This window comes from Paenibacillus sp. CF384 (assembly GCF_900106745.1).
In the GTDB taxonomy this organism is placed as follows: Bacteria; Bacillota; Bacilli; order Paenibacillales; family Paenibacillaceae; genus Paenibacillus_Z.
The window spans coordinates 115,343-173,013 of record NZ_FNNV01000014.1 but is presented as its reverse complement, the minus strand read 5'-3'; the positions used below and the strand labels follow the sequence as shown (position 1 = coordinate 173,013).

General features: G+C 49.1%; 46 protein-coding genes (2 of these 46 running past the window's edge). 38 read left to right on the top strand and 8 right to left on the bottom strand.

The genetic code is table 11. The annotated features are described in order from the left end of the window. The 11 genes from BLW29_RS21600 to BLW29_RS31885 form a co-directional block, all read left to right on the top strand. Nucleotides 1-890: the 3' portion of a GxGYxYP domain-containing protein gene (locus tag BLW29_RS21600; protein WP_090983425.1), read on the top strand. Its footprint begins 1,141 nt before the window's first position; 890 of the gene's 2,031 nt are visible here — the last part of the coding sequence; its start codon lies beyond the left edge, outside the window; the stop codon is at nt 888-890. Nucleotides 891-972: 82 nt separating this feature from the next. Then, the gene (locus BLW29_RS21595) at nt 973-2,172 is read left to right on the top strand and encodes a GntR family transcriptional regulator (RefSeq protein ID WP_090983423.1); all 1,200 of its coding nucleotides are present in this window, start codon (nt 973-975) and stop codon (nt 2,170-2,172) included. Between the two features lie 318 nt (nt 2,173-2,490). Beyond that, nucleotides 2,491-5,325 carry a GxGYxYP domain-containing protein gene (locus BLW29_RS21590; RefSeq protein ID WP_090983421.1) on the top strand — a complete coding sequence of 945 codons (2,835 nt, stop codon included), beginning with the start codon at nt 2,491-2,493 and terminating at the stop codon, nt 5,323-5,325. A gap of 284 nt (nt 5,326-5,609) precedes the next feature. Further along, nucleotides 5,610-6,788: a GntR family transcriptional regulator gene (locus BLW29_RS21580; RefSeq protein WP_090983417.1), complete on the top strand. Its 1,179-nt coding sequence runs from the start codon at nt 5,610-5,612 to the stop codon at nt 6,786-6,788. Nucleotides 6,789-7,170: 382 nt separating this feature from the next. Next, nucleotides 7,171-8,157, top strand: coding sequence for a carbohydrate ABC transporter permease (locus BLW29_RS21575; RefSeq protein WP_090983416.1), 987 nt, complete (start codon nt 7,171-7,173; stop codon nt 8,155-8,157). Nucleotides 8,158-8,160: 3 nt separating this feature from the next. Further along, nucleotides 8,161-9,090, top strand: coding sequence for a carbohydrate ABC transporter permease (locus BLW29_RS21570; protein ID WP_090983414.1), 930 nt, complete (start codon nt 8,161-8,163; stop codon nt 9,088-9,090). An 89-nt stretch (nt 9,091-9,179) separates the two neighbouring features. Then, nucleotides 9,180-10,646 carry an extracellular solute-binding protein gene (locus BLW29_RS21565; RefSeq protein WP_090983412.1) on the top strand — a complete coding sequence of 489 codons (1,467 nt, stop codon included), beginning with the start codon at nt 9,180-9,182 and terminating at the stop codon, nt 10,644-10,646. An 82-nt stretch (nt 10,647-10,728) separates the two neighbouring features. Continuing rightward, a complete protein-coding gene (locus BLW29_RS21560) occupies nt 10,729-13,743 on the top strand; it encodes an alpha-mannosidase (RefSeq protein WP_090983410.1) in 3,015 nt (1,004 codons plus the stop codon). A gap of 58 nt (nt 13,744-13,801) precedes the next feature. Next, nucleotides 13,802-16,012, top strand: coding sequence for a hypothetical protein (locus BLW29_RS21555; RefSeq protein ID WP_256208772.1), 2,211 nt, complete (start codon nt 13,802-13,804; stop codon nt 16,010-16,012). Between the two features lie 668 nt (nt 16,013-16,680). Further along, complete coding sequence (locus BLW29_RS21550) at nt 16,681-18,759, top strand: GxGYxYP domain-containing protein (RefSeq protein WP_090983409.1); 2,079 nt, start codon at nt 16,681-16,683, stop codon at nt 18,757-18,759. Nucleotides 18,760-18,946: 187 nt separating this feature from the next. Continuing rightward, nucleotides 18,947-19,081, top strand: a complete 135-nt coding sequence (locus BLW29_RS31885; protein ID WP_256208771.1) for a hypothetical protein — start codon at nt 18,947-18,949, stop codon at nt 19,079-19,081. On the opposite strand, the gene BLW29_RS21545 is transcribed toward BLW29_RS31885, so the two are convergent. Further along, entirely contained in the window at nt 19,047-19,394 is a 348-nt protein-coding gene (locus BLW29_RS21545) for a helix-turn-helix domain-containing protein (RefSeq protein WP_090983407.1), read from the bottom strand. The genes BLW29_RS31885 and BLW29_RS21545 overlap by 35 nt on opposite strands. Nucleotides 19,395-19,567: 173 nt before the next feature. On the opposite strand from BLW29_RS21545, the gene BLW29_RS21540 reads away from it, so the two are divergent. After that, nucleotides 19,568-19,993, top strand: a complete 426-nt coding sequence (locus BLW29_RS21540) for a hypothetical protein (protein ID WP_090983404.1) — start codon at nt 19,568-19,570, stop codon at nt 19,991-19,993. An 82-nt stretch (nt 19,994-20,075) separates the two neighbouring features. On the opposite strand, the gene BLW29_RS21535 is transcribed toward BLW29_RS21540, so the two are convergent. Further along, on the bottom strand, nt 20,076-21,125 hold the full coding sequence (locus BLW29_RS21535) for a LacI family DNA-binding transcriptional regulator (protein WP_177186750.1): 1,050 nt from the start codon (nt 21,123-21,125) through the stop codon (nt 20,076-20,078). 401 nt (nt 21,126-21,526) lie between these two features. Between BLW29_RS21535 and BLW29_RS21530 the strand changes: the two genes are divergently transcribed. From BLW29_RS21530 to BLW29_RS21450, 17 genes are all read left to right on the top strand, one after another. After that, nucleotides 21,527-24,139 carry a cadherin-like beta sandwich domain-containing protein gene (locus BLW29_RS21530; protein WP_090983400.1) on the top strand — a complete coding sequence of 871 codons (2,613 nt, stop codon included), beginning with the start codon at nt 21,527-21,529 and terminating at the stop codon, nt 24,137-24,139. 195 nt (nt 24,140-24,334) lie between these two features. Continuing rightward, nucleotides 24,335-26,083, top strand: a complete 1,749-nt coding sequence (locus BLW29_RS21525; RefSeq protein WP_177186749.1) for a sensor histidine kinase — start codon at nt 24,335-24,337, stop codon at nt 26,081-26,083. Next, on the top strand, nt 26,080-26,853 hold the full coding sequence (locus BLW29_RS21520; RefSeq protein ID WP_090983395.1) for a response regulator transcription factor: 774 nt from the start codon (nt 26,080-26,082) through the stop codon (nt 26,851-26,853). The genes BLW29_RS21525 and BLW29_RS21520 overlap by 4 nt, the downstream gene beginning before the upstream one ends. A 200-nt stretch (nt 26,854-27,053) precedes the next feature. After that, on the top strand, nt 27,054-28,787 hold the full coding sequence (locus BLW29_RS21515; protein WP_177186748.1) for a type 2 periplasmic-binding domain-containing protein: 1,734 nt from the start codon (nt 27,054-27,056) through the stop codon (nt 28,785-28,787). 79 nt (nt 28,788-28,866) lie between these two features. Next, entirely contained in the window at nt 28,867-29,772 is a 906-nt protein-coding gene (locus BLW29_RS21510) for an ABC transporter permease (protein WP_256208769.1), read from the top strand. An 18-nt stretch (nt 29,773-29,790) separates the two neighbouring features. Next, nucleotides 29,791-30,675, top strand: a complete 885-nt coding sequence (locus tag BLW29_RS21505; protein ID WP_090983391.1) for a carbohydrate ABC transporter permease — start codon at nt 29,791-29,793, stop codon at nt 30,673-30,675. Between the two features lie 143 nt (nt 30,676-30,818). After that, complete coding sequence (locus tag BLW29_RS21500) at nt 30,819-31,925, top strand: glycoside hydrolase family 172 protein (protein WP_090983389.1); 1,107 nt, start codon at nt 30,819-30,821, stop codon at nt 31,923-31,925. 185 nt (nt 31,926-32,110) lie between these two features. Then, nucleotides 32,111-32,869, top strand: a complete 759-nt coding sequence (locus BLW29_RS21495; RefSeq protein ID WP_177186747.1) for a phytanoyl-CoA dioxygenase family protein — start codon at nt 32,111-32,113, stop codon at nt 32,867-32,869. 12 nt (nt 32,870-32,881) lie between these two features. Further along, the gene (locus BLW29_RS21490; RefSeq protein WP_090983386.1) at nt 32,882-34,189 is read left to right on the top strand and encodes an NAD(P)H-dependent oxidoreductase; all 1,308 of its coding nucleotides are present in this window, start codon (nt 32,882-32,884) and stop codon (nt 34,187-34,189) included. 263 nt (nt 34,190-34,452) lie between these two features. Continuing rightward, nucleotides 34,453-35,316, top strand: a complete 864-nt coding sequence (locus tag BLW29_RS21485) for an ABC transporter permease (protein WP_090983497.1) — start codon at nt 34,453-34,455, stop codon at nt 35,314-35,316. A gap of 49 nt (nt 35,317-35,365) precedes the next feature. Then, complete coding sequence (locus BLW29_RS21480) at nt 35,366-36,268, top strand: carbohydrate ABC transporter permease (protein ID WP_090983384.1); 903 nt, start codon at nt 35,366-35,368, stop codon at nt 36,266-36,268. Nucleotides 36,269-36,349: 81 nt separating this feature from the next. Beyond that, complete coding sequence (locus BLW29_RS21475; RefSeq protein WP_256208767.1) at nt 36,350-37,996, top strand: extracellular solute-binding protein; 1,647 nt, start codon at nt 36,350-36,352, stop codon at nt 37,994-37,996. Nucleotides 37,997-38,087: 91 nt separating this feature from the next. After that, entirely contained in the window at nt 38,088-39,668 is a 1,581-nt protein-coding gene (locus tag BLW29_RS21470) for a response regulator (protein ID WP_177186746.1), read from the top strand. Between the two features lie 31 nt (nt 39,669-39,699). After that, complete coding sequence (locus BLW29_RS21465; protein WP_090983380.1) at nt 39,700-41,463, top strand: sensor histidine kinase; 1,764 nt, start codon at nt 39,700-39,702, stop codon at nt 41,461-41,463. Between the two features lie 215 nt (nt 41,464-41,678). Further along, nucleotides 41,679-44,210 (top strand): glycosyl hydrolase, encoded by a 2,532-nt coding sequence (locus tag BLW29_RS31880; RefSeq protein WP_090983378.1) that lies wholly within the window; start codon nt 41,679-41,681, stop codon nt 44,208-44,210. Between the two features lie 102 nt (nt 44,211-44,312). Next, complete coding sequence (locus BLW29_RS21455) at nt 44,313-45,233, top strand: helix-turn-helix domain-containing protein (protein WP_177186745.1); 921 nt, start codon at nt 44,313-44,315, stop codon at nt 45,231-45,233. Nucleotides 45,234-45,251: 18 nt separating this feature from the next. Then, complete coding sequence (locus BLW29_RS21450; protein ID WP_090983374.1) at nt 45,252-47,261, top strand: hypothetical protein; 2,010 nt, start codon at nt 45,252-45,254, stop codon at nt 47,259-47,261. A 15-nt stretch (nt 47,262-47,276) separates the two neighbouring features. On the opposite strand, the gene BLW29_RS21445 is transcribed toward BLW29_RS21450, so the two are convergent. From BLW29_RS21445 to BLW29_RS21435, 3 genes are all read right to left on the bottom strand, one after another. Beyond that, nucleotides 47,277-47,492 (bottom strand): helix-turn-helix transcriptional regulator, encoded by a 216-nt coding sequence (locus BLW29_RS21445; RefSeq protein WP_256208780.1) that lies wholly within the window; start codon nt 47,490-47,492, stop codon nt 47,277-47,279. Between the two features lie 27 nt (nt 47,493-47,519). Continuing rightward, a complete protein-coding gene (locus BLW29_RS21440; RefSeq protein WP_090983370.1) occupies nt 47,520-48,416 on the bottom strand; it encodes a hypothetical protein in 897 nt (298 codons plus the stop codon). Nucleotides 48,417-48,504: 88 nt separating this feature from the next. After that, the gene (locus BLW29_RS21435) at nt 48,505-48,966 is read right to left on the bottom strand and encodes a Calx-beta domain-containing protein (RefSeq protein ID WP_090983368.1); all 462 of its coding nucleotides are present in this window, start codon (nt 48,964-48,966) and stop codon (nt 48,505-48,507) included. Nucleotides 48,967-49,161: 195 nt separating this feature from the next. On the opposite strand from BLW29_RS21435, the gene BLW29_RS21430 reads away from it, so the two are divergent. The 5 genes from BLW29_RS21430 (at nt 49,162) to BLW29_RS21415 (ending at nt 51,577) form a co-directional block, all read left to right on the top strand. Then, entirely contained in the window at nt 49,162-49,536 is a 375-nt protein-coding gene (locus BLW29_RS21430) for a hypothetical protein (protein WP_090983366.1), read from the top strand. A 163-nt stretch (nt 49,537-49,699) separates the two neighbouring features. Continuing rightward, the gene (locus BLW29_RS31505; RefSeq protein ID WP_177186743.1) at nt 49,700-49,837 is read left to right on the top strand and encodes a hypothetical protein; all 138 of its coding nucleotides are present in this window, start codon (nt 49,700-49,702) and stop codon (nt 49,835-49,837) included. A gap of 416 nt (nt 49,838-50,253) precedes the next feature. Continuing rightward, nucleotides 50,254-50,730 (top strand): DinB family protein, encoded by a 477-nt coding sequence (locus tag BLW29_RS21425; RefSeq protein ID WP_090983364.1) that lies wholly within the window; start codon nt 50,254-50,256, stop codon nt 50,728-50,730. A gap of 15 nt (nt 50,731-50,745) precedes the next feature. Beyond that, nucleotides 50,746-51,102: an iron chaperone gene (locus tag BLW29_RS21420; protein WP_143044445.1), complete on the top strand. Its 357-nt coding sequence runs from the start codon at nt 50,746-50,748 to the stop codon at nt 51,100-51,102. 13 nt (nt 51,103-51,115) lie between these two features. After that, the gene (locus BLW29_RS21415; RefSeq protein WP_090983362.1) at nt 51,116-51,577 is read left to right on the top strand and encodes a small multi-drug export protein; all 462 of its coding nucleotides are present in this window, start codon (nt 51,116-51,118) and stop codon (nt 51,575-51,577) included. A gap of 69 nt (nt 51,578-51,646) precedes the next feature. Here BLW29_RS21415 and BLW29_RS21410 read toward each other — a convergent pair whose 3' ends face one another. From BLW29_RS21410 to BLW29_RS31500, 3 genes are all read right to left on the bottom strand, one after another. Continuing rightward, a complete protein-coding gene (locus tag BLW29_RS21410; RefSeq protein ID WP_090983360.1) occupies nt 51,647-54,001 on the bottom strand; it encodes an MMPL family transporter in 2,355 nt (784 codons plus the stop codon). A 52-nt stretch (nt 54,002-54,053) separates the two neighbouring features. Continuing rightward, nucleotides 54,054-54,668 (bottom strand): TetR/AcrR family transcriptional regulator, encoded by a 615-nt coding sequence (locus BLW29_RS21405; RefSeq protein WP_090983359.1) that lies wholly within the window; start codon nt 54,666-54,668, stop codon nt 54,054-54,056. Between the two features lie 208 nt (nt 54,669-54,876). Then, nucleotides 54,877-55,044: a hypothetical protein gene (locus tag BLW29_RS31500; protein ID WP_177186742.1), complete on the bottom strand. Its 168-nt coding sequence runs from the start codon at nt 55,042-55,044 to the stop codon at nt 54,877-54,879. A gap of 148 nt (nt 55,045-55,192) precedes the next feature. Between BLW29_RS31500 and BLW29_RS21400 the strand changes: the two genes are divergently transcribed. From BLW29_RS21400 to BLW29_RS21385, 4 genes are all read left to right on the top strand, one after another. After that, on the top strand, nt 55,193-55,555 hold the full coding sequence (locus BLW29_RS21400; protein ID WP_090983358.1) for a VOC family protein: 363 nt from the start codon (nt 55,193-55,195) through the stop codon (nt 55,553-55,555). A gap of 45 nt (nt 55,556-55,600) precedes the next feature. After that, on the top strand, nt 55,601-56,179 hold the full coding sequence (locus tag BLW29_RS21395; RefSeq protein WP_371264767.1) for a GNAT family N-acetyltransferase: 579 nt from the start codon (nt 55,601-55,603) through the stop codon (nt 56,177-56,179). 365 nt (nt 56,180-56,544) lie between these two features. Next, nucleotides 56,545-57,516: an ABC transporter permease gene (locus tag BLW29_RS21390; RefSeq protein WP_090983353.1), complete on the top strand. Its 972-nt coding sequence runs from the start codon at nt 56,545-56,547 to the stop codon at nt 57,514-57,516. A 24-nt stretch (nt 57,517-57,540) separates the two neighbouring features. Next, a protein-coding gene (locus tag BLW29_RS21385) for a carbohydrate ABC transporter permease (protein WP_090983350.1) crosses the window boundary here: on the top strand, nt 57,541-57,671 show its 5' end (the start). It continues 763 nt past the right edge of the window; the window shows 131 of its 894 coding nt (coding positions 1-131); the start codon lies at nt 57,541-57,543; its stop codon lies off the right edge, out of view.

Below are 57,671 nucleotides of genomic sequence, written 5' to 3'. Positions count from 1 at the left end.
ACGGAAGCGGGCTCTATATGGGCTGGTGGCCGGATGAAGGTGAAGGCGTGAAGAAGACCTCGGACTTCGGATTAGCTACCGTCGCGAGCGATTACTCCTCTAATCTGAGCGTGTTTAGCGGAACCACTCGCGAGATTACGGTACCTGAACTGCCGAAGAAGCCGCCGCTGGAAAATAAAATCTACGTGTCGTTCATTCTGAGCGATGGCGACAATCTGCAGTATATGGAACATTCATTTAAGCGATTCTGGGATAATCCTGACCGTGGTAAAGTGCCGCTTGGCTGGACGGTCTCGCCGTTAATGGTAGATACGATGCCTGGCATTCTTGATTTCTTGTACAAGACGGCTACGCCTAACGATGCGTTAATTTCCGGTCCGTCGGGAATGGGCTATACGTACCCGAACTTCTGGAAGGACGGAGAGGGGCTCGACAACTTCGTTACCCGCACGAATGATTATATGTCGCGAGCAGGACTTCGCGTGTTGACCATTTGGAATTACGTGAAAGGGGAGATTACGCCGGAGGCGGCCAATCGTTTCGCGGAGCATGCTCCTTCGCTGCTTGGTTTTACTTCCCAGTTTGGCACCGGCAAGATCCAAGTGTACAAGAATGAGCTTCCGGGACAAGAGCTGAACGTCTCCTATGGCAGCGCGGAGAGTGACCTAACCAATGGAATTGAAGCAGCCGTTAAGAAGTGGGATGGCGAATCTCCTGTTTTCGCAGCCATACAAGCTAATCCATGGCAGGTATCGTATCAGAATTTCGTGAACGCAATGGATCTGTACGCGTCGAATAAAGATGTTGTTTTTGTACGTCCGGACACGTATTTCCAGCTGGTTCGTGAAAGTGAAGGTTTGCCAATCGAACCCAATTCTTCGACTAAATAAGTCATTGACAACATATAATATATCAAAGTATTGTATTTATTATATTAAATAAGTTATTAAACTGGGTTGGGAGTTATCCAAGATGCAGAAAGAGCGACAGCCGCTATATCTCCAAGTACAGGAGCATTTTAAGAAGCTGATCGGTTCCGGGGCGCTGACGATTGACGAGAAGATTCCTTCCGAGAAGGAATTAATGGTCGATTTCAATGTGAGCCGGATCACAATTGCCAATGCATTAACCCAGCTTGCCAAGGAAGGGTGGATATATCGGATTCCGGGCAGGGGCAGCTTTGTAAGCAAGGATATGCCTCTCGTTCCCGAGGTGCCTCCTTCCCCAACCGAGAACTTGCCGGCAATAACGGAGATCGTGCGCGAGAAACGGGGATTCATCGAACGTGACCGTCCGCTCGGTAAGCGGATGATCGGGTTTATTATCCCGTCGCTGGATGATTATTTTGCCCTTCGTTTGATAGAGGGGATGAACAAGATTATGAGACATAGCGATTATTACTTGGCCGTCATCTTAACGAATCATTCCAATGCATTCGAGAAAGAAGCGATTGTTCAGCTGCTGGAGAAGGATGTAGCCGGTCTGATCATCTTCCCGATTGATGCCGAAACGTATAATGAAGAGATCCTATCGCTCAAAATGAGTCATTTTCCGTTCGTGCTCATCGATCGGTATTTGCCGGGGGTAGAAACGCATTTCGTCTGCTCCGACAGCAGGCTGGGAGCGCAATTAGCGGTCTCCCATCTATGGGAGCTTGGCCACCGAAACATAGCGATCTGCTCGGACTCGCCGCTTCCGACAGTGACGGTTGAAGAGCGGATTGCCGGTTATGTTGAAGCGCTCAAGCAAAGAGGAGCGATGATTGATCCGGCGCTCATTCTGACGGAACTTGTTGTCGATTATGATCAGAAAGACGATGCTCATGCATTGGCTCGCTGTCTCAAGAATGGTCAGGCAACCGCTTATATTACGTTAAATGCGAAGCTCGCTCTCTATATCTCCGGGTTGGCCCGCAGTATGAAGCTGAATGTTCCCGGACAATTGTCGATCTTATCATTCGACGATCCGTCTTCGGATGTGGACAGTCAGGAGTGGTATACGCATATTGCGCAGTCTGAAGAAGAGATCGGCAGCAGGGCGGCTGGTATTCTGACTGATTTGCTGGACCGTCCAAGCCATGATGAAGGGTATCACAAAATCGTTCTCGAACCTAAGCTGGTCGTAGGTCAATCGACCGGACCTGTCGTTCAGTACGCGAGGGGCCGGAAATAATCGTTTGCATCCGCACGTAAGGAAGGCCGCGTTCTCCGCACAGGAGGAAGCGGCTTTTTTGCATGGCTATCACCATCTAGAGGATCAACTATCACGCGTTATAATTTTTAACAAAATTTATGTAATTTTTGGCCGTAATGTATATTGATATTATAAGATATATACGATATATTTAATTTACATTGTAAGCACTTACATCATAGAGGAAAGGGAATAAATCCGGTGGCGAAGGAGGATACGGGTTATATCGAGTATAGCATTACGCGCATGGCCGGCATTCATTTGGATTCCAAACTATGAACGTATTGGAGGATGAAAATGAGAGTAAAGAAATGGATTGGTTTAGGATTGGCAGCCGTCATCATTGCCTCGGCATCTCCGCTTCCGCTTCTCCCGACTTCACCAGCAGCAGCAGCAGGACTTACTTGGCCATCGGGTCAAGTGCTTCCTTCCTTCTCGGCACCTGCATCTACGCTTGACTTGATGGATGTCCGAACAGATGATATCGAATACAAGTATGAAGGGGAAGGCTCGGCGGTCGGACATGCAACGGGTCGCTTGGACGGCGATGGCTGGCTGGCACAAACCTCTATAGATGCGCCGAATCTTAACATGATTACCGGTCCGAATGTGACCACGATCCCTACCGGAAGCTATAGTGCCTTCTATGATTTGAAAATCGACAACAATACCGCGAACGATGATGTCATGGTAACGGTTGATGTCAGAGACAGTACGAGCAGCGTTGTACTAGCGAGCAGGAGTATTACACGGAAAGAATGGAGACAGGCGTCTGTCTATGAGCGGTTTGAGGTTCCTTTCACCAATGCGACTGCCGGACATGCGCTCGAATTCAGGGTGTTCTGGCATGGTGGCGCTTATATGAAAGTCAATAGCGTAGGCGCAAGGCCGTTGATCAAGGAAGAAGAAGCGGTGCTCTTCACGACGCTCAAAGGGCTCGTCAACAAAACCCAGCCCCGGATTTATACCTTCGATAATGCGGTTAACAACGAGGAAGGCAAGTACAACTGGCCGAATTCCTTGGGACTCGGTTATGCCGATGTGACTGACAAGTACACGCTTATTACCAAATACAGAAGCGAGATCAGCGGGATCGTCGTCTATGATGCCGCGCTTCCGGATACCGTGAATCTGGCGACTACAATCGCATCGCTTAGCGGCGGCATTGTAGCATCGCCAAGCATGGTTGCGAAGCTGACTGCAGCACCATACAATTTGCCGATTCTTAATGATTTGCGCGGCGATTTCACGACCAAGCTGCAAGTCTATCAATACTTGTATACGAATTACTGGTCGCTGGTCACGCATAAGCTGATTGTCGGATTAAACCCTGGTATCAAAGGTTTTCTGCGTGATTACGCCACTGCTGTAGGTGCGGCTACGATTTGGCTGAACCCGGCCGTTGCCGCCGAGAATACATTGCTTCGCCAATTCCTGGCTGACATGCCGTATGGCAGCGGGATCTATATGGGCTGGTGGCCGGATGAGGGCTTGGGCATTCAGACCGTTTCCGAATATGGCGTGTCAACGATTGCGAGTGATTTTGCATCCAATTTGACGGTGTTCGGCGGCACTTCCAGAACGGTCAATGTGAAGGGCACTCCTAACAAGCCGCCGCTGGAGAACAAAATCTATATATCGCTCATCTTAAGCGATGGCGATAACATTCAATATTTGGAGCATCGCTTCAAAACATTCTGGGATCATCCGAATAGAGGGACGGTGCCGCTCGGCTGGACCGTGTCTCCGGCCATGCTGGATGCCATGCCGGGCGTACTGAACTATTTGTACAATACGGCTACGCCGAATGATGAATTGATTTCCGGACCGACGGGTATCGGGTATACGTACCCGAATTACTGGGGGAATCAAACGTACCTCAACAACTATGTGGCGTTGACCAATGATTACATGAACCGTGCGGGCTTGCGAGTGCTTACGGTTTGGAACCAAATCAATGGCGCGACGAATGCAAACGTAGGGAACAGCTTTGCTCAATATGCACCTTCACTATATGGTTTGACGGCCCAGAATGCGGGCGGTGCCATCACCGTGTATGACAATACGCTGCCTAGCCAAGGGCTTAACGCCACGTATTGCTACTCGGAAGCGTCGATTATTTCCGAAATCAACGGCGCCATCTCGGGCTGGAACGGAACGTCGCCTCGCTTCGTTACCATTCAGTCGAATCCATGGGAAGGCATCACGTATCAGAGCTTTATCAATGCCGTCAACAACTTCAGCAGCAACAGCAACATCGTATTCGTTAGACCGGACACGTACTTCCAGCTCATGCGGGAAAATAATCAACTGCCGATTGACCCGGCTACTGCCGTGAAGAAGTATGAAGCAGAAACCGCGTTCTCACATACGGTTGGCCGTGCGAGCGGCAGTGACTGGAGCGCCAATACAACCCAGGATGGTTCGGGCTTCATGATGTGGGGGCCGTATGACAATACGCTTCCGGTCGGTCAACTAACGGCTTCGTTCAAGATGAAGATCGATTCCATTACGGGTGTAAACGATAATGTCGTTACATTGGATGTTCGAGATAACTCGACCGGACAGACACTTGCCGCCCTCGACGTGTATCGAAACCAATTCAAGGCGAACAATACGTATCAGGATTTCAGCCTGAGCTTCACTAATCCAACCGGAAGTGCGCTGGAATTCAGGGTGAATTACAAGGATAAAGCCGCCATCAACGTCGACAAGGTTGCCGTAACAACTAGACTCGGCAAATATGAAGCGGAAGGTACTGTAGTCGGTCATGGACTCGGACGCGTAAGCGGCGACGGCTGGCAGGCGAGTCCGACGCTGGACAACGGCGGGCATATGGTTTACGGACCGTATGATACCCAAGTGCAGATCGGCAATCGCAAAATAACATTCCGCCTCAAGGTAGATAACAACACGCTGGACAATCTGAATGTCGCCAAAATCGATGTCTGGGACGCACAAGCAGGTGCTGTTGTGGCACAGGCGGACATTACAAGGCAGCAGTTTACGGCGGCTAACACGTATCAGGATTTCAATCTGACGTTTAATCAGACGCTTAACCGTAAACTGGAGTACAGAGTGTATTTCTACGACGTGGCTACGATAACGGCTGATCGGATTACGATTAATTAGTCTGAGCTGTTGTAGAGAGAAGAGAGAAACCCGCGGTTATTAAACCGTCGGGTTTCTCTTTTTGTTTTGTTGAGCGCACATTATTTGACATGATCATTATATTGTTTAAAATAACGGCTCGAGAGGAAAAATAACTAATAAATTGCATAAATGTTTGGTTGTGGGAGGTATATATTTTTTTATTAGGTGCGTCATGTAAGGTTACTTTATAATCCAGAATGTTTATGATATATTTGATATAAAGGTACGTGCGGTGAAATAAATAGATAATGGGGGAGTGGCTCATGAGTCAGGATAGAGAGCCTCTATATATTCAGATTCAAAATTATTTTAAGGACCTGATTATAACCAGGAAACTGGTAGAGGATGATAAAATTCCGACAGAGAAGGATCTAATGGATCAGTTCGAGGTCAGTCGGATTACGGTTGTTAATGCATTGGCAGAGCTGGCGAAGGACGGCTGGATCTATCGCATACCGGGTAGAGGAAGCTTTATCAAAGGCATTCCGGAGACGCATATTGCGACAAGTACAATAATTGAAACGCCTGTGCCGAATCGGGCGACATACCGGGCGAAGATTGGTTTGGTGTTTCCGTTCATCGGCGATTACTTCGCGATCCGGCTGCTTCATGGGATTACGGAAATGCTGGAAGCGAGCAAGTATTCCGTGGTGGTCATGTTCACCTACAACTCCAAGGAAATGGAGAAGGAAGTCATTCGTGAGCTGAAGAATAGCGTGGACGGATTAATTATTTTCCCGGTGGATGCCGAAGTCTACAACGAAGAAATTATCGCACTGAAGATGCAAAATTATCCGTTCGTGCTTATTGATCGTCACCTGCCTGGCGTCGAAACGAATGTCGTATCTTCTGATAGTGTCCAAGCTTCCATATTGGCGGTTGATCATCTATGGAGTCTGGGTCACCGGAATATTGCAATCTGTTCGGATTCTCCGCTTATGACCGTATCGGTGGAGGAGCGGATTCAAGGCTACAATGAAGCGCTGAAACAGAAAGGCGCACTCATTAATCCGGCGCTGATTCTGACTGACTTCCATGTTAATGCTTCGCAAGGGAGTGTAAATACGCTATTTACTACGTCAAGTGAGAACCACACCATATTGAACCAGGATCATCCGCTGTATCGCTTTATCAAGAACCGGATGGCGACGGCCTACATTGCACTGAACTGTGCGCTCGGTGTCCACATCTTGACGATTGCCAAGCAAGTCGGACTGCGCGTGCCGGAGGATATCTCGATTGTTACCTTCGATAACCCGAGTCCGCTGCTGGACGAATTTAGCCTGCTGACGCATATCGACCAATCGGAGCAAGAAATCGGCAGAGAAGCTGCTCGCTTGTTGCTGCAAGTGATTGACAATAAAGGCAAACAGCCGAGCTACAAGAAGATTGACCTACAACCAAGCCTTGTCATTCGCAAAACAACAGGTCAATTAAACTAATAGACCTATACTCAAATGAAGGACCGATAGCGCTGTGGATGTAACATTCACAGGGCTGTCGGTTTTTTTTATAAATTTCAATTGACTATAATGATATAATTAATATAATTTATATTATAGTGATTAATATATGGAATGTGACGTGTGAGACGAGGGAGATGCTATCGATGACATATGGCCGAAAGACGCAGAAGAGGATTGAAACAAATTTAAGGTGTAAGTGATAAAGATGACAGCTGGACGTTTAAGAGAATAAGGAACAAAGTTCGCTATTCACTGAAGATTATCCGGTATAGCCAGATTCAGCTGATGAGTTAATCCGGCGAGCAAGCCGCGGTTTGAAACGTGAAGAATAATAATTCGACATAGGAGGCGCGTGAATATGGAGAAAAGCAGTTTAACTGTGAGCGGTCAAACTTCGCTGCAAAACAGTGCAAATGTGAGCAGTCAGTCAACGTTAAAAAAATTCACCAAGAAACACCGAGATGCGATTATTGCCACGGTTATTTTAGGTCCGATGATATTATGGTGGCTTGTCTTATCCGGTTTCCCGATTCTATTCGGCTTCTTGCTGGGATTCTTCGAATGGATCGGCATTGCCGGCAGTCCGAAGTTCGTTGGCATAGATAACTACATCCGATTCTTTCAAGATCCGCTGTATTACGAAGCGCTCTGGAGATCCATTTGGATGGGCGGCTTGGTGACGGTAGTTACCTTGGCGGCGGGTTTCGGAGCAGCTATGCTGATGAACATGCCTTTGTTCGGTAAAGGGGTATATCGCTCCGTCTGGTACATTCCGGCTGTTACTTCGGCAGTTGCGACAACCCAAATTTTCAACATCCTTCTGGATACGAATAACGGTGTCATTAATAACTTTCTGAAATCGATTGGCAAAGAACCGATTGTATGGCAATACTCCGTGTTCTGGGGCGTGTTCTGGATCGTCGTGTACTCGGTTTGGAAAGGCGTAGGCGGTGCGGCGCTCATCTGGCTTGCCGGCCTTCAATCCGTTGATCCGACGTTGTACGAAGCAGCGGAAATCGACGGTGCCGGCCGCTGGGGCAAATTAATGAATGTCACGCTTCCTGGTTTGAAACCGATTGCAACCTATATCGTCATCACCAGCTTGATCGGCGCGATCCAAATTTACGAGCAGGTCTTGTTTATGACAAACGGCGGTCCTTACGGACAGACAGAAGTGCTCGTGTTCCGTATTTATCGGGATGCATTCTGGGATTTCAACATGGGAATGGCGGGAGCCTCGTCGCTTGTGATGGCGGTTGTTGTATTCGCGGTAACGGTGCTCTACTATCGCTGGTCAACGAATTCGGACAGAAGCAATACAATCCCGTTGAAAAGGAGGAAATAATCCATGGCAGCAACAGCAGGGTTTCGTAAACAAGTCGCGGTTCAGTTAAAGCCAACCCATTTATTCGCACATATCGTATTGTTCGGTGTCGGCCTAGTATTGTTATATCCTTTAGTATTTATGGTATTGGCGGGCTTCTTCAGCAGAGCTGAATTCACCTCATCCGTACTAGGGCTGCTCCCGATTCCGAAGGAGCCGACGCTGCGTAATTATTTGGTCCTGTTCTATGGATCTACGGAAGCAGGGGTACAGAAATATTTTATCAACTCCTCCATTCGAACGGTTTACAACACATTCTGGGCATTATTGACCTCCTTCCTGGCGGGGTATGTATTCGCTCGGCTGAAGTTTAAAGGGAAAGATCAGTTATTCCTATTCCTGCTCGGTACACAAATGATTCCGGGTACGATTGCGTTAATCCCTACTTATTTGGAGTATGCGAGATTCCCGTTTGCCGGAGGCAATCATATCTTTAATGGCGGTACGGGCATTCTGGATACTTGGTGGGTGTACCTTATCGGCGGGCCGAGCATTAATATTATGGGCGCGTTCCTAGTCAAACAGTCGATTGAAAAGGTTCCGTTTGAATTGGATGAAGCAGCCAAAGTGGATGGTGCGAGTACGCTCCGGATCATATTCCAGCTGTTGTTGCCGCTGCAGCTGCCGATTATGGCATATATAGCAATTACAACAGCGCTTGGGACATGGAATGATTTTGCTACCCCGTTCTTCTACACATCAACAGACTCGCTGCAGACGCTTCCTGCCGCGATTACGAGATTGTCGTCCGCTGCGGCCGGTCCAGCCGGAATACCGAACTGGCCTCTCATCATTACACTTGGACTTGGCGCAACAATCCCTGCACTATTAATGTTCTTCTTCTTCCAGAAGTACATTGTGCAAGGGTTGGCTAACACGGGGATTAAAGGCTAAAATAAATCTAAATAACATATTGAATATATTATATTAGTATGTTATATTTCAGATGTAGCAAATAGTCATCCACAAATGGAGGGGTTTATGTGAAATTAAAAAAGACCACAGCCTTAATGGGAACAGCGCTATTAATGGTTGCTCTGACGGCTTGCGGCGGGAATAACGGCAATTCCGCAGCAGAGAATGAGAAACCAAGCAACACAGCAACAACGGATACGACTGAAGCAACGAATGAGGCGGATAACACAACGGAGAATACGCCCGCTGCTGCAGAACCTGTTACGCTTACTGTATTGAATGAAGGCGCTGTCGGCATTGGCGTGGGCTTAGTGGATGATTTGTTAGTTTCGAAAGAGAAAGAACTGAAAGACGGCGGTACAGATACAAGCTATACGCCGGGCAATCAATTTGAAGGCGGAGCATTCGGTCTTTATTATCAGAAATTCATCAGCACCCAATTGAAAGAAAAAAATATTAGCATCAAAACCGAAGATTGGGGCTGGGGCGAGCCGCTGGTCCAGAAAGAAACAGCAGGCTTCCTGGCTAAGAACATTCCGGATATCATCGTAGGCGAAACGCAAATGCCTGGTTTTGCTCAACAAGGATTGCTTGAGGCTTTCCCGGATGATATGGCAGCAGAGATTCGTGAGAAGCTCGCTCCTGCAGCTTGGAAACCGATGGAATTCGACGGTAAGATCTATGGTTTGGCTTCACAGCCGGGCGTAAGCAGCTTGTTCTGGAACAAGAAATTGGTGAAAGAAGCCGGCTTGGATCCTGAGAAAGCCATCACGACATGGGCTGAGCTTGTAGACAACGCGAAGAAAGTAACGGATGCAGGCAAAGGTAAGTTCTACGGCGGCGGCGTATATGGCGCTCCTAACTTCGGCGGCTACCTTCGTTACGGTGCACTGGTTGCAATCAATGGCGGAACTTTCGCCGATGATAAAGGACAACCGACCTTCAATTCCGATGCTAACGTTGAAGTGATCGAATTGCTAAGAGCACTGAACGCTAACCACCCTAAAGGTTTGATGCTGAACAACAACGAAGGTACATACTTCGATGCTTGGAATAAAGGTCAACTGGCCTACTTGATTGATGGCCCGTGGCGTGCGCAAGAATGTAAGAATGTTGGCCTAGAGTGCGGTATGGCGCCGATTCCATTGTCGCCAAACGGTAAACCGGGTAACGTAACGATCGGAGCTGCGTTCCACTCCGTTCCTGTAGATGCTAAGAATAAAGAAGCGGCATTTGATTACATCAGAGCGATGTATGGCAAGGATGTTCAACAGCTTATTGCGGATTCCAACACGCGCTCGCCAATTCTGAAAGAAATCGCAGAGTCGGATGACTACAAAACGAAGCATCCGGAAATGTACCTGCACTATCAAGCGATGATCGGCAACGTTCAAGGTCTTCCAACCTTCTCGAAAGACAACTCGAAGGCTTGGCAAATCTTTGGCGATGCAGCAGTGAAATCGCTTATGACAGACGGCGATATCAAAGCCATTCTGGATGATGCTCAGAAGAGAGCTGAACTAGTAACCAAATAAATAGGCACAAAGACGAAGAGGACTGTTTTTGTCAGTCCTCTTTGCTTAATAAAACAAACGTTCAGGAATGGGAGGGACCGTAATGCCCTACGAGACGAAGAAAATAATACTGGAAAAGGCAAAAGGGCTCTTGCCAAGAATTCGAAATGCCATCTATGAGCCAATAGCAGCTTTGACAGTTTCAGCGTGGGTGACGAAGGAGCCTGTCCCTTATGCAGAGCGTACGTCCGGAAGCTACATGGATGTGAAGCCGGGTGATAAATGGGGGAATTTATGGGATTGTGCGTGGTTCCGCTTCGAGGGCCGCGTGCCGGAGAGTGCTGCGGGGAAGAAAGTCGTGCTTCTGATTGATGTCAACGGTGAGCTGTGCTTAGTCGATAACGAAGGGTCACCTTATCAAGGACTCACTAACATTAACTCCGAATTTGATTTCAGCCTTGGATTGCCGGGTAAACGTGTGGTGGATATCAGTGAATCCGCTGCCGGAGAAGCCATTCATCTATGGGCAGATGCCGGGTGCAACGATTTATTCGGGAAATATCGAAGCGGTACGCTCAAAGAAGCGGATATCGCGATATGCAGCGACGAAACCCGTCGTCTCTATTATGACTATGAGGTACTGCTGGAGCTGGCGGAGCAACTGCCTGATGCCGGCGCAAGGAAAGAACGAGTTATTCAGAGTCTATATGAGGCAGCGCTTGCGCTTGAAGTCATTAATGAAGAAACCGTTGCTCGCGCTAGGGAGATTCTAGCTGCGCAGCTTGCTAAGCGCGGAGGAGATCCGACCGTGACGGTTAGCGCGATCGGACATGCGCATATGGATTTGGCATGGTTATGGCCAATTCGGGAGACGATTCGCAAGGGGGCACGGACGTTCTCGACCGTCCTTCGCAACATGGAGAAGTATCCCGATTATGTGTTCGGCGCCAGTCAGCCGCAGCTGTATCAATGGATGAAAGAGTATTATCCGACCCTCTACGACCAGATCAAGGCGAGAGTGAAGGAAGGGCGCTGGGAAGTACAAGGCGCCATGTGGGTGGAGCCGGATACAAATATTTCCGGCGGCGAAGCGCTGGTTAGGCAGATCTTGTACGGGAAGAAGTTTTTCCAGGATGAGTTTGGCGAGGAGATGAAGGTGCTGTGGCTTCCGGATGTATTCGGCTACAACGGGAGTCTTCCGCAAATTCTGAAGAAATCCGGCGTCGACTATATGATGACACAGAAGCTGTCTTGGAGCGTATACAATACGCATCCGCATCATAGCTTTCATTGGGAAGGTATCGATGGCAGCAAAGTGCTTGCCCATCTGCCGCCTGAGGATACGTATAACAGTCCGGGAGCACCGAGATCGCTTGCGAAGATTGAGAGCAACTACCTAGACCGCAACGTTTCCGAGCATGCGTTGATGTTGTTCGGCATCGGCGATGGCGGCGGCGGACCGGGCGAAGAACATTTGGAACGGTTGGCGCGCGAGCATAATCTTCTCGGATTGCCGCCTGTTGTTCAGGAGTCTTCTCTATCCTTCTTCGAGAAGCTGGCGGAGGAAGGGCCTCGCTTCCAAACGTACCGCGGTGAGCTGTATTTGGAGAAGCATCAAGGGACGTTGACGTCGCAAGCGAGAAACAAATGGTATAACCGCAAAATGGAAAAGGCACTGCGGGAGCTGGAATTTGCCGCATCGCTGGCACTTGCGCTCGGCGGGCAGGCGTATCCTGCAGAAGAGCTTGATACCATATGGAAAGAAGTTTTGTTATATCAATTCCATGATATCCTGCCGGGTTCTTCGATTACGCGTGTGTTCGATGAATCACTGGCTCGTTATGAAATCCTTCATACCCGAGTGGCAGAGATGATTGAGCAGACTTATGCGAACGTTGCGGGACTGTCCGGCATTGCCGGCGGGCAGGCGATCGTTGTCAATTCGCTGCCATGGGATCGTGAAGAGGTCGTGGTGCAGAATGGCGTTCCATACGCTGTAAATGTGCCGTCAATGGGCTTTATCGCGCTCTCGGAAGAGCTGCGCAGCACGCGTCAGGCATCTCATGAGCTGCAAGCAGAGGAAGCTTTACTTGAAAATCGCAATCTGCGCGTTACGTTTGCGCCGGATGGAAGCATTCTATCCATCTATGATAAAGTCGCGGGCAGAGAATCTATTGAAGTCGGCAAGAAGGCGAATGTGCTGACCATCTATCATGACAAAGGCGATGCATGGGATTTCCCGCGCGATTACCGAGATACAGTAGCAGGTACGATGCAGCTGGAAAGCGCTTCTGCTTCCATTGAAGGCTCCAATGCAGTGCTTGTGCAAACCTATCGCTATGGCGAGTCTTTCTTGGAGCAACGTATCGTATTAGCTGAGGATGGAACGACGATTCAATTCGAAACGAAAGTAGATTGGCAGGAGTCGGAGAAAATGCTTCGTACCTCTTTCCCTGTCACCGTAATGTCGGACCAAGTCAATTGCGAGATTCAGTTCGGTTATCTGAAACGGCCGACAACGCGCAATACGATGGTAGAGTTCGTTAGGGATGAAATTTGCGCACATCAATATATAGATTTATCGCAGCCTGATTATGGTATCGCGCTGCTTAGTGACAGCAAGTACGGCTTCAGTGCGGAGAGAAACGTACTGGATATGAATTTGCTGCGCAGTCCCGGCTATCCGGACCCTGCCTGCGACCGTGCTGAGCACAAGTTCGTGTATGCGATCTATCCGCATCAAGGGGACTTCGTTCAGGCGAAGGTATACCGTAAAGGCTATGAATTGAATACGCCGCTTACGGTTGTGCAGTCGGCCGGTGCCGCTCCTGCGGCAGGGCGTTCCGAGCTGCGTTCCCTGATTCAACTCGATAATCCGAATGTGATGATCGAGGCTGTTAAGAAAGCGGAGGATAGCGAGCATCTTATCATCCGTCTGTACGAAGCTTCAGGTACGCGGGCGCAGGTGAATGTGAACTTTGGCCTGACCTGTGAGACGATCGAGGAGACTGATCTGCTGGAGAATCCGGTAGCTGCTTTGCAGGGAATGTCGAGCTCGGCAGAGCTGACCTTCCAGCCTTTTGAGATTAAGACGCTTCGCATCAAGTTGAATGCATAAACAGAGAGGGAAGGGCTGACCTTCCCTTTTTTGTACACTGATAAGGAGGCATGCAGCCGTGTCCTTGATTTCAAGAGAACGTTCGAACGAATTAACTGGTTTCCAGGAGGGTGGGCCGTACCATCCGTCGTATGATTTGCAGACTGATTTTGTAATGGTGTATGGGATTCGCGGGGACTTGAAGGAACGCATTCGCACGTGGAAGGAAAAAGGGTATGTGGTGCATCTGATGACAGGCGTTTCTTGGGGCGGTTATCAGCATTATTTGAATGGCGAAGTGGATGGCAGAACGCACTGGGATGAAGCGCAGAAGAATCGCAGAAACGAACATATCATTCACGGGACATCCGTGGATATTCCTTATATGGTGCCAACGATTGCTTATGCGGATTTCCTGACCGAGCAGATTCGTGTCGCGGTTGATGCAGGCGTGGAAGCGATCCATCTGGAAGAGCCGGAGTTCTGGGTGGAAGGCGGCTATTCGGACGCTTTTAAACGAGAATGGGAAATTTACTACCGGGAGCCGTGGCAGCCACCGCATGCGTCGGTTGATGCGCAATATCGGGCTTCGAAGCTGAAGGTGCATCTCTATGCCCGTACGCTGGACCGGATTTGTAACACGCTGAAGGAATATGCAAAGGTTAAGTATGACCGGAATATTCGCTTCTATGTGCCGACACATAGTTTGATTAACTATACGCAGTGGCGCATTGTCAGTCCGGAATCGAAGCTGCTCGAGCTGCCGGGTGTTGACGGTTATATTGCGCAGGTGTGGACGGGGACGGCTCAGACGCCGAACGTTTATGAGGGAGTTCGTAAGGAGCGAACCTTCGAGACGGCTTTCCTGGAATACGGCATTATGCAGGAACTTGTTCGCGGCACGGACCGCCGGATGTGGTTCTTGCATGATCCGATTGCCGATGATCCGAAGCATACGTGGGAGGATTACCGCCAGAATTATATTCGGACCTTGGTTGCCTCGCTTCTGCATCCGCATGTAAGCCGGTACGAGGTATGTCCTTGGCCTAGACGGATCTATCAAGGTACGTATCCGAAGCAAGGTGAAGAGGGGCGCGTAAACATTCCGGCTGCGTATGCGACGGAGCTGCAGGTTGTGCTGAACACGCTGGCAGATATGGATCAGCCGGATACGGAATGGTTGACCTCGAACCTGCAAATCGGCGTGCTGCTGGCGGATTCCGCCATGTTCCAGCGCAATCATCCCGATTGGAGCGAAGAGGCGACCGGATTCAAATATGACGGTACGGAAGTGGCATCTGCGCTTGGAAGCGAGTTTATGGAACTGCTTGATTGGTCGCCATTCTATGGGTTAACCTTGCCTTTATTGAAACATGGTGCGGCAGTGCGGCCTGTACAGCTGGATAACGCGGGAAGATTCGCGGGTTATCTGGATGATTACAAAGCGCTGGTTCTTAGCTATGAGTATATGAAGCCGGAATCAGCCGGTCTTCATAACGTATTGGCAGAATGGGTGAAGGATGGGGGAGCGCTCATCTATGTAGGCGATGGCAGCGACGACTTCCATGCCGTTCGGGAATGGTGGAACCAGGGATCGAAGAAATACGCCACACCGATGGAGCATCTCTTCACATGTCTGGGCTTGGAAGCCTCCTTGCAGCCCGGTGTCTATTCCGTTGGCCGAGGAAGTCTGGCGTATTTGAATGTTCATCCTGCTGAGTGTGCGCTTCATGGAGAGGCGGCCGATCAGCTGCGCTTGACGGTCAGGGGAGCACTTGCGGCAGCGGGTGGAGCACAAACGCAGGCACTGGGAGGTTCTGCCTCGCAGTGGGAAACGATGAACCGCATGGCGCTGCGCCGTGGTCCTTATGTTATAGCAGCCGTACTGGAAGAATCGGTAGATACGCAATCCTTCGTGCTGAATGGGGCCTATGTGGATTTGCTGAATGCTGACCTGCCTGTGCTTCATGAGGTAACGGTAGAGCCGGGTCAACAAGCGCTGCTCTATGATCTAAGCAGAGCTGGGGATGGCGTGCAGCTCCTTGCTGCTGCGTCCAGAATCGATGGGATCGAGGAGCGGGACGTAGGGTTTGCGTTCGTTGCTCGAGGACCGGAAGGCATTCAGGCTTCTGCACGCTTCCGCTGCCCGCGTGAGCCTAAGCAAGTTATTCTAGGCGCTGCGGATGGCTCGAAGTCGCAAGGGGCTTACGTGTGGGATGAGGGAAGCAAGACGGTGCTGCTCCGTTATGCGAACAGCCCTGACGGCGTTCAGGTGGAAGTGTTGTGGTAGTTGATTAGGAATGGATAAGACCGAAGACTGCAGTCGCGGTCTTCGGTTCATCGCGAACCCACGTTCAATAGAACGTGGGTTTTTCGGCTTTCCACACGACTCTGGGGCCAATGCCACCGCGATGTGCGCATGCTGCCGTCGCTTCCAAGGCTAACGGTTGTGACAGTGGCTATTTGGCATGAATGTCCCCTTTTTATTTTCTAACGGTTGCCAGCGAGCTTAATTGCACGCTTTCCACAAGAAATCGACCCGTATGCTGCAAATAACGTCTGTCACAACCGTTAGCGCTTCAAACAAGTCAATTTGCATGAAATAGCCACGCTGACAACCGTTGCAGTTGTAAGCATGTCGTTTACACTAACATTGGCTGTCGAGACTTTATTGGACAGCATGAAGACCGCGATTGCGGTCTTTTTTGTTTGTCGTTTATGGATACGAGGTGGTCCCAGATGTAGGGCTAGCTGTTTATTTTTATGGGAAATTTTGTCGAAACGATTGTGTAATCATAAAAGATATATTAAATATATACATGAGATTAAAGTTCTGGTGCGCTACGAGCAACGGTTGTTAAGGAGGTGTGGGTGTAAGCGACTGGAACTGATTTACGAAGCCAAACGAACGAATCTGAACAAGCGTTACAATCCCATAACTGAGAGGTGTAAGTAAATATGATCCGTAAGCTAACCGCAATCAGTCTGGCATTAGTATCCACGATAACATTCTCGTCAGGCACATTCGCCGAGTCTCCTCAAGAGAATGCTTCACAGGCGCAGAATACCAACCCATCTTCTCAGTCCATCTCCTGGCCGAAGGAGCAAATGCTTCCAAGCTTCAAACAGGCGAAGCAGCTTGATGTTGCTGATATTTATGACGCTCCGGGAGACATAAAGCTGTTGTTCAGTACCTTGCAAGGGATTGTGAATCGCCAGGAGCCGCGGATTTACTTGATTGAGAACAAAGAAGAAGGTAAATTCAAATGGCTTAACGATCTGAATGTCAACTACCGCGTCCATGACAGCTACTGGGATATTCTCAAACGCTATAAAGGCGAAGTCAAAGGCATCATCATATATGATCCGGCCGTCCCGGATTCGATTAACGTTGCGACCACGCTGGCGGGGCTAAGAGGCGGCGTTGCTGTAGGCCCGGAGCTTGCGGCACAGCTGAAGGCTGCTCCATATAACCTAAGCGTAATTGAGGATCTGCAGGGGAAATTCAAAGACCGGTTGGATGCCTACACGTGGCAGTATGAGAATCTATGGAAAGAAACGACACACCGGATGATCGTCGGCCTCAGCCCTGACGTAACGGCGAAGGCGCCAGTCGAACAGCCGGACCGCTTCGAAACGATCGCGCAGGAGCCGACGGAAGAGCGGGATGCAGCCAATCGCAAAGTATATGACCTCGACTTAAGCAAATATCTGAGCAAGCCGGATGTGTATGTGAAGTTCGGCGATGCGTTCCCGGCTGACGGGTGGGGGGCAGCGGTGCATGAAGTAACCGTGAAAGCGGATGGCCAAGTCATCGCACATTTCCTTCCGGGTAAGCCTGAGGAAGAGCCGTTCCTCTATGATCCGCAGAGCTCGCAAGTTTCGGATGGCAGCGGCGGTCATCGTTTTGCGGATAACGGTCGTTACTTCACGTATAAATTCACACCGCCGGCCGGTACGAAAGAGCTGGTTGTGTCCGCGGAAATGTGGAATCAATACAAAGTAAGCGCAAGCAATGAGAAGCCGTTCACGTCACTGACGAAGGAGCCGTATGGTTACCTGCGCGACTACGCGGTTGCCAATAAAGCGATGGTGTTCTGGCTCGATTCCAATGTTCCGGCGCAGAAGGAGCTTTTCGAGAAAATCCTATCTGATGTGAAACCGGGCACGCCTTACTTGGGCTGGTTCAACAATGATGTGGAAGGCGAGTTCAACGGCGTTGAAGTCACTTCCAACCATGGCGTTTATGTTCTGGCCGCAGACTGGTTTAGCAATCTAACGGTGTTCTCCAGTTCCAAGCCGAAGGATGTGAAGTCCAAAGCGCCTGCACCGGTGAAGCTGGAGAACAAAATCTATGTCACCTATACGTTCAGCGAAGGGGACAACCTGCAGTATAACCAGCACCGGATGCGTATTCTGTGGGATGATCCAAAGCGCGGCCAAGTGCCGATTAACTGGACATCCAGCCCGCTGTTATATGATGCGGCTCCGGTCATGCTGAACTACTTCCGGAGTTCGGCAACAGCGAATGATCAAATTATCGCCGGACCTTCCGGCGCCGGATACTTCTACCCGGACGCATGGCCGGACAGCTCGTTCGCCGATTTCTTGAAGAACAGCAAGAAGTATCTGAAGCAGACGGGAATGGACATTCCTTATATCCTTAACCGTGTAGACGGACAGAACATTCCGCTTAGCGATGCGAAGAGCACGGCATACCGTAAGGAGTACAATCCATCAGGAGTATTCTTGAGCTGGGGCGATACTTCCGAGGTGCAAATCAGCAATGGACTGCCGGTTTCGACAATCCGAGGTATCAGCGCTGTGAGCGAAGGAACTAAAATACTCGCCGATGCCAAAGCCAAATGGGATGGCAAATCGCCGCTATTCGTCTCTATCGGTCTTCTGGCCTGGAGCTTGACACCTACAGACGTTGTTGCGATTACCGATTCGCTTGGACCTGAATATGACGTCGTCTTGGCGGACCAGTATTTCTCGCTAATTCGTCAAGCGAACAAACTGCCTAGCAAGCCGTAACGCTAGTACGCGCAAGAGGCTTCCCTTCGCACGTTCAACCGAACGTGAGGGGGAAGCCTCTTTCATTACCATGTTTTACTAGTTTATGTCAATAATAATCTAACAACCTGAATTAATATGTCAAATCTTGCAATTCGATTTATACTATTACTATAAGAACAACTGCCAAAGGGGTAAGTCAAAGTCCATGGACGAAGTTCGGCGTATGATCGAGGAATTGAAGAAGGAAATACCGGAATTACATGATGTGCAGACGGAGGAATTGATTGCGTTTATTCAGAATGCGATCATCCTGTCGATTCTTCAAAAACAAGCTGAATGATCTTCTCCAGCTTCTCTCTGGTACGATCTCTTGTCAGATCAATATTATAGCGCTGCACGAGGTCCTTGATGATAATCTCCTCTTGCGTAGATGCCATCGGCGCATAGGCGAACTCTTTGCCTGTCGTTAGCCAATCCACACTAACTTCGAAGAATGCCGCGATATGTGATGTCATATCATGGCCAGGCTCACGTTTATTTGTCTCGTACATCCCTAATGTGCTTTTTCCGATCGACAGCATCTTCGAAAACTCCTCCTGCGACAACTCTTTGCGATGCCTCAAGTAAGAAAGTCGTTCTCCGAACGTACGCATCCGTTCACCCCCATAACGTCATCCAATTATTAGCTATTATAGCTTACAACCTATGGTCGAGGAAAATCAGACTCTAAATGTGTCTAAACATATTTACAATCACGTAATGTGAACATATACTAATAGCTATGAAAGTCGCGATATGTGAATTTATGGGAGGTAGAATGCAATAGGTGGTCAATCAGGGCAACAAGAACAACGAGAAAACGGACTCCATTTATGTCTACTGCGTCAAAATGGAACCGGTCAACAACCAGGTGATTTGCCGAAATTTGAATCTGGCCACAGAAGTGTTATACATGGGCGTAACGCCGCAGTTAAGGGGGAAGTCGAGCTATAAGCCTGGCATTCCGATGTTTGTAACGAGTGACGGCGTCTACCTGCAATTGGTCAACGTGGAGCACTATAAGCAGGTGCTGACTCCGCTTGGCTATGATTTGTTTCATCCGTCCTGTCTGGTCAATGTCCCTCTAGTGGACCGCATTGAGGTAGGCTTGTACGGCAACGATGCCTATTTCAAAGGGGATGCGGGAATAAGTGTCCCGATTTCGAAGGCGAAGATTAAGAAATACACGCATCTGCTTGTTAAGGTGAACTAACGATTGCTATAGCATGACATACAACGCAGGCTTCTCACCCATGTTCAATTGAACGCGGAGTTGAGAAGCCTGCGTTGATTATTTACTGCTGTCTGGGGGACGAACTCTCGCCAATGACGACATCGGCCGCTAAGCGCACCGTCTCGAACGCGCGGTTAGGCTTGCTCATGCGGGTAAGCAGCTGCTCCGTTGCCCGCTGGCCTAGCTGGTACTCGTCGAGCGCGACAGTCGTAAGGGTGAAGCCGAGGAACTCAGCTTCACTAATCTGGTCGAACCCAGTCACAGCGAGATCGCGAGGGACCGATTTGCCGATTTCATAGAGATACTTGATGACATGAAGGGCAATCTTGTCATTCGCACAAACGAAGGCGGTTGGCAGCTTGCTTAATGCCTTCAAGGAACGTGCAATCCCTTCATAGTTCTGATAACTCTCCGCGTTCTGCGATGTAATGCAAAGGGATGGCTGAATCAGCAAATTCGCATCGAAATGAGCACGCTGGAAGCCGAACCAACGCTCCATGAAACTGCGGCATGATTGAATTTCGCCGATAAATCCGATCTCGGTATGGCCGTGATTCATCAGATGCCGCGTGATCTGGTAGATGCTGTCTTCATTCTCCATAAAGACGACATCTGCCTGCAAGCCGGGCAGCGGTATATGGGGATGGACGTTAATGAATACCTTCGGATGCGGAAGTGCCATCAGTTTCTCTGTGTAGGGTTTGTCGAAGCTGCCTGCTACGATAAATCCGGCAATGTCACTTGCAAGCAAGGCCGGCAGCTCAAGCGCTTCGATATCTTCATTCTTAATAAAGCTAAGCTTCATCTCATAGCCGTTCTGGCTGATCATCTGCTCGACGCCGCTTAAGACATTCATCCAGAAGCCTGTCCCGTGATTGATCTGGCTCTTGGTGATATATGCAATGCTCCGGGCTTTGCCGACGGATTCAGCAGCGGTACCGCTAGCTGCAGAGGGCTTCAATTTCTTATAGCCCATTGCAATGGCGTGGTCCACCACTTTCTTGCGCGTTTCTACGGTAATGCTGGGATGGCCGTTGAGTGCCTTGGAAACGGTGTTCCGGGAAAGGCCGAGTGCTAGGGAAATATCGCTGGTCGTTATTTTTCTGTTCACGGTAACCATCCTTCGATGTTGAAATCTCTCTTTTCATTGTAAGTTACCCAATATTTTTGTCAATAAACAAAACGCCAATTTTGTAACTAAACAAAACAATGAACGAACATAGCCTGAACGATAAGTGAATTCGAAAATTGCATATTTACAGGAATAAAATGCATCGACTATAATCAGAATCACTAAACAGTTAAAGATTCAACTCAAAATTGTAAACTTAAATCTTACAAAAATAATTACATTGTAAAGTTTGAGTTGCAAAGCAGATTCCTAAACCGTGTCTCTATTTTTTCGCAATCATGTAAGCGCTTCACGATATCGAGAGGGGGAGTTCTAGCGGGAATGTCAATGCTAGGCTTTAGGAAATCTACTAAAACTACATTAGTTGGGGTGAATGAAGAATGATTAAGCTTCGTAAACAGATCGCCTTATTCCTCATCATGTCTATGTTGGCAGCTTTGCTAGTCCTACCTGCAAGTGTAAACGCTGCAGCAGATCCGGCACAATTCAATTTCGAGACAAATACGCAAGGCTTTACAGGAACGGCAGGGGCAACTCTGGCTGTTACCACGGAGAAAGCCTACCAAGGCAATCAATCCATGAAGATGACACTTAATGTTACAGGCTCCGCTGGGCCATTCGCTAAACTGAGCTCGCCTGCCGGACTAACCGCAGGAAGCACTTATGAATTCCATATTTGGGTACCGAGCGGTGCAAGCATTGCAGGCGTCCAGCCTTATATGATGGACAGCACCTGGTCATGGACAGGCAACTACGTGCCGTATGCCAATTTGACCAAGGATGCATGGAATACGATGACACTGACAATCCCGGCCGGTGCCAAGACGCCTTTCAATGAATTTGGCGTTCAAGTGCAATCGAGCGGCGACTTTGCTGGCAGCGTCTATATCGACAGCATCGGCATTCAAGGCGGTACGCCTGTTGAAGTTCCGAATCCTGCGGGACTAAGCGATCTTCGCGTCAACGGCACGACGGTAGCCGGTTTCACAAGCAAAGATCTCTCGTATATTGCACATGTTCCGAACGGCACAGCTTCAGCAGCTGTAACGGCCACAACTACTGCAGCTGATGCGGCTGTGACAATTACCGGAGGCAGTAATCTTGGCGTTGGTGAGAATGCAGTTACGGTGGAAGTAACGGCGAAGGATCTAACGAAGCAGACGTATACGATTAGACTGATTCGCGATCTTCCTTCAAGCCAAGGCAATCACATTACAATCCAAGGCACGTCATTCAATGCCGGTCATGAGCGGATTTGGTTCAATGGAGCCAATACGCCTTGGGATAACTGGAATGATTTCGGCGGCGATTTCGATTATGACTTCTGGGATACCCACTTTGCGCTGCTGCATGCTAATGGCGTGAATGCATCCCGTGTCTGGATTACTTCCAACGGAGAAGTTGGCATCAACATCGATGCTAACGGGTATGTATCCGGTGCGACGGCGGCACATTGGAATGATCTGGACAGCTTGTTCTACCTGGCTCAGAAGCATGGCGTCTATATCATGGCAACGCTGCTTTCTTTTGACCATATGAAGAACTCCCATCCGAGCTATGACAGCTGGAGAAAGATGTTGATGAGCGAGTCTAACATTGATTCCTATGTCAGTAACTACGTTATTCCTTTTACGAATCGGTACAAGGACAATCCTTATCTGTGGTCGATCGACTTTATGAACGAGCCGGATTGGGTATTTGAGGAAAGTAAACTTCCTTGGGAGAACCTCCAGTCCCTCTTCGCCAAAATGAGTGTGGGCGTTCATGCGAACAGCAGCGTGCTCACAACAGTAGGCGTAGCGATGATCAAATACAACAGCGACACGTGTACAGAAGGCTGCCAAGGCAATAAGGTTGGCGATGGCGTGTTGATGGCTAAAGCCGGCGGCAATCCGCAGGCGAAGCTTGACTTCTGGTCACCGCATTACTACGACTGGATGGGTCAATATTGGGGCAACCCGATGTACATGACACCGGAGCAGTTCGGATTGTCAGCGGATCGTCCGGCAGTTATCGGCGAGACAGCAGCACTAGGCACGACAGGTCACACATTGACGCAGGATTATGTCAGTGCATACACGAATGGCTGGCAAGGCATGATGCCTTGGACCTCGAACGGCGTAGACGGCCTCGGTGATCTTACACGAGTCGGTCCGGCGGCAAGCAGCTTCTACAACCAACATCCTGACTTGGTGTTCCCATCCGGCATTTCCAAGAATGCGAACCTTAGCGACCTGAAAGTCGATGGTGTCACGGTAGCAGGCTTCTCGGCGGATACGCTCTCTTATTCCTTGCAGGTGCCGAACGACAAGACTTCGATCGCGGTGACAACGACTGCTGATCCGTATGCAACGGTTGCGGTGAACGGCGGTACGTCACTTGCGGTTGGAACCAACACGGCCACGGTAATGGTAACAGCTGAGAATGGCAGCAGCAAGGTATATACGCTGACAATCACTCGGGCTAAATCCAGCAACACCGCGCTAAGCGAATTGAAAATTAACGGGCAATCGCTGATTGCTTTAGTACCCGGCAAGCTTACGTATTCCGTAACCGTGCCGAACAGTACGATTGTGGTGTATGTGAGTGCTAAAGCGGCAAGCGAGACAGCCAAGGTTTCCGTCGATCCTGCTTTATCGCTCGTCATCGGGAGCAATCAAGTAAACGTACAGGTAACAGCGGAGGACGGAACCAAGCAAACCTATACCATTACGATCACCCGCGCCAAATCCAGCAATGCGAACTTAATAGGCTTGTTCATTGACGGGAAACCGGTACCGGGCTTCTCGCCTGACAAGCTTGCTTACAAGGTAAACGTATCTAAGAACACGAAGTCGGTTCAAGTTACAGCGCTGACCGTATTCCCTACGGCCAAAGCAGCGATTACCGGGGGCAGCAGCTTGGTGAAGGGCAACAACACCGTGACGGTGAAAGTAACGGCACCGGACGGTACGACGCAGCAAACCTACACCATCACCGTAGTTCGCGGTTAATCCAACATACTGTAAACTCTTCCAATCGGAGGCTGGTTCTTAGTCTATTGACTAAGGCCAGCCTTGCTTCGTAGGTTGGGAGCGCATAGATTGTCAAATGTTGGATTATTATGGCGGATTGACGGTTCCCTTTTGCATTCCTTACAATAATAACAATCAATGGAAACTACTCACCAGGAGCGGGGGAACCACAATTTGCTGCCGAAATCATCGTACTCTCTGAAGAACAGAGCTTACTTCTTCTTAATTCTTAGTTCTATCATTCCCTTATCTCTAATCGGCTACATCTCCTATGTATCTATGATTTCCCTGCTAAACACGAATATCGATGATGGCATTCACAGCAATATGAAACAGTTCCAAATTAGCGTTGACCATGTATTCTCGAATTTAGAAGATTCAGCGCTGCAGCTTGCGATGTATAACGGGCGAGTGGCCGATGATATTGAGACCTTCATTGATACCAAGGATATTATGACCAAATATGAGAAGAAGAAAGCGGTCATTGAAAGCATTTCGCTCATTAATGCCGCTAAGCCGGATATTGGGCTGATTTTCTTCTATTATGCCAATAAGAATCAAGTCATGTTCGAGAATCAAAGTGTCGATGATGGGTTCAGTCTGGAGCTGCTGCCTCAGCTGGCAGATGGCCTTAACGCAAACTTCTACGGACCGCATATGACAGTGAAGCGTGCGAAGGACATGATGGTTTTCTCGATTGCGCGAAAGGTCAACCTCATTGAGGGCGCCGATTTATACGTCTATATCGAGACCAGCATCAAACTGTTTGAAGATCTGTTGAAATCGCAGCGATACAAGCTGGATGTATCGTCGATCCTGCTCAATGACAAAGGCCAGGTGATGTACAGCCAGCGTCCGGAGGATTTTGCGATTGGCGAACGGATCGATGTAAAGCAGCTGAGCAGCACGGGCAAATCGGATTCTATTAAGAAAGGCTATTATGTCTTCTCGCAGAGGGGCGAGCTCGGGTGGTATATTCTCTCCGCCGTTGAGACGAAGGCATATAGCGCAGATGTGAAGAAGTGGATCGGCAAATTCGCGCTGTTCGCCGTACTGTCGATTGTCATCAGTATATTGCTGGGGCTCTCCATATGGAGAATTGTCTCGCGGCCGCTGCGGACAATTAATAGAGAGATCATGCTGCTGGCGCATAACAAATTTAATTCCAAGGTGAAGATGACCGGAATTGTAGAGTTCGATAGTCTGCTCGTGCAGTTTAACGATATGAAAATCAAAATTTCGGACTTGTTCAAGGAACTGGAGGAGAAGGAGCGCAAGAAACGAGTCGTTGAGGTGGAGAAAATCCTGCATCAGATTAACCCTCATTTCTTGCATAATACGCTGAATACCGTCCAGTGGCTGGCAAGAATGAATGGGCAGGACGAGATTGACCGTCTGGTCGCCCTATTCACGAGAGTGCTTCACTATAACCTGGGCAAGGAAGGCGGCATCGTTTCCTTGAACGAGGAAGTGGAGGCGCTTCAGAACTACGTGGATCTGCAGCGAATTCGGTACGCCTATCATTTTGACGTGCAAATTGTCGTCGATCCTACGCTTGGCGATGTCAGTATTCCGCGGTTTATCATGCAGCCGATTGTGGAGAATGCCATCTATCACGGTCTCAAGGATGAGAGCGGGTCCATCAAGATTGCCGTATACGAGCAGGACAAGCAGTTGATTATTACCGTTGAGGACAGCGGCGAAGGGATGACCGACGCGGACATTGCAAGAATGCTGGAGCCGCAATCCGAAGAACACAAGAAGGTCGGTATGGGAATCGGACTTAGCTATGTCAAATACATGCTCGAAGTGAATTACGGCCAAGAGGCCGAAATGGACATCAAAGGCGAGAAGGGCAAAGGCACCGTATTCAAGCTTCGTCTCCCCATCAACCGCAGAGAGCATAAGGAGGAACTGCAATGATCAGAACGTTAATTGTAGACGATGAAATCTATGTGAGAAAAGGGCTTATTTCCGTCCTGCCCTGGGAGAAATTCAGCTTCAAGATCGTTGGGGACGTGAGCAGCGGGGACAAGGCGCTTGAGTTTCTGAAAGGCAACGGTGTTGATGTGATGTTCATGGATCTGACGATGCCGGGCATGTCGGGGTTCGAGCTTATGAAGGAAACTCGCAACAGCTTCCCCGATCTGAAGGTGGTTGTCCTGACCTGCCATCAAGACTTTGAGTTCATTCAAGAGACGATGCGCCTGGGCGCTATTGATTATATTGTCAAAACACAGCTGGAGAAGGAGAAGGTAGAGGATGTACTGGAGCGAATCGAGAACCGGATTCAGCGTGATAACAAAGACCGGAGCGGGAGCGATTATGCGCCGATCTTCAAGAACGAACATGGGAAACGTTATTCAGAGGAAGTGGTCTCCTGCATCAACAATGCCGTCAAATTCATGAACGAGCATCTGTTTCATGGCATCAACCAGGAAGAGGTCGCCAAGGCCGTCAATATGAGCAGAGGGTATTTCAGCTTGTGCTTCAAGGATATCGTAGGAACCCCGTTCAGCGAATACTTGAAGAACATGAAGATCCAATCGGCCGAATCGCTGCTGCGCAAAACGAGCAAGCCGGTCTACTTGATCGCCGACCAGCTCGGCTTCCAGGATGAGAAGTATTTCAGCAAGCTGTTTCGCGAGCATTGTGGCATGACGCCTACCGAGTTTCGGGAACGGAACCGATAAGAGCCAATAAACAATTTAAGCGCTTTCAACAACAAGGGAAAATTTTGCTGAAATGGTGCGAAATTTGTATTGGAAACGTGTACATTTGATAACCGGATTCCCAGTTGCTGATGATGATTGTCTATCTCGTCCTTCCGCAATTCAGGCTTACTATAGAGATACGCAATACAACAAATTCACAGAGGTCAAGGGGGATTCAAGTGAACAACAAAGTAAAGGCAGCAGCATCCATTTCACTGATCGCGGCATTAATGTTGACTAGCGCAGCTTGCGGTAATTCAAACAACACAAACGAGAATGGCAGCACTGCAGCAACCAACAATGCGGCAGCCACGAATGAGACAGGCACCAATAACGCCGCGGCAGCAGAGAACACTGCGCCTGCTGAGAAGCCTGATCCGTTTGGCAAGATGGACGAGTTAGTTGAATTCACGACAGGGATATCGATTTCCGCGGAATCGAAACCGCCTGCCGGTGAGAGCTTTGAGAATAACGATGTACAGAAATGGTTCGAACAGAACTTGAATGTAAAGCCGAAGATGGCATGGTCGACAAGTGACCAGAACTTTGCTTTCGAGCAGAAGGTCAGCTTGTTGATTGCAGCTAATAACATCCCGGACGTACTGTCCATCAGCGTGGACCCGAATGGTCTTAGCATCTTGAAGAAGCTGATCAAAGCGGACATGATCGAGGATTTGTCTAAAGTATACGAGGATTATGCATCGCCATTCCTGAAAGAAAGCATTGCACTAGGCGGACCTGATGCGCTGAATTCGGTGTCTTCTGACGGTAAGCTCTATGCGATTCCATCTATTGCAGACGTTGAAACGGCAATCCCGGTGATTTGGACACGTAAGGACTGGCTGGATCAAGTAGGTCTTCCTGAACCGAAAACACTTGACGATGTAGAAACAGCGCTTAAAGCATTCAAAGACAAGTTCGGTGCAGGCGTGCTTCCTGCTCAGCAAAACATCTATGGCGCAGACACCAACTCCTTCGACTTCGTATTCGGAGCGTACAATTCCTATCCGGGTCAATGGGTGAAAACAGCAGACGGCAGCGTGGGTTACGGTTCCGTTCAGCCTGAAGTAAAGGGCGCGTTGGAAAGACTCGCTAAATGGTATAAAGAAGGCATGGTTGCGCCTGATTTCATCATGAACGACAGCAACAAATCGGTTGAGCAGATTGCAAAAGGCAAAGCAGGTATCTTCCAAGGCGCTTGGTGGTCTACTTGGTATCCGCTTCCTGACTCCATCAAGAACGATAATAAAGCGAACTGGCAGGCGACTGTACTGCAAGGCGTAGACGGCGTTGCTCACGCTAAAGGTTACGGCGCGGTTAGATCGTTCGTAGTGGTGAAGAAAGGGTTCAGCCATCCGGAAGCCATTATGAAGATGCTGAACTATGCACAAGAAGCGAACACGAAGCACCTGGATTGGTACAACAAGCTTACCATTGACGAAGGCGCTAAATACTTGAATGCGAAGATGCCTTTGCTGCCGGTTGGCGTAAGCGCGAAGGACCCGCATGAAATTACGGTTCGTTACAAAGCGATTCAAGATGTTCTGAACGGTACGACACCTATGGATAAAGCAGATCCGGAGTCCAAAGCACAAGCAACAGCGATTCAGAACTACGAGAAAGCAGCAGACAAGTTTGCAGATATGGGATTGTGGAGCCTTGCTAACCAATTCGCGGTCGGCGCAGCAGGTCTGGTGAAGAACCCGGTTCAACAAACGCTTCCGGCATTTATCGGTTCGACTGATTTGATGCAGAAGAAGAAAGCATCCATGGATGACTTGGAGAAGAAGACTTTCCTTGAAATCATTACAGGCAAGAAGTCGATTGAAGAGTTCGATAGCTTCGTTAAGCTGTGGAACGACATGGGCGGTAAAGATATTACGGCCGAAGTGAATGATATCGTAGCTAAATAAATCCGATTATGACTCTCTAACAAGTGCTGAGTGCCTCCAGCCTCAGCACTTGTTTCATCCGAATTGAGGTGGAATGATGTTGAAGACGAACAGAGTGCGTAGCAGGGAAGCCATCCACTATCACTTCATGTTGTTTCCGAGTATTCTCCTATTGGCTATTTTCAGCATTTATCCAACGCTTGGTTCGATTCTGGCATTCAAATATTTTGATCCGATTGCCGGCATATGGGGATCGCCTTGGGCGGGGCTGGACCATTTCAAAATGCTGTTTCAAATACCGGAGTTTAAACAAATCACGATTAATACGATCACGATCTCTATTGTCAAAATCATCCTTAATACTTCTTGCGCACTTGCCTTTGCTCTGCTGCTGCACGAAATTAAGAAAAAATGGTTCAAGAGATCGGTACAGACGATCGTGTATCTGCCGTTCTTCCTGTCATGGGTTATTATGGCAGGTATTTTCAAAGACTTCTTCTCGCTTGACGGCTTAATTAACGGCTTGGCTCACAAGCTGGGCGCTAGTGAACCCACCATGTTCTTCAATAGCAATACATGGTTTATGATTATCATTTATGTAACGGATGTATGGAAAGGCTTTGGATTTAATGCGATCGTCTTCTTGGCTGCACTAACGGCCATTAATCCGAATTTGTATGAGGCTGCCGATGTGGATGGCGCTTCAAGATGGGCGAAATTGGTGAATATTACTCTCCCTAGTATCAAAGGAACGGTTGTACTGATTCTGATCTTGAGTCTTCAAGGCATCCTGAGCGGAGGCTTCGATCAAATTTTCAACTTGTACAATCCACTTGTCTATGAAGTGGCTGATATTTATGACACGTATATTTATCGCATGGGTTTCCAGAGCAATCAATATGAATTTGCTACTGCAGTAGGTTTGTTCCGATCGGCAGTTGCCTTTATATTTATTTTAGTCTCGCAATGGTTGGCCGAAAAATATGGCGAATATAAAGTGTTCTAGACGATTGGGGTGCAACAGATGGGCATTCGATTAACGAAAAGCGATATTATCACCAACTCGATCATATACGGTATTCTGACCTTGTTGGCCGTCATTACACTTGTTCCGCTGCTCAATATACTGGCCATTTCACTCAGCGACAGTGCCAAAGCGACCGCGGGTCTTGTAACGGTGTATCCGCTAGGCCTAAGTTTTAAAACATACGCGACGATTTTCCAAGATCACGCCATCCTGACTGCGGCCGGCGTATCGTTCAAACGGGTTATCCTTGCTCTGATCCTTAATATGGTGCTGGTTGTCCTGGCTGCTTATCCTCTGTCCAGGAGCAAGCGAGTATTTCGTTCCAGAGGCGTGTACATGTGGATCATTATCGCCACGATGCTGTTTGGACCGAGCATTGTCCCCATGTTCTTTACGGTGAAGGATATGCACATGCTTGGAACGATCTGGGCGCTTGTCATTCCAGGTGCTGTAGGCCAATTCAATATTATTCTCATGCTCAACTATTTCCGTAATATCCCCTCTGAGCTTGAAGAATCCGCAAGTATAGACGGTGCCGGTCCTTGGCGCAGATTGCTGCAAATCTATGTACCATTATCCATGCCGATTATGGCGACCATTGCACTATTCGTCGTCGTAGGGAACTGGAATGCTTATTTCGATGGCTTGATTTACTCCATGACAACGGACGATTTCCCACTGCAAACCTATATCCAGCAGCTTGTTGTCAAATTCGATACGACGGTACGCGATGTAGAGCAGATCAAGAGCATGGCTTCGGTATCCAACCGCAGCTTGACCGCTGCGAAGCTGGTCATTACGATGATCCCGATTCTGGTTGTGTATCCGTTCATGCAGAAGTACTTCATCAGCGGCATTATGCTGGGTTCGGTGAAAGAGTAGTTGACGAAGGAAGAAGAAGGCTCCGAAGCGTGTTCGCTGAACCGGTTCGGGGTCTTTTTTTTGACTAGACAATTAGGTGCTAGTAGTGGCATTAATAGGTAGAGGAACAATTATATCCCTAATAGGTCGGAGGTAGCTGCAGCATGCTGTATGAGTTGAAGAACATAGAGAGTCGAGCTTTTACATCCGAAAATAAGTCAGGAGCAGTCGGCGCCGGCGGGCAAACGCAGAATGGCCGGAAGGGTTCGCCGTGTATTGAAGGTTTCCGAAAGGGCCAGACGATCGAGCTAGTCAATTGCGACGGACCGGGTATCATCCGTCATATATGGATTACGCTGCCGCCGGGCAACATCGATCATATGCGGAATGTCATTATCCGCATGTATTGGGACGGCCAGACGCATCCGAGCGTGGAAGCGCCGATCGGCGATTTCTTCGGCGTTGCGCATGGTCGGCAGAAGGCGATGTTATCCGACTGTGTCACGATGCAGAGCGGGAAAGGGCTGAACTGCTGGATTCCGATGCCCTTCAAGGAGAAAGCGGTCGTAACCATTGAGAACGACTCCAGCTCCGATGTTTCCCTCTTGTTCTATCAATTCGATGTGACGCGCGGCGACGAGCTGGACGAGTCGACCGGCTATTTTCATGCCCAATTCAGACGGAGTAATCCATGCCCGATGCACGAGGATTTCGTCATTGCGGATAACATTAAGGGGCGAGGCGTTTACCTCGGAACGACACTTGGCGTGCGCAGCATCTACCGGGATTGCTGGTGGGGTGAAGGCGAAGTGAAGTTCTATATCGATGGCGATTCGGATTACCCGACCATCTGCGGAACAGGCGCTGAGGATTACATGGGTTCAGCGTGGGGACTCGATGAGGTGTTGACACCGTATCAAGGTGCTCCATTGGTCGATCATGACAACGGTCTATATTCCATCTATCGTTTTCATGTCCGCGATCCGATTTATTTCCAAGACAGCTTGAAGGTGACGGTACAGCAAATCGGCTATGGCTCCGGTACCAAAGCGCAGGCTTATTTGGGAGAGGATTACACGGGGTATCGGGCGGCAGGTAATGGACCTGAAGCGGATGATTGTTATTTTGAGCTGAGTGATGATTATAGTGCGGTTGCTTACTGGTATCAGTCCCTGCCTTCGCAGCCGTTTGCTGATTTTCCAAGCAGGGAAGATCGAATAAAGGATTTGCTTGTTGGCTCGGCGGACGGTCCGAAGCGCAGTGACGTGTAAGAGAAGAGAGTAGGGCAAGGCGTTATCTGACAAGCACCATCGAAAGCGATGGGCTCGTGGGATAGCGTCTTTTTCATGAAACAAAACAGCAAAATGTCACGGAAACGGAGCAAATGATCCTCTATAATCCTCCCCTTATCCGACTTAACATAAGGTCATGGATAAACATTTGGGAGGTTGAATCGATGCATTTGCATGAATTGACGATGGAGCAGTATCTTTCCTGGGAGCGAGACGGCTACTTAGCGATTGAGGATTTTCTAAGCGAGGAGGAGCTTCTTGCTTACAACACGGCAATGGATGCAACACTCGCGGCTTGGAAGGCTAAAGGGCATATCATGCCGTCCAATATTGATAAGGTGAGCAGCGTCATTGAGCACGGGGAGATATATCTTGCGTTGATGGAGCATCCACGGATGATGGGCATTATGCGGGATGTCATTGGCGATGCGTTCACAATGATCGACAATGAGCTGTTTATTAAGCATCCCGGACAAGTGACGCATGCGAATTGGCATAGGGATACGGCAACGACGATGCTAATTGGAGGGAAGCGGGTGCCGTTTATGGTGAAGGTGTTCTATTTTACGGCTGACGTGCCCTACGACGGAGGCTGCCTCTCCTTCCTGCCGGGAAGCCGGCATATGCACGATGATGTGCTGCCATCTGACGAAGCAGGCGGACAGATGCCAGGTCATGTACGGATGAACGTGAAAGCAGGAACGGCTGTCTTGTTCGATGGGGCCACCTATCACGCCGCAATGGATAACACCTCCAATCAGCAGCGAAGATCGCTGATTTACAACTATGGTCCGCTGTTTCTCAAGCAATGGCCGGGTTATGAACCAAGCGCTGCACTGCTCGGTAATAAGGAGAACACGCCGCTGCGAAATATGCTGCTAGGCGCTTCCCCGTGGCCGCGTGATCCGCGCGTATTCCAATAAAGAGGTGATGGAATGGATAATCTCTTGCTTCGGCTGCTGACATGTCGAGAGAAATCGATTCGTGTGGGCATTGCCGGTGCCGGTAGATTCAGCACTGGACTGGTCATTCAGGCTGCGCGAATGAAAGGAATGAAGATTGCGGTTCTTTATGACGCGAATCCCTATTATGCAACTGAAGCTTATTTGGCTGCCGGATTCAGCAGGGACGAGATTAAGACGGCGGATTCTGAGGCTGCTATTCAAGCGGGGATTGAGGCTGGTAAACCCGTCATTGCGATAAATCCATACGATATGCTGAGCTGCGATCTCGATGTCATCGTGGATTCGACGGGCTTGCCCGTATTCGGGGCACAGTTCGCCTACGAGGCACTCCGCCATAAGAAGCATGTGGTGATGGTCAATATTGAAGCAGATGTTGGCGTTGGCGCTGCGCTTCGCAGCATTGCCGAACAGGAAGGCGTCGTTTATACGCTTGCCGATGGCGATCAACCCAGTCTGGCCAAGGGGCTGTACGATTGGGCGCGGACTTTAGGGTTTGACGTGCCGGTGCTCGGGAAATGGATGACCGTTCATTCACAGGAGGAAGTCGACCGCAGATTAAATGACCGAGATGCGATGCGTGACACTGATATTGCATATTGGGACGGTTCCAAATACCAGATCGAGATGGCGTGTATGGCCAACATGACAGGTTATGTACCGGACATTCCCGGTATGCACAAGCCGCAGGTACCGCTCTCGCAAATTCCCGAGGTGTTCCGACTGCGGGAAGAAGGAGGGATTCTTCACCGTCATGGAGTCGTCGAAGTTGTTGATTTTCGTGAAATCGGCGATGTCAGCCATGATCATCTGAACGGCGGTGTCTTCATCGTCATTGCCAGTACGGATCCTTTCGTACAACGACAGTTGCGGGATAAGGGGATTCCGATGTCAACGGATGGATCTCAAGGAGTTATCTATCGCGCGCATCACTTCGTTGGTATGGAGACGCCGATATCGATTGCAAAGGCCGTTCTGCTCGGCGAAGCTACAGGAAGTCCCCAGCTTAAAGCGACAAGCGACGTCGTGGCTGTTGCCAAACGAACGATTAAGGCAGGGGAAACGCTCGATGGAATGGGCGGGGAGACGGTCCGTGCACATCTGGTAGCGGCGGTAGGCTCCTCTTCAGAGGACGGTCTGCCTTATGCACTGGCTCAGAACGTGATTGCCAGAGTGAATATCCCTAAAGGGACGATAATTACGTATGGGATGCTGCGGGAACGCGGCTCCGATTTTATATGGCAGCTAAGGGAAATGCAAGATGGGCTGCGCGCATTCTAGCAGGGATAAAAACAATCCAAACGCCTAAGGGGCGCAGCGGATTGTTTTTTTGTTCACGTGCGACTGTCATTGAAATGTGCAAGTTTTCATTGCTCACTCTCATAGGAAAGGGGTCTATTCTTTTCTATACTAAATGTAACAAATCAGGAGGGGGTAACAAGTTGGAGGCGCAGCAATCCATCATTGCGGCGGCGGCACAAACAAAGCAGAAAACAAAGCCGAAGCTGATTGAGACATTAAGAAACCAATGGGATTTGCAACTTATGATCATCCCTTCCATCGTGTTCATCTTTGTATTTAGTTACATTCCGATGTACGGTGTGCTGATGGCGTTTCAGGACTACAACATGTTTGAAGGTTTCTGGGCAAGCCCTTGGGTAGGGTTTAAGCACTTTAAGATGTTTGTGGAGGCGCCTGAGTTTTGGCAAATCATGCGCAACACGATTATGATCAGCCTGCTTAAACTGTTCTTCGGATTTCCGGCCCCGATCTTTCTGGCACTGATTCTCAACGAGGTCAGAAGTATGGTGTTTAAACGGATTGTCCAAACGGTAAGTTACCTTCCTCACTTCCTCTCTTGGGTTATCGTGGCCGGCTTTGCGATGTCTATGCTTTCGACGGATAACGGCAGCATTAACATCCTTCTGCAGAAGCTGCATATGATCGAGGAACCGATTAACTTCTTGTCCATGCCGGAATACTTCTGGGCAATCGTGGTTACGACGGGCATCTGGAAGGATATCGGGTTTGCGACGATTGTTTACCTTGCGGCGATTGCCGGCGTTGATCCGCATTTGTACGAATCGGCCTCCATAGACGGGGCAAGCCGCTTCAGGATGATGCTTCTCATTACGCTTCCTTGTATTATGCCGGTCGTGATCATCTTTCTGATCCTGGCGGTAGGCGGTATATTGAATGCGGGCTTCGATGATTTGCTGCTGCTGGGCAACAACCCGATTTTAAGAGATGTATCCGATGTCATCGATACCTACGTGTATCGCATCGGTATCTTGAGCAATCGGTACTCCTATGCAACGGCAGCCGGGCTGTTCAAAGCCGTTATCAGCGTGGGGCTGCTCGTTCTCGCTAACCGCGTAGCGCGTCGTCTGGGTTCGAGTTTGTGGTGAACCGCGGGAGCTCAGCAGCTTGGAATAGGAAGGAAAGGGGCGACCGGTCATGCATTTAAGCGGCGGAGACCGCGTTATGCAAACGTTTATTTATAGCTTTCTCGTCATTCTTGCATTCGTTACGTTGTATCCGTTTTGGAACAGTTTGGTCATCTCACTCAATTCCGGGACCGATACGACGCTAGGCGGCATCACCTTCTGGCCGCGTGACTTTACGCTGGTTAATTACCGAATCGTCTTCAAGGATGAACGTCTGTTGCAAGCTTTCTCCATATCGGTCTTGCGCACGGTCATCGGCACGGCCATGGCGATCTTCTGCACGGCGATCTTCGCTTATGCCATGTCCCGCAGGGGAGTGGCCGGCAAGAAATTTTACATGGTCTTCTGTATCGTCACAATGTATTTCAGCGGCGGATTAATTCCATTCTTCCTGCTTTGCCGTTCTCTGGGCATGATGAACTCCTTCTGGGTCATGATTATTCCAGGCCTGATAAGCGTATGGAACATGATTATATTTCGGACCTTCTTCATGGAACTGCCGGACGGACTTGAGGAATCGGCCAAAATCGACGGTGCAAATCATTTCAGTATCTTCTTCCGCATCTTCCTTCCGTTGTCCGGACCTGTCGTTGCCACATTGTCGCTATTTACGGCTGTTGGCCATTGGAATGACTGGTTTACGGCGACGATCTTCATTAATAATCCGAATCTGATTCCGATTCAAACGCTGCTCAATCAGATCCTGAATTCCAACATCGTTTCAGAGCAGCTGGCTCAAGCTGCCGGGGGCAATGCTTCCGCGCTGGACGCCATGGATCGGCTGAAGACGGTCACGACCAAATCTCTGTCGTCGGCCACGATGATGGTGGCGACACTGCCGATTATTATGGTTTATCCTTTCGTGCAGAAGTATTTTGTCAAAGGTGTATTGGTTGGCTCGCTAAAGGGCTAATCGAATCGTAGGATTGGTGATAAGCTTGGGAAGAGCTTGCACATACATGATTTACATTATTCGTTATCAGGGGGAATCCACTTGAAGGCCAGAAAAATGCTCTCGGTAATTCTTGTAAGCATGCTCGGTTCGGCTCTACTTCTTTCTGCTTGCAGCGGCAATAACAGCTCGAACAATGGGAAGTCGGAAAGTGGCAATGCGACGAGTACGGAAGGTAATGGCAACGATACGAAAGCTGTAAAGGAGGAACCACTGACCTTCTCTTACTTTGGGAACTATGATTGGTGGGGACTTGACTCTTGGGGATCCGATATGATTTCCAAATGGATTACGGATAAGAAAGGCGTAACGGTAAAGGAAGTAGCTACAGGAGGCGCATCGCAAGCCAAGCTCAATACGATGATCGCATCCAACGAACTTCCGGATCTTATCTTGATGGATCGCGGACCTGGAGTGGAACGGCTGCGTGCCGCAGGCGCGCTTGTGCCACTCGATGAGTATTTGGATAAATATCCGAACTTCAAGCAATATGTCGGGGATGCGACGCTTAATTTGCTTCGGTCATCGGACGGCAAACTCTATCAGCTGCCAAACTACTATACGTCTACGCCGAACGGGAACTCGGGCTGGCTGATCGAGAAGAAGATCTATAAAGAGCTTGGTTCACCGGCACTGGATACCTTCGATGATCTGCATGCTTATCTGAAGCTCGTCAAAGACAAATATCCGAATGTCATTCCGCTGGAAATCGATACTTCCGGCTGGGGTCACCGCATGATCTATACCGGCTTCAAAGAGAATAACCCACCGATGCTGGTTGATCACTCCGTATATGTCGATGGGGATGCGTTGAAACCGGTTTGGGGCGATCCGGCTTATGCCGAAGCGCTGAAATACACGAGCATGCTATTCAGGGAGAAGCTCATTTCCCAGGATGCGCTTACGCAAACCGGAGATCAGCTCTCGGAGAAATTGATCAACGGACGCGTTGCCGTCATCGCAGCAGGCGACGCAGCGAACCTCGGACGCTCACCGGATGAAGAGCTGAAGAAGAAAGATCCGGAAGACGGCTACATGGCCATCTGGCCGATTCATAAAGCCGGACTTGATAAAACCAAAATTATGCCGAACAACTGGAACTCGCTTGGCTGGAACGTAAACGTCATTACGAAGAACGCGAAGGATCCGGAGGCCATCTTCAGATTCTTGGATTGGATGACAAGTCCGGAAGGACAACAGGTCGTATGGTTCGGTCCGCAAGGCGTACTGTGGGATTCGGTTGACGGGGACGGCATTCCGATTCCGAATGACAAGTGGACAACGATGCCTCCGGAGGAGAAGGATAAAATCGGTTTGCAATCGTATAACTTCGTAGGCAATACGACCTTCATTGATGGCGCTAAAGTGAAAATCGAGATGGCGTTACCTGAAGATAAACGGAACTGGTCGACGGTGCAGCAAACAAATGTGTTCTGGAAAACATCGGTGAACGCGACCCAATTCGTTAATCTGGATCCTTTACCGGATACTGCAGAGGGGATTGCGGCGCAAAGCGTAGGCGAAATTGCGAAGGAAGCATTGGCTAAAGCCATCTTTGCAAAGAATGACGCGGAGGTCGATGAAGTGTTGGCGCAAGCAGAGAAAGACGCACTCAAAGTCGGTTTTGACAGTGTGTTGAAATTTAAAGAGAATGCTTGGCACAACAACCAGACTATCGTTGGACAATAATTGTATCTTGCCGGGTACTGGAAGGAGAGTATACTTGAAACTAGGTATACTCTCTTTTTTTACCAAGCGAGAGATGGAAGGGAGAATGGCTGTGTACACTGTGTTGCTTGCCGATGATGAACGACTCGATCTGGAAGGACTTCGAAGGCTTGTCCCATGGGAGCGCATGAACATGCAAGTCATCGGAGCTGTGAACAGCGGCTTCGCGGCCCTTGATTTTCTGAACCGGCAGAAGGTGGATATCTTGGTCACGGATGTGCGTATGCCGCGTATGACGGGACTTGAACTCGCGCGCTCGGCGCTTGATTTGCAGCCGGCGTTAAAGGTTGTTTTCGTGAGCGGCTTTGAGGATTTTCACTATGCCAAAACGGCATTGGAAATGGGCGCCAGCAACTATGTGCTAAAGCCGGTAGATGACGAGGAATTCAATCAGGTCATGAACGCAGTAAGCATGCAGTTGGACGAGGAGCGAGAGAAGCAGTCGTGGATTGAAACCTACACGCAGTCGATCCCTTATTTGCGCAACGCGTTCATCCGTCAATGGCTGGAAGGCACTGAAACAGGAATAGGCGAACAGGAAGAGCTGTTCATGAAATTGGAACGGCTTGGTCTGAGTAGCTTCAATGCCTCCTATGCCGCAGCCATAATCGAAGTCGACGATGTTTCCTGGAAGCTGGTTACGGGTCAGAACGAGCAGCACCGGGATGGGATCGATCAGCTGCAACAATTTATTACCAATGCATGCGTGGAAGAGGCAATCGGATACCCGTGCAAGGTAGAAACACATCGAATAGGTCTGGTAGTAGGCGGCGATGATTATGGAATGAAATTGACGCGGCTGATTCAGAGGGTGAAACAGCAGTTCCAGGCTTCGATTACGATTGGGATTGGAAGCGTTGTCACCCGCCCCGAAGAACTTCCGTCCTCCTACTTGCAAGCACGAAAGGCATTGCATGCCAAGCTGTTTAGCGGGAAAGGAAAGATCATTACATACGAGGGGCTGGAAGAGCAGCCGATCGCAGGCAGCAGTAATTTGGATCTTATTCTGTCCGAACTGTTCAAAGCGGCCACCGACTACGACTTAGTAAAGGTCGACGATTGTTTGGTGGATTTGTTCGCTTTCGCTTCCAAGCTGGAGCAGAAGAGTACCGTATACAATTTCCTGCTGCATTTGATCTCAAAGCTGGAGCACTATTTGCTGGGCATCAATGAAGATCTCTATCAAATGATCGGACTGGATTATCGCAGCTTGGACATTCTGCATCAGTACGAGACGATCGACGACATCGTGTCATGGTTCCGGCGTAAATTGTTCGAAGTGTCGGAGAAGCTGCATGTGAAAGGGCAGAAGAAGAACAGAAAATTGATCGAAGAGGTTCGGATGTACATCGAGCAGCGATTAGGTACGGATTTGACTCTGAGGGAGGTAGCGGATCACTTCTCCTTCTCCCCGAATCACCTGGGCTTGTTGTTCAAAGAAGAGATAGGAGAAACCTTCAGCAATTATCTAATTGGAGCTAGAATGACCGCCGCTAGGAACCATCTGCAGGATCCTAAGCTGAAAATATACGAGGTCGCGCACAGGGCAGGCTATCAGAACATTGCCTACTTCAGCAGGCAGTTTAAGGAATGGTCGGGCATGACGCCGGGAGATTTCCGCAAGCAATGCTAACGTCGTTTCAATAGAGGGAGGACCATTTGGGATGGGGAATAAGCTGTCGTTCCGGTTCAAGCTGATGGTATCCTACATTATTCTGATTATGACGCCCGTTATCATCATTGGCACGTTCTCCTATCATTCTTCGGTAGAATCGGCCAAGAGGCAATCCCGTCAGAATATCCAAGGAACGCTGCTTCAAATGAAAGATAACGTCATGTATCGAATCAAGGATGTTGGACGCGTGTCTGACCAGCTTTATATGGATCAGCAGCTGCAGGGCAACTTGAGCATAGAAGAGGATGCTTGGAGCAGCTATGAGACATTGACTAAGCATCTGAAGCCAACCTTTCAGAACGCGATTGACTTATCGACGCTGCATATTAACATGCAGGTGTATATCAAGAACAGGGCGATACCGGAGTATTATTTTACGGCGGAAGACGAGGACCCGCTTGCGCTGGGTAAGCGATACAACCTCTATCAGCTTGATCGGCTGGAAAGCGAAGCATGGTATGAACCGTGGAAAGTCTCAACCATCTATGGAGCCAATCAAGAGGTGAAGTGGCTGCAAGTCGCAGAGGATAAGCAGTACGGGAATATCTCGCTGCTCCGTAATTTAAACGATTATGCCAAGATCAATCAGATTGGCTTTATTCGCATTACCGCGAAGCTGAGCGAAATATTCGATGCCATCGATTATATGAAAATCGGTGACCATGCGACATTGGTCGTTTACGATAGGGCGAATCGGCCGCTCTTTTCCTCCGGGGACAAGAATACCGCACTGCTTGAGCAAGGAGCAGACAGCGATAAATCGGATTATCTCCGGATAGATGAACCGCTGGATGGCGGGCTCAACTGGCGAATCGTCGCCTATATTCCGACGCAGCTGCTTGCTGCGAATGCCGATTCCGTACGTCAAATCACGGTGCTGGTCTGCTTGATCAGCTTCCTCGTTTTAACGGCTGTAAGTGTCATGGTATCCCGTGTTTTCTCCATCCGCATCACCAAAATCATTGCTTCCTTAAATGCTATTCGAGGCGGCGATTTCCGCAAGCGGATCTCGTATAAAGGAAATGACGAATTCGCCCAAATAGCAGCAGCTTTCAATGACATGGGCAAGGACATAGACGAGTTAATCCGAGAGGTGTACCTATCGAATTTAAAGAAGAAGGAAGCCGAGCTCACCCTGCTGCAGGAGCAAATCAATCCTCACTTCCTGTACAATACGTTATCCTCGATCAGCAGGCTTGCCCGGTTCGGCGAAATCGAACGGCTGCATCAAATGGTCATGGGACTTGCCAAGTTCTATCGACTGTCGCTTAACGAAGGCAAGACGATCATCTCCGTCGACCGGGAAATCCAGCAGATTCAGACGTATATCGATATTCAGAAAATTAAGTTTGCGGATGGCCTCGATGTGACCACCGAAATTGATCCTGATGTACTGCCATACAGCACAGTAAAAATGATTTTGCAGCCGTTCGTGGAAAACGCGCTGCAGCACGCCTGGAACGGCGACCATATCCATATCCATATTCACGCTTACAAAGACAATGATCGAATCGTATTCACGATTTCCGATGATGGTGTAGGGATGCTCAAGGAAATGATCGATTGTGTGCTTAATCGTGAAATCAAGGGCGGTTACGGTATACGAAATGTAGATGACAGGATAAAGCTGCAATGCGGTAGCGCGTATGGCGTGCAAATTCAAAGCGTGTTAGGCGAGGGGACGTCCATACATATTGAAATTCCATGCTTCTATGACCAAGATGGTGACATGGCCGTGGTGAGGGCAGGCTGAGCGGCCGGAATCGGTTCAAAGTGCTAGATTTCGTTGTACAGTCACATTGTTTAGGGGGCGCTGCTGAATCTATGATTGGGTTGACGGAAGACCATGGGGGTGAATGATGATCCAAGGATGAGCGTATCCAATTATCGGCTGCTTTGCATGTACACGATCTGGCTGTTTGATGCTTGACGACACAAGTTGGCAAACCATTCATTGGGGGGTAAACGATGATTCCTAGTGTTTCACGATGGTTGAAGAAGACGCTGCTCGTAGTCATGATCACCGCAATTGCGCTACCTATTATGTACGCGGCAAGCACCGATAAGGCTGCTGCTGCTGTCTCGCCTATCAATGCGAATGCATCGCAGGAGGCGAGAGATCTGCTGGCCTACTTATACAGTCTTGAAGGAACGAACATCTTATCCGGCCAGCACAATTTCCTCGAAAGTCCGGATTATTGGACGAATCAGGTCTATGCCATAACAGGCAAATATCCTGCCGTTCACGGCTACGAGATGGGTGCGATTTCCGGCCAGACGGAAGCCCAATTGGACGATCAGCGACAAGCCGTCGTCGACAGTGCGATCGACTGGTATGAGAACGGTGGAATTGTAACGATGATGTATCACGCCAATAAGCCGGGAACGGGTTATTGCTGGTCAGAATGCGTGCAGGCAGGTACAAGCGAGACCGAGTTTAACCAGATCGTTACGCCGGGAACGACGCAGTATGATCAGCTGATAGCAAACATCGATCTTGTTGCTGGCTACTTGGAACAATTGAGGGATGCAGGCGTGCCGGTTCTGTGGAGACCTTTCCATGAGATGAATGGCGGCTGGTTCTGGTGGGGGCAGCAGCCCAATTACTATAAGCTGTGGGACATTATGTATGATCGGTTTACGAACTACCATGGCCTCAATAACTTGATCTGGGTGTGGAATGCCAATACGCCGAACACTCCTTGGGGTGCTCCGTATTCGACCTACTTCCCTGGCATTGATAAAGTCGATGTGCTCGCCGTGGATGTATACAACAATGATTATCAGCAGAGCTACCATGACGATCTGCAGACGTTGTCGCAAGGTAAGATCATTTCGATCGGCGAGTGCGGCGAACATCCAAACCCGTCTACGCTAGCTTCGTCGCAGACCAAATATCGCTGGTTCATGACCTGGGGCGAATTCTTAACGAACGGTAATACAACGGCGCAAACCCAAGCGCTCTACAGCGATTCACGCGTCCTGACACTCGATGAGGTGAACATAGTACCGGGCTCCGGCGGTATTGGCGGAGGGGGACCGGGTACGGTTGACGACTCGGTAACGGGTACCGGCTTGAACCAATTCGAATATGTCGGAACGTGGACGGCTACCTCCGGCAGCAGCGTGAAATACAATGGCGGGGATCATTACTCCCTGACGACAAACAGTTATTATCAAGTCGATTTCAACGGTACGGGCATTAAATTATACGGAACGAAAGATGCTCATCATGGCATCGCGGCTGTTTCCATTGATGGAGGAACGGAAATTGATGTGGATTTCTACGCCGGTACTCGTGCCGACAACATCTTGATCTGGACCAGTCCGGCACTGGCGGCAGGCAGCCATACGGTGAAGGTAAGGGTTAAGGGTACGAAGAACGCAAGCTCCACCGGTTATGTCGTGACCGCCGACCGTGTCGTCATCGATTCGGATACCCAAGCACCGACGGCACCGGCAAGCTTAACGTCGCCATCGCAGACGCAGACATCCATTAATTTGTCCTGGAGTGCTTCAACCGACAACGTCGGCGTCACCGGCTATGATGTCTATCGAGGTTCGACCTTGGCGGGATCGACGACAAGTACGTCCTTCAGTGTGACAGGCTTAACGGCCGGCACCGCCTATTCTTTCACTGTGAAGGCTAAAGATGGAGCAGGCAATGTATCCGCAGCGAGCAATACTTTGAATGCGAGCACGGCTTCGGTCAGCAACGAAACAATCGTCAATGATGCCACAACCGGCACCGGTCTGAATCAATTCGAGTATGTAGGCACATGGAATACGTCTACCGGAGCGGGGACCTATAACGGGGACGATCATTATTCCCTGACGACAAACAGTTATTATCAAGTCGATTTCAACGGCAAACAGATCAAGCTCTATGGCAGCAAAGATGCCCATCACGGTATAGCGGCCGTATCCATCGACGGGGGAACAGAAGTAGATGTCGACTTTTATTCAGCTACACGGACCGACAACACGCTGCTCTGGACCAGTCCGGTGGTGACAAGCGGAGCGCATACCTTGAAGGTGCGCGTGAAAGGGACCAAGAATGCCGGTTCATCAGGTTACGTCGTGACAGCGGATAGAGTCACAGTTATTTCAGAAACGGTCGTGACGACAGATGATCGCGATTCGGCGATTACCTACAGCGGCAGCTGGACGCTCGATAACTGGACCGGGGATTATGCAGATACCGAGAAATATTCGAAAACGACAAATGATTATGCGCAGTTTACATTCACGGGAAACAAAATCCAAGTGATTGGCTACAAGCAGCACAACTTGGGCAAGGTTGGGGTTTATATCGATGGCGTGCTCGATTCGACGGTGGACCTCTACACCTCGGGAACAGGTCCGCAGCAGGCGGTGCTGTATGAGAAATCAGGCTTAAGCAGCGGATCGCACACGATTAAGTTGGTCGTGACCGGTACGAAGAATAGTTCATCCTCTGACTATTTTGTCGTGCTCGATGCGTTCAAAGTATTTAATTAATGAGGTAACGTAAACGCGCTGTAATGCGCTGGAATGACAAGAGAGACGCCATGGAGATGCATTGGCGTCTCTTTGTGCTAGAAGCAAACCGGAGGGATGATTATGGTGATGACAAGCATGGCATCAACGTTCGCTGAAGGGATCATGCCTGCAAGCAGCGAGCTGCGTTTGATTAATCAGAATGTGGAATGGATCGCTTCTCCCGGTGAATTTACAAGATCCCGCTTATTATACGCCATGCTCTCCGGCATTTATTGCGCCAAGAGCAACTATAAGCTCGTTCGGGATTTCTATCCGGCATGTGAAGTCATACATGTGGTTTCAGGGAAGGGATGGTACTTGAAAGGCAAGGAGTGGATTGAGATATGCGAGGGGGACAGCGTTATTCAAGATTTGCGCTACCCGAATGGCTATAAGGCGCATGCGGAAGAACCGTTCGTCTTGAAATACGTTGTGTTTGACGGCATGCCGCTCGTGGAGCTGTGGAATTTGTATTTCACTGATCGGACGATTATCATGACTTCTCCTGCCCTAAAGCATTCGTTGCTGCCTTGTATGGATGCCATTATTGCGCTTATGCAGGAGCCGGAACCGACTGTGGAGCAAGATTATGAAATATCGAAGCTGCTTTATGAGCTGCTTCTTCAAGCACTGGCTTATAGAAGAGGCAAGGGAGGGGAAGCATCGGGGGAAGTGTATCCGGCTGCGCTTCAGCTTGCTAAGCAGTATATGGATGAATCTCTAGCCAGCATCCGGGACATCAGGGAGGTCGCTAACCGGAGCGGGCTGAGCTATTTTCATTTTAATCGGACATTTAAGCGATATTTTCAATGTACACCAAGGGAATATCTGCTCCTAAATAGAATTAATCATGCTAAGCAATTACTGCTGCTGTCTCGTCATTCGATTACGGAGATTGCCTATCGCTCGGGGTTCGATAGCTATAGTACATTTCTTCAAAGCTTTCAGAAAGTTGAACGGTGTTCTCCGACCGCCTATCGAAAAAATTGGCGTCAGGACTAATGACAAGGGGGAGCTTGGATGGTACACAGCTGGATTGGAAATCACCTCCGTTTTAAATGGTATGAGAACGAGGGTTGGAACGAGTATGAACTTGTTGAGGAGCATGAAATGCGCAGGGCATGGAGCGGTGAATCCGAGAATGGCGCTAAAGTCAGTGTAACTATTCTGGATGAACAGGGCATAACCTCGGAATATCGCTGCAGTCGTGTAGAGGTGAGGCTAAGCGCTGGCAGTGAAGGCTTGTTAGGCGGATTTCAACTGGTGATGCCGGTCGATACCAAGCTTGACCTTAGCTGGAAGACTCATCTTACCCCGCTAGAGGGGATGACAATTGGGGATATTGTTTTTCGCTCACCGGCCATTATTCTGGAGAACGAGTCCAAGATGTGCGCGTTGATACCGGATCTTGCACATCTGGCTTCGAATCGGGTTATTCCTCACATTATGGATTATGAATTGTCCGCGCATGCGCTCTATTATGGAGTCTCGGATTATCGCGCGACCGGACATACGTACTATAAGCTGGAGCCTCAGCCGCGGGTCGTTCAAACGCCGATTACGCTTAGCTTCTATTTAGTGGAGTGGGCTAAATCGGAAGCAAGTGTGCCGCGGGACTATAGACCGGTCGAGCATTTCCTATGGGAACGGTTTGCATCAGCTGCAATGACTGGTGTGGAACCCGATAGCGGCATCAAAGAGCTGGAGCGCTACACCAAGTATGCCTATGAATGGGCATTCGAAAGGTGGGAATCGGTCACCTGGCAGCAATTTGAGCTGGACGGTCAGGAAGTCGGCGGCGTTGTATTTATCGTCACGACAAGGCAGCAGCCGGGTTATGGGCATGAAGATGTATGGCGCGAGAAGAAGAGCATCTGGAATCAGGCTTGGTTCTGCAGTCTTCGCAGCGCGTATGGCTACTGGTTGTGGGGAAAGGCGTGGGGCAAAACGGACTGGATGCAGAAGGCGGAGAAGTCGCTGGCTTTCGCGCTTGCAGCGCCGCAGACGAACGGGTTGTTCCCGGCTTGTTATATGGCAGGACCGGATAATCGCTGGGAGGATGGACGCTGGATCATGTCCCACTCTCGTGTTCCAAAGGGACAGAATGATTATGCTCATTTGCTAGATTGTTCATGGACAAGCATCTGGCTGCTGAAGTGGTATGGAGATATTAATAGAGATGAACGGATTATGGGCTACGTGGATCGTTATGTAGATACATTGCTCGCGCTGCAAGAAGAAGACGGCAGCTTCCCGGCTTGGGTTCATCCGCAGACCTTGGAAGGCTCCGAGTATCTGACGGTCAGCTCGGAAACGGCGGCACATATTATGCTGCTGTGCAGCTTGTACCGACTGCGGCCGGAGCCTGCGTATCTAGAAGCAGCGAAGCGTGCAGCGGCGTTCTTGGAGAAGCATGTGATAGCGGAAGGACGTTGGGAGGATTTCGAGACCTACTGGTCATGTGCCGGGATGTGGGAGCAGAAGCAGCTGGGGGTTCGCGATGCAAGGAGCGGCTTGTACAACCAGTGTAATTTCGGCATGTACTGGACGGCTGAAGCGATGCGCGATCTATATTTGCTGACGGGTCAAGCGCATTATCTGGAGCAAGGCCAAGTCGTGCTGGCTGAAGCATCGCTGTACCAGCAAATTTGGCAGCCGCCGTTCCACAGCGTTCCTACGGTTGGCGGCTTCGGCGTAATGAACTGCGACTCGGAATGGAACGACGCCAGACAAAGCTTATTTGCCGGCATCTACATGGGCTACTACGAAACGACCGGCGACGAAGCCTATCGATATCGAGCCTATTGGGCGATGAAGGCGTCGTTCTATATGATGTACTGCCCGGAGAACGGGGATGTGAAGGCCAAGTACGAACAAGTTCATCCCCATATGAAGGAAAGCGATTATGGCTTTCATATGGAGAATGTCAATCATTCCGATGGTATGGCGGTCGGTGAATTTACGATCTTCGATTGGGGCTGCGGAGCGGCGTCCACGGCATTGTATGAGCTGACTAAGAAGCAATTGTAAGTGCGGAATACCGATCTACATCTCCTGATTCGCAGGAGCGTTAATAATTTGCTCCACCGGAATATTAAACGTTGTTGCTAATAGAACGATAATATCGAGTGGGGGTTTCCTTCTGTTCTTCTCGTAATGCGAGAGCGTAGATCTGGAAATCCCCAGCGTTCTGGCTAAGTCTTCTTGCTTTATTGCCCTGGATTCCCTAAGCTCTGCAATGGTATTACCAAGGTGTAACACCAACTTAATCCCTCCATTAGTTTAGCATCACGTATTCGTTACTTTGATGGTTCCATACACGCTGCTTGAAGCATTGCCTAAAATTTGAATCGACAGCTTGTCTTCCGGCATGAGATCGGCAATCGGAGCGAAGCTAAGGATCCCTGCTTTGTAGGTTACATTCTGTAACTTAATAAGCTTATCATTGCGTGTTGCCGTAATGATAAAATCACGAAGCGACAGCTCCCGATCCGCATCCATGTGAAGGGAAAGCTGAATCGTGCCGGCAGTCAGATCCGAATTAGCATCTGTAATCTGAACCGGAATGGGCCGCCAGTTGTAGACGGTATTTGTAATAATAATGGGTTTAGCAAATGTAATCGTGTAATCTACGGAAGGCTTTGCATGCGGGATTGTGATGATCCAGTGGAATCCATCATTCTCCGAAGCTGGCTCTACGTTTACTAGCGCATCGTTTGCTTTTATGTATTTTTTGAACTGTTCTGCGCTGGTTTTAATGGTGGATGTCAATTCGAATGTACCGATTTCCAGGTAAAAACCCAGTTCCCCATCGATATAATCGGAGCGCCACAACAGGCTGAGATCGACGGCTTTAGCCCGATCGAGCCCTTTGCCAAGCTTAACGGGATAGCCGAGTCCTTTGGCGGCATTGTCGATAACCCCGTAATAGGACTTGTTGTACCCGCCGTACTGCTCGGTATACCACTTGATTTTCTTATTCGGGATCGTAAAATTCGCTTCAAGGTGCTTCAGGCTGATCGGTCTTGAGAACGTCACAGAGAACTGACCGGGCTGGAGCTGTTCATCCAGCGTTAGCATAACGGGGTTTGCGGCTGTTGTGGTGTTCGTTTGAGCATGGGCGGCTGTTCCGGCACATAGAACAATTAATAGAGAAAGAAGGAGTACGATACTTCGTTTGAGCATGAACGATGCCCCTTTCTATCCAGAGAGTGGTGAATCAAACGGCTCAGCTCATTAATGCCGCTGCGCGGAGCCGCCCAGTCAGAACGAATCACTTTTTGTCGTTATCCCGAATCGTAACGAAGGAAGCGAAGAGGCCTAACGTTGCTCCGCCGGTAGGTTCTTTCAAATAGACGCTGAAACCTTCCGGTGATTCCGGCTTGGAATCGTCAACGATAGGTACCGTGATCGTTTTCTTCGTTTCACCGTCACCGAATACGAGAACGCCTGAAACATGATTGAAGTCTTCACCGGCTTTGGCCGTCAAACTGCAGTTGCAGTACTTTACCGATACGACACCGTCCTTACCGCCAATTCGATGAACGGTAATCGTAATCGATCCTTGGTTTTCATTTACCTCGTAATAAAGCGAAGACAGGGTTAGTTTCCCGGGCTTCTTTGGTTCATCGCGCGGCTTTGCCGATGCTTGAAGCGGTGCTGCGAGCAGGAAGATCATGCAGAAAGCGAGAAACAGGAAAGATAGCTTTTTGAAACTTGCTGTCGAACGAAGCATGAAATAACCTCCATAACTAGTTATTTTGATACAATTTGTAGCCAAATATATTGTATGATACTAATTGTAACGTGTCAATCGTATTTTACTAGCGATTGGATGTAGCAAATGCAGCAGTTCGAAGCGCCGGGAGGTTAACGGTAGCAGCAGGAAAAAGGAGTCCAAATCCCGAACTTTCAAGCTGAGGTGATAACTATGGATGAGTTACTTTCACGAATGAAGCATAAACACGGAAGGGTAATTGACGGAAAGCGGCATATCTGGGACGTAGAGAAGCTGTGGGCGTTATCTAAAAGCTTACCGGTACAACCAATCCAGATTGATTCCATCATGGAGCTTGATCAGGATTGTTGGTTTACGGGCAGCAGGAATACACCCATTCCAACGATACGGAATGTTGCGCTTCATTGTCAGCGAATTATCAACGCCAACATGGAGTACCCTATATTACTATGTTCGGATGGGCATCTGATCGATGGAGGACATCGAATTGCAAAAGCATTAATTGATAATAAAAGTGAAATTAATGCTGTCTATATTACATTGCCGGCGGCGGATGTCATTCAGTAGTCTATAGGGTAGGGTCACCTCAAGAATGTTTGAGGGGCCTCTACCTTTTTCACTATCGTACAAGCCCGAACCCTATCGTTCCTATTCTCATAGAATAAGTGTAAACGAGAGGGGGATATGCGCTACGCTAACACTATTGAACCGTCTGAGAGGTAAATTCGTCGTGCTTAAAACAGCTTCGTCCGAAGAAATCGGAGGCAGAGTCATCAAAGCAAGCAACGGGATTGTCGTGCTGCGAACCTTATTGGGAACGAAAGTATTCGTGCCCTTGAATAAAATCATTGCTGTCATTACAAAGTGAATGACTGCGCATAAAACGTCCTCGATGAGGACGTTTTTACGTTTGCAGATCGTCAAGAAACCGGCGTGTTAGCCAGCGTCCAACCTGTAACGGTTGTGAGAGTGGTTATTTGGCATAAATTTCCCGTTTATTTTTTCTAACGGTTTCCAGCGGGCTTATTTGGACTTTTTTCGCTAGAAAGTGACCATTATGCCTACAATAGCGACGCTCACAACCGTTACAATTTTTGATGGTGTTCATTTCATGAAATAGCCACTCTGGCAACCGTTAGGGATCAATAGGCCGTAACTGAATTGGAAACGGAAGGATATTTTAGCCAGCTTAACGAATTATAAAATAACCTGATAGGGAATAGGTAGATGTCATTTATTCAGAGTAATAAATAGATAAGAATTTTGTTTCTGGGAGTGGTAACGATGACCAGCGTGAGGGACGTTTTACTCGATCAGTTGGCAGCTTGTCATAACGATGAAAGTTGGTTTAAATCCTCAACAACAATATTAGATGATATATCGGTAGCTGATGCAACTCGGAAAACAAGCGGTCATTCAAGTTCCATCTGGGAGATCGTGAACCATCTTATTTACTGGAATGAAATGTGGCTAAGACGGTTTGTTAACGATGAAGTTATCGAGAAGCATACTATAGAAAATGATGAAACGTTCAAAATGGATTATACGAAGATAGATGAAGCGGGTTGGAACGAAGCCAGAGAGCGATTAAATCAGAGTTTTTTAGAATGGCGAGATACGATCAGGAATTGCGAGGAGTCCAAACTGGAAAGAAGAATTCCATCCTACTTTAATGCTCAGTGGTGGGGTGTTATTTCAAACTTGTGCATCCATAATGCGTACCATATCGGGCAACTGATGGTATTGAAAAAACAGTCTTAAGGAGGAGGACGAAGAATGGAGAAACAACGAATCAGCACAATAGACGACTATATTGCACAGTTTAGCGAAGAGAGACAAGAGATCCTTACCAAGCTGAGACAACTCATTCACGATTGTGCCCCAAGCGCGACCGAGAAGATCAGCTATCAAATGCCGACATTCGCGTTGAATGGAAACTTGGTGCATTTTGCAGCGTTCGAGAAACATATCGGATTCTATCCTACGCCCAGTGGAATTGAACGGTTTAAAGAGGAACTGTCACCTTATAAAATGGCGAAGGGATCGGTACAATTTCCTCTTAACAAGCCATTGCCCTACGATTTAATCAAGAGAATCGTAGTGTTCCGCGTTAACGAGAACCAAGCGAAGTAAGGAGGGTCATCGAATGCTTGAGGATTATCTGAAAGAATGGTCTTACTTGGCGGTATTCGTTTTGTCGGCACTGCCCTGGATAGAGTCGGCGGCGATTGTCGTGTTGGCTATTGCGCTAGGTTTGAACCCGATTTGGTCAACGATTCTTGCTTTTACGGGCAACTGGCTAACCGTGCTGTTGATGATCCTATTATTCCATAGGTGGCAGGAGTGGAGGGCCAACAAACGTAATGTCGACGAAAGGCAATCGCAGGAGAGTAAGAAGAGCAAACGGGCTCATCAAGTGTTCGTCAAATATGGACTGCCCGGACTGGCCATAATCGGTCCGCTGATAATTGGAACGGAAGTCGCTGTCGTGTTCGCCATGATTTTTAAAGCCCCGCGCAAAAACGTTCTCGTCTGGATGACGACGAGCCTTGCATTCTGGACGATTCTATTTGCGGCAGCCGCGTATTTCGGTTTTGAATTTATTTAACAAACTTTCCTGAGACAGAATGAAACGGCCTTGGTTCAACTGGACCAAGGCCGTCATTAATGAAGGAGATTATTTCACAGCTCGAACTGGTTTGAGCTTACCGACGTTTTCCTGTGCTTTCAACTCTGCGATTAACTTATCTCCCTCGACATCCAAGTTCGGAATCGAACGGTCTAACCATTTCGGCAGGCGCCATGCGGCATCTCCGAAGAGGGCCATGACAGCGGGAACAAGGGCCATGCGGACGATAAAAGCATCGATGAGAATACCGATGGCCAATGCGAAACCGATCTGTTTGATCATAATATCCGGAGCGAAAATAAACCCTGCGAAGACGGATACCATGATTACGGCTGCGGCCACAACCACGCGGCTTGCCTGATTGTATCCATGAATGACGCTCTGGGCGCCATGGTGCCCATGGACGTAAGACTCACGCATGGAAGTGACAAGAAAGACCTGATAATCCATCGCCAGCCCGTATAAGATACCGGTAACCATAATCGGCATAAAGCTTAGCAGCGGTCCGCCGGTGTCAAAGCCTAGTAGGGAATGCAGCCATCCCCATTGGTATACGGCCGTGGTGATTCCGAATGTGGCAAGCACACTGAGAAGGAAGCCGACGGTCGCTTTGATCGGAACGATCACCGATCGGAAAACGAGCAGTAGGATAATCAACGAAAGAATGACGATGATACCGACGTAAAGCGGAAAAACCTCTGAGAGCTTAGACGACATATCGATGTTAATGGCGGTGAAGCCGGTAACGCCCATTGTAACACCGAAAGATTGCGCAATCTTCGAATCAGGTGCACGCAAATCTTGCACTAGGTTTTTGGTAGCAGCCTCAGTAGGACCTGTTTTCGGGATGAGGCTAATAATCGCCATATCGCCGGATTTATTGATACCCATAGGGGTCACTAGCATAACATTCTCATGCTTCTGAAGCTCCTGAACAAGACCATTCAACGTTTCAGGCGTGACTTTGCCAGCGGCGTCTTGTGGTTCAGCGACAAGAAGCAGCGGTCCGTTAAATCCTTCCCCGAAGCCGCTTGTAATTGCGTCGTAGCTTTGGCGCGAAGCGGTGTCTAGGTTTGCCGAGGCGCCGGAAGGGATGCCCATTTCCATCTTTGCAACCGGGATGGCTGCTGTACCAAGGACTGCAATGACACCGATCACGATGAGCCACCGAAACTTTACAACGCCCTTAACCCAGTGATACGAGAATCCATGTTGGCTTGTATTAGCTTGAGCCATTTGTTTCTTACGTGCTTTCGGAGAGCAAATCCGTTCTCTGACCAATCCGAGCAGCGCCGGGAGCAGGGTCAGCGCAATAAGTACGTTCACGACTACCGCCGCTGCTGCGACAAGTGCCATGGCGGACAAGAAGGCTATACCGATGACGAGCATCCCGCATAGCGCAATAATGACCGTTAAACCTGCGAATAGTACGGCGCTTCCTGCAGTGCCGACCGCTCGGCTCACAGCTTCGCGAGCGCTTAGCCCCTGATCGAGCATCATACGGCGCTGGCGGTTCACGATGAACAAGGAGTAATCGATACCGACGGCAAGTCCGACCATGAGCGCCAGGGCAGGGGTGATATCGGTCATATGGATGAATTTCGAGAAGGCATAAGCGCCGCCGACGCTAATCCCAACTCCGAGAATGGCCGTTAGTAGCGGCAAGCCTGCTGCAACAACCGAGCCTAGCGTCATGAACAGGACAATGGCGGCGACGACAAGACCGACCGCTTCCGTTGAACCGAGTGCAGGCTTCGTTTCCAGCGAATCGCTAGGTAACGCAGTTATGCCGGAACCATTCTCTTCTGCGGCCGTGATAGCCTGGATCACGGAATCAGGTACCGATTCGGGAAGCGACATCTGCTGGACGGTGAATTGGAATTGGAACAAGGCAACGCTGCCGTCCGATGACAGCATCACACCGGGAACCGGTATGCCTTCGTTCAATAGAGGGCCAAAAGGAGGCATTTCGACCGGCGCAGACTGCGTAGTGTTATTCTCTTGGCTAGTTTGACCGGCTGATGCATTTGCTTGATCATTGCCCGGCGCCGATGCACCGGCTTCTGCAGCCAATTCAGCAGGGTTAATGACATAATCCAGGTTATACACATCGTTAACGGCTTTGGTGATTAGGCTCAAACGGTTCGCCGTGTCCAGTCGTTCGCCCTTAGGTGCCGTGAATACGACACTGGCTTGACCGCCTGAAGCCTCAGGAAGTTCCGCCGTCAATTGATCGAGTACCTTTTGCGACTCTGTGCCTTCGATTTTCATATCAGAGCTGATATGCACGCCGTTTACGCCGAGCAAGGCAAGTACAATACCGAGAATCGCAATCCAACTGATGATGAAATACCAAGGTCTGTCATAAGCGGATTTGCCCAATTTGTAAAGAAATGTAGACATAATGAGGTTATATCTCCTTTATAAGTAGATAAAGTGGTAAAAAGTAAAGTCACTAGAAACCTTGTCGTAAGTAACCGAACATATTGTTTAAGTATTGATCGAATGTGGTAGCTCCAGGGACTTCCTCGGAAGTTTGGCCAGGCAGCAGCACGTTCAAGCTTCCATCGAGCAGAGGCATAAATGCCCCATAGACAGCACCGGCAAGCAGATGAGTATATCCTTCCGGGTATCGTCCATTGGCAAAATCACTTAATATCTCTTGCGATGATTTTTGCAAATGGCGGAGAGCATTAAGGATATACGGTTCAAGCGAGGGGGATTGCTTCGATAGCGTGATGAGCTCCCGCAATTTCCACAGAAGTTCTGCAGTAAGTTGCATCTGCAATAGACGGTACAGCAGGTCTAGTGGGGAGCTGTCATCGGGCATACCTGCTATCAATTGATCGGCTTCTTCTGAGCTTTGAAAGGTTATTGCGGCACTAGCTACGGCTTCTTCTTTGCAGGAGAAGTGGTTGGCAAACGTTCTTCTGGAATAATTGGCTATTTGAACGATGTCGTCGACGACGAAACCATCCATGCCTCGTTCAAGGGCAAGCTTGAACGCTGCTTCGGCCAAGGCAATACCGGTTGCCTCTCGTTTAATATCACGCAAACTTTGTTTGTTCATTTGATCGCTTAAGCGCACACCTCTTCTATGGAGATTGTATGGTGACTAACCTACCTATATTATTGCCCAATGGGAAATGATGCACAATGGGAAGCTATTACGGAATTGTGGCAAGTTGTTGGAATATGTTCTCGTCCCATGACTAGTACAAACAAAAAAAAGCTGAAAGCGCGATAATCGCACTCTCAGCCTAAGCTTTTCTATAAAGTTACTGCTTCTTCAGCTCACGGCGATTCTTGATGGCCTTATAGTTCATGTAGATACCAATAAGCAGTAACGCTACGCCAAGCACCCAATTGACGAACAAAATATCAATAATGCCGTAACCGATAAAGAAAATGCTCACAACCTGCAGTAATCGCGGACTCATTTTCATAGGTGCACCCCATCCATCATCAGTACATTTCTTTTGCCCAAGTATAGCGTACAAGATGCCGAAATGCTAGCCGTAGAAGGAGATTGCGCGGCTATCACGAATAGGGTTGTATGGCTAATTAGCCCAAATGACAGGAGGCTGCGACGACATGAAAGCGACGAAATTAAGACCATTTGTTCCATCCGGTGCGGACTATGAGCTGGCACAGCGATTCTTCAAGGAGCTTGGCTTCGAATGTATCCTTTCCGTACAGGACATCAGCATCTTCCGACTATCCGAACAGGAGTTTATTCTTCAGAATTACAGCAACCAATCGTTCCAGGACAATTTCATGATGGACCTGACTGTAGACGATCTGGATGCTTGGTGGACACATATCCAATCTATTATAGAGAGTGGACAATTCCCGACGATCCGCGCAAACGAACCCAAGCTATTCCCATGGGGCCGCCGCGAACTCCATCTCATTGATCCGGCAGGCGTATGCTGGCATCTCGCGCAAGCCGATTAGCAGCCAACCATCGCAACTCAATAGCAACACGGGAGGAACATCATCATGGACATACAACCAATCACACTTACCGGCAGCAAAGTAGAGCTGATTCCGATGACAGTCGGACATGTCGAGGGCATCTATGAAGCAGGCCGATATCCTGAGATATGGACGCTTACAGCAGGAGCCATAGCTACACTGGACGATGCCAAGGCCGATGTCAATAAGGCACTGTCGCAGTCTGCGGCGCTGCCGTTTGTTATTGTGGATCGGACAACGGGGCGAATCGTGGGCAGCACGAAACTTTTCGATATCTCTATTGCGAATAGAGGGCTGGAAATCGGCTCGACATGGCTGACCCCTTCGGTATGGCGCACAGCAATCAACACGGAATGTAAGTATTTACTGCTGAGGCATTGCTTCGAGACGCTGGGTACGATCCGCGTCCAGCTCAAGACGGATTCTCGGAATACGCGCTCCCAGCAAGCAATTGAACGCCTCGGCGCCGTGAAGGAAGGCGTGCTCCGCAACCACATGATCTATCCGAACGGCTATGTAAGAGACTCCGTCTATTACAGCATTCTGGATCGGGAGTGGCCGGCCATCAAGGAGCGGCTTCAGAGCTTGCTGAATCCGCAATAACCAGCTGAACAATCAGAGTAACAACCAGTACGACAATCAGCACAACAATCAATTAGTGCAAAATGATCCATCATCCCATAAAACAGTCCGGTGAGCATGATCTTATCATGCACCTGGGCTGTTTTTTTGTTGTATTGGAGCGCATCAACATGCGGATGTGGTGGGGGAGGCGCGGAATTGGTGGAAAAGTAGCTCCGAGAGGAACACACATGGAGGTTACCTGAAATTTTGCGACCGAAGGTAAAATTTGAGGCCTTATATTGCCGGTGTCCGGCGGCTTACAATAAGTCCAGAAGAATGAAAGCACTTACATCGAACGTCTAACGTAGAACAATGAACACATCAATCCCTGGAGGTCTGCCAGCATGAGCGCCAATCTGAGCTATGAGCTGTCTACGAGGCAGCTGCCGGCAAGCCGGAAGGACAAGGCCAAGAAAGTGATCCGCAAGATGATCGGCCAGAAGTATTTGCAGGTGATGGCCCTGCTGGGCGTAGCCTGGATGATTATTTTCAACTACATTCCCATGTACAGCGTCATAATCGCCTTTAAGGAATTTGACATCATCCATTCCGTACACGATGCACCTTGGGTCGGTTTCCAGCATTTCCGCGAGTTTCTCGAAGATGATGAGCTGCCCGGCGTCATCTGGAATACGGTTGGCATGAGCATGATCAAGCTCATCATCGGGTTCCCGCTGCCGATCATCTTCGCCCTCTTCCTCAACGAGCTGCGCTCGCTGAAGCTGAAGAAGTTCGTCCAGACGATCTCCTACCTTCCTCACTTTCTCTCGTGGGTCATTCTCGGAGGGATTCTGACAACATGGCTCGCCGATGTCGGTATCATCAACAACATCCTTATCGCACTTGGCTTCATCGATGAACCGATTAGTTATTTGGCGGAGCCGAGCTACTTCTGGTCGATCGTCATCTCATCCGATATTTGGAAGGAACTCGGTTGGTCGGCCATCATCTACTTGGCGGCAATCGCAGGCGTTTCGCCGGAAATGTATGAAGCCGCTACGATCGACGGAGCAGGACGTTTTCAGAAAATGTGGTTTGTAACGCTTCCAAGCATCCAAGGTACGATCGCGATCTTGTTCATCCTTGCGGTCAGCGGCATTCTGAATTCGAATTTCGATCAAATTCTCGTACTGCGCAATTCGCTCAATGAGAGCGCGAGCAACGTCATAGACGTCTACGTCTATCAAACCGGTCTCTTAAGCGGACGTTATTCTTACTCGGCCGCAGTCGGATTGTTTAAATCGATTATCGCGCTGATTCTGCTGATCATGGCAAACCAAGTGTCGAAGAAGCTGAACGATACGTCATTATTCTAATAGATAAGGTGGTTGCGCCGACTGATGTTTACATCCCTACTTCGAAGAAAAACCGCCGGCGAGGCACTATTCGATGCCGTCAATACGATCGGCATGCTGCTTATCTGCTTCGTGACGATCTATCCGATCTGGTACGTGCTCGTCAATGCCTTCAA

Bases quoted from the DNA above. Each gene is read 5' to 3' on its own strand.
- BLW29_RS21595 (WP_090983423.1), top strand. From the start codon at position 973: ATGCAGAAAGAGCGACAGCCGCTATATCTCCAAGTACAGGAGCATTTT.
- BLW29_RS21590 (WP_090983421.1), top strand. From the start codon at position 2,491: ATGAGAGTAAAGAAATGGATTGGTTTAGGATTGGCAGCCGTCATCATT.
- BLW29_RS21580 (WP_090983417.1), top strand. From the start codon at position 5,610: ATGAGTCAGGATAGAGAGCCTCTATATATTCAGATTCAAAATTATTTT.
- BLW29_RS21575 (WP_090983416.1), top strand. From the start codon at position 7,171: ATGGAGAAAAGCAGTTTAACTGTGAGCGGTCAAACTTCGCTGCAAAAC.
- BLW29_RS21570 (WP_090983414.1), top strand. From the start codon at position 8,161: ATGGCAGCAACAGCAGGGTTTCGTAAACAAGTCGCGGTTCAGTTAAAG.
- BLW29_RS21560 (WP_090983410.1), top strand. From the start codon at position 10,729: ATGCCCTACGAGACGAAGAAAATAATACTGGAAAAGGCAAAAGGGCTC.
- BLW29_RS21550 (WP_090983409.1), top strand. From the start codon at position 16,681: ATGATCCGTAAGCTAACCGCAATCAGTCTGGCATTAGTATCCACGATA.
- BLW29_RS31885 (WP_256208771.1), top strand. From the start codon at position 18,947: ATGGACGAAGTTCGGCGTATGATCGAGGAATTGAAGAAGGAAATACCG.
- BLW29_RS21545 (WP_090983407.1), bottom strand. From the start codon at position 19,394: ATGCGTACGTTCGGAGAACGACTTTCTTACTTGAGGCATCGCAAAGAG.
- BLW29_RS21530 (WP_090983400.1), top strand. From the start codon at position 21,527: ATGATTAAGCTTCGTAAACAGATCGCCTTATTCCTCATCATGTCTATG.
- BLW29_RS21520 (WP_090983395.1), top strand. From the start codon at position 26,080: ATGATCAGAACGTTAATTGTAGACGATGAAATCTATGTGAGAAAAGGG.
- BLW29_RS21505 (WP_090983391.1), top strand. From the start codon at position 29,791: ATGGGCATTCGATTAACGAAAAGCGATATTATCACCAACTCGATCATA.
- BLW29_RS21500 (WP_090983389.1), top strand. From the start codon at position 30,819: ATGCTGTATGAGTTGAAGAACATAGAGAGTCGAGCTTTTACATCCGAA.
- BLW29_RS21495 (WP_177186747.1), top strand. From the start codon at position 32,111: ATGCATTTGCATGAATTGACGATGGAGCAGTATCTTTCCTGGGAGCGA.
- BLW29_RS21490 (WP_090983386.1), top strand. From the start codon at position 32,882: ATGGATAATCTCTTGCTTCGGCTGCTGACATGTCGAGAGAAATCGATT.
- BLW29_RS21485 (WP_090983497.1), top strand. From the start codon at position 34,453: ATGATCATCCCTTCCATCGTGTTCATCTTTGTATTTAGTTACATTCCG.
- BLW29_RS21480 (WP_090983384.1), top strand. From the start codon at position 35,366: ATGCATTTAAGCGGCGGAGACCGCGTTATGCAAACGTTTATTTATAGC.
- BLW29_RS21465 (WP_090983380.1), top strand. From the start codon at position 39,700: ATGGGGAATAAGCTGTCGTTCCGGTTCAAGCTGATGGTATCCTACATT.
- BLW29_RS31880 (WP_090983378.1), top strand. From the start codon at position 41,679: ATGATTCCTAGTGTTTCACGATGGTTGAAGAAGACGCTGCTCGTAGTC.
- BLW29_RS21455 (WP_177186745.1), top strand. From the start codon at position 44,313: ATGGTGATGACAAGCATGGCATCAACGTTCGCTGAAGGGATCATGCCT.
- BLW29_RS21450 (WP_090983374.1), top strand. From the start codon at position 45,252: ATGGTACACAGCTGGATTGGAAATCACCTCCGTTTTAAATGGTATGAG.
- BLW29_RS21440 (WP_090983370.1), bottom strand. From the start codon at position 48,416: ATGCTCAAACGAAGTATCGTACTCCTTCTTTCTCTATTAATTGTTCTA.
- BLW29_RS21435 (WP_090983368.1), bottom strand. From the start codon at position 48,966: ATGCTTCGTTCGACAGCAAGTTTCAAAAAGCTATCTTTCCTGTTTCTC.
- BLW29_RS21430 (WP_090983366.1), top strand. From the start codon at position 49,162: ATGGATGAGTTACTTTCACGAATGAAGCATAAACACGGAAGGGTAATT.
- BLW29_RS21425 (WP_090983364.1), top strand. From the start codon at position 50,254: ATGACCAGCGTGAGGGACGTTTTACTCGATCAGTTGGCAGCTTGTCAT.
- BLW29_RS21420 (WP_143044445.1), top strand. From the start codon at position 50,746: ATGGAGAAACAACGAATCAGCACAATAGACGACTATATTGCACAGTTT.
- BLW29_RS21415 (WP_090983362.1), top strand. From the start codon at position 51,116: ATGCTTGAGGATTATCTGAAAGAATGGTCTTACTTGGCGGTATTCGTT.
- BLW29_RS21410 (WP_090983360.1), bottom strand. From the start codon at position 54,001: ATGTCTACATTTCTTTACAAATTGGGCAAATCCGCTTATGACAGACCT.
- BLW29_RS21405 (WP_090983359.1), bottom strand. From the start codon at position 54,668: ATGAACAAACAAAGTTTGCGTGATATTAAACGAGAGGCAACCGGTATT.
- BLW29_RS31500 (WP_177186742.1), bottom strand. From the start codon at position 55,044: ATGAAAATGAGTCCGCGATTACTGCAGGTTGTGAGCATTTTCTTTATC.
- BLW29_RS21400 (WP_090983358.1), top strand. From the start codon at position 55,193: ATGAAAGCGACGAAATTAAGACCATTTGTTCCATCCGGTGCGGACTAT.
- BLW29_RS21395 (WP_371264767.1), top strand. From the start codon at position 55,601: ATGGACATACAACCAATCACACTTACCGGCAGCAAAGTAGAGCTGATT.
- BLW29_RS21390 (WP_090983353.1), top strand. From the start codon at position 56,545: ATGAGCGCCAATCTGAGCTATGAGCTGTCTACGAGGCAGCTGCCGGCA.